The organism is Leptospira bandrabouensis (assembly GCF_004770905.1).
Classification (GTDB): domain Bacteria; phylum Spirochaetota; class Leptospiria; order Leptospirales; family Leptospiraceae; genus Leptospira_A; species Leptospira_A bandrabouensis.
Genome location: NZ_RQHT01000012.1, coordinates 115,343 through 173,013 on the forward strand (window position 1 = coordinate 115,343; position 57,671 = coordinate 173,013).

Sequence of the window (57,671 nt, forward strand, 5' to 3'; positions counted from 1 at the left end):
AGCATCGGGTAGAGCCTTGGGAGTTTGTGGACGGATTCATAAAAAACTACAAGTCCATCGATCTCAGAGGCTCTTTCTAATTCTCGGCGTTTTTTACTCGGTTTTTCAGAGAGGAAACCCAAAAAATATGTGGGATTGACCTGAAATCCAGAAACAGAAAGTAAAGCAGTCAGGGCAGAAGCTCCTGGCACTGGTATGATCCGAATTCCTTTTTCCCGAGCAATGCGCACCATCTGGCTTCCGGGATCCGAAACCCCTGGGGTTCCTGCGTCGGAAACAAGGGCCATCGATTTCCCAGCTTTTAGCTGCTCAAGAACATTAGCAAATGGGGTTTCTGAACTGTCTTTATAAAGGGCAAGCACCGGCGTTGCGATTTCTAATTTGGAAAATAGGGACCTAGTTTCTTTGGCCGATTCGCAAAGAACAAGATCTACCGTTTTAAAAATTTCTAGAGCCCGAAGGGTAATGTCTCCCAGATTTCCAATGGGAGTGGCCACTACATAAAGGGCACCTGCTTCTCGTTTATGGGCCAATGTATTGGCATCCTGGTGGGGTGGCCCCTGCGGGACAAGTACATGCTAGGTCATTATTCCCTTTGGTACAAGGGTTACAGGCAGTGCCTAAAGCACAAGCGCTGGGAGTTGCACAAGAAGGATTGGCACAAATGGTCGTGTTACAGCCGGCACCAGCAGCACAAAGTGTTTGGATATCGTTTACCTTGTTTGGGATGGCACAGGTACTTGTGGGCGTAGAAGGATTGGAGATCAATCCTCCCGTTAACACGGAACGAAGAGTGAAGTTATAAATTTGGCATTTTTGAAAGAATTCGGCTCCAGGTGGGGGAACTGCAAAACGAATCCTTTTTGTGACAATCTTTGCGGATTCGGTGGACGCTTCATAGGGAAGGTGAGGGAAACTGGGTTGGACTCCATCCTCTAACCACTCTCCTTGGATGGTTTGGATGATCCCTGGAAAGGCTGTAGTAATATAGAGGTTGTAACCTTGGAACTGTGGTTCTCTGTTGGTGACAAAATAACGAAGCACATATTCCGGCCTTGGGTCTACGGTTTGTGTTGCTTCCAATTTAAAATCATTGGTGATATTGCTATTGACTGCAACCACAGATAGGATCTGCGGAACACTTGGTGGAACTAAAAAAATAAACGGAGCTACCGGCGTATCTGTATTGGTCCCACAATGAAAAAAGGAGAGAAAAGATATGCAGACTAAGTAAATTGGATGTAAAGAGGGAAAACGCATTCAGTTTCTCGTTTCCCTTCCAAGTTTTCAGGAATTCAATCTATGGGAATCCAAAAAAAAATACTCTTTGTGTCCATTTCAATGATTGGGCTTTTTTTTCTCATTTTACTCGTAATGGGTGGTGAGGACGAAGAAGAAGCTCGCCGTAAAAAAGAAAGAAGTTCGCAGGCCCTTGCCTTATTTGGAGGAGGTTCCAACACTCCGAAAGGCACCAACCGACTGGGGGTGCGGGGGGAAGACTCAGGTTCCATCTTTGATTCTGACTATTATAGTGCCGGTGGCATGCGTTATGAAGAAGATGGAACAATTGCCAATTCCGAAGCCGGTGAAATTCCAATCAATCCCCAAACGGGAAAACCTTATCCTCCCGAGGCCATGCAAGCTTTTGAGGAACTCAGAGAACAATTTCCTGATAACGATTTGATTCCGAAACGACTCACTCCGGAAGAGAAAACAAAACAGGCTGAGTTTAACCAAAAGTTAGCACGTGCTACAAATTCAATTTTTAGCGGAGGAAACAATCCATCGGATGTTACCCTTTATTACAACCACGTAAAAAAACAAGGTAAGGACCGATTGGAAATCATCAATTACCTAATTGAAACACAAGGTGGTGACGATCCAGAGATGGATAAAAAGTTCCAGGAAATTTTGAAAAACATTCAATTCCAAAACGAACAAATAGAAAAAGAAGCCGCCAACGCCTTTGAAAAAGCAGGCATTTCTCCTTAGAACTAACTTTCCTTGGAAAGAATCGGATACCGGTAACTGGATTTAGGATCCAGACCATATTCATCCAAATGAAACGAGGGAGGTAGTCTCTCTCGTTTCCATTGTGATATCGTAAATAGTTTCTTAAATTTCTTCAGGTATCCAAGTAAGTTATCTGTATTTTCCCAAGGAAATTCTTGTTTCAAACTTTCCAAACAGTCCATGTCATCAAGTCCCAAAAAGACAAGTTTCTTTTCTATTGATTGTAAAATAGGATAAGGCATCAGATCCTTTTCATCTTCTTGGTTTTCTTCGAGAGGTTTGAGTTCTGCGGTGGGTTTTGTATTACGTAAAGTTTGGATCGAATCTTTGGGTGAGATAAAACGGTTGTTTCCCTTTTGGATATCATCCAAAAATTCTAACAAAAATTCTTTACTAACACCTGCTAGTGGGGCAATGGAACCTGAGGAATCTCCATCCATAGTTGTATAACCAACAGCGGCTTCACTTCGGTTCCCTGTTGATAAAAGTAAATGTCCATTTAGATTGGCAAGTAACCAAACGAGCGGAGAACGAACCCTTGCTTGGATATTTTGCAAAGGTAAATCATGTTCTTTCCAATTCAGAGTTTTTCCAAGAACCGATTCAATGAGTTTTACTGATGTGTCCACTGCCTCATCGATGGGAATGGAATAAAATTGACATTGGAGTTCTCTTGTTAGAGTTTCTGCTATTTTTTCAGTAAGATCGGAATTGTTTACGGTTTTTTGGTAAATGGTCACAAGAAGATTGGATTCTTCTATTCCCAGAGTAGAAAAAATAGAATCACCATTTTCCTGTTTGGCGATTTCTTTCATGGCCGAAACGAGAAGGGCACAAGTGGCACTGTCCGCACCCCCCGAAAGAGAAAGTGTAAATCCTTTGGTATTCGATTTTTTTAAATAATCAAAAAGACCTAAACATACCGCTTTTGTAAATTCTTCATAAAGGGAAAGATTTACCGAATTCTCCGAATCTTCCCACCCAAATTCTTTACGTTTGTCAAGAAGGGTAAACCCTTGGGATGTTTTCGCTTCCAAGTTGTTTTTTTGTGTCAGTTGGATTTTTGGAATTTCTTCTCTGGAAACTTTGGGTTTGGATTCGCGAAAGGAACGTGCTTTGGCAGCGCGGATCTCGAATGGATCAAAGGAGTAAGAAGTGATTTGGAAAGGGGAAAAGGAAAGTCTAGGGCCCTCTTTGACTAAATTTCCGAGGGATGCAAAAATGGCTCCACCTTCAAAGATAATACGCCCAGATTCATTTCCATTCAAATTGGTAAAAACTTGAAGATTACACTGGTTTCTACTGGATTCGGTAAAAATCTGTCTTCGGATGTTTTGTTTTCCCATCGCAAAGTGGGAAGCACCAGGAGAAAATAAAACATCAATGCCTACAGGACTATAGAAAGAAGACGGTTTATTGACTGACCAACTATCCTCACAAATTTCCACTCCAAAATTCCACTGACCGGTTTGGAAAATAAAATGCCCAAAGGGAACTTCTTCTTTAGCAAAGGAAATGGTTTTATTGATAAAATCTGTTTCAGAGTGAAACCAGCGACGTTCATAATGTACGCCAGTATTTGCTAAATTTAGTTTTGGAATTATGGCAGCTACCTTACCACCAAAAAGAACTGCCATACAATTGTATAAAAAAGAACCTACAAAAACAGGAAGACCCACAAGGATTATTTGGTTTGGGGATACATCTTTTAATTTTAGTAAAATTTCTTCGGACCGCATCCAAACAGAAGGTTTATAAAAAGCATCTTCACATCCATAACCAGAAATACAAAGTTCTGGAAAAAGAATACAGTCTGCATTTTTTGATTCTGGGCTGTTGATTGCCTGAACAATTGATTCAAAGTTCCCAAGAAAGTCAAGGGGAGTTGTGTTCAGTGTAACGGCGGCAATTTTAATTTTTGGCATCAGAGAAAACTCGGTTATAAATCTTTTCTGATGCACCTCTGTTTTCTACAACAAAGTTTCGATTTCCGTTTCCCATCTTTTCTTGTAAGGATTTGTTTTGGACGAGGAGTTGAAATTTCTGAATAAAATCGGCTTCATTTAAAGTTTTGAATAGTCCACCTAATTCCTGCATAACGATGGCTTCCGGTGCATTGGATATTTTTGGACCCGTGATGACAGCAAGGCCAAGGGCCGCAGGTTCTATCGTATTGTGAACCCTATGTGTAAAGGCACCACCCACATAGGCAAAACTTCCATACCGGTAGGCAAATGCCAAAATTCCCATTTGGTCAAAAAGAAGAAATTTTGGTAGTGGTTCTTCTGGCTTTAATTTAGAAAAAACTCCTACCGTGCCAAATTCTTTGAGTTTGGGGATCCAATGGTCCATACGTTCTGTTTCCCATTTGTGAGGAAAAATCCAATAATAGGAATCATCTGTATGTTCCTTTAAATAGGCCATAAAATGGTTTTCACAAATTCCGTAAGTGGAACCTAGAATGATGGGTTTGTTTTTGGATAAAAAATCTTTTTGGTCTGAAACAAATTTGGTAAAGGCAGGATTCGGAGATTTTGTTTCTAATTTTCCAAGGACAGATTCAAACCTTGTATCTCCTAACACGGAGAAATCGATGGTTTCATTTACCAAACCTTTAAATTCTTTGGCCATCAGTTCGTGGCTTGGATAAATTCCTGTGAGATAACGAAAAGAAGCTTTCGTTAAAGAACGTATGAGGGGATTTTTTCTGGAGGACTCCGAAGACAAACTGGCGCAGGCTAAGTAGGTATTTGTTCCCATCCGGTTTGCTGTTTTTAAAAGATTCGGCCAAGTGTCCCATGCCATAACAAAGAGAACTTGCGGTACAAACTTTTGAAAGATAGAATCATAGGCATGGGGAAGGTCGAGTGGGAGATAAAAATATACATCTGCCAGTGGATCAGAAAAGGTTGTTTCTTTTACAGACGAAGAAAATACAGATTGGATGATAAAAACATCCTTACGTTTTTTACGAATGGTTTCCGTGAGAGCACGGGCTTGGTCGAGTTCGCCAACACTTGCCGCATGAAGCCAAATCACCGTTTTTCCGTCAGCGGATTTTGAAAAAATCTGCTTAAGCAAACGTTCTCTTTTACTTAATTCTTCTTTAATTTGTTTTACAAATAAAGAAAGAAATTTTAAGACAAAATAAATAATGAAAACAAAAGTATTATAAAAAAAATATACCATTTAGCGTTTGTTACCCCAAGTATCGTTCACTTCCGAACCTGGGTATATGAAAGTTCTTTTATCAATGACAAAACTCAAATTGTCAAAGTATAAATGAAACTCTCCTTTCTTTTGTGAAGTTAAACTTTTTAATCGAAATGAAGCAAAGGAAATCGGAAAGGACATGGATTGAATGAGTCTTGTGTTTTCCTTGGGTAGGTGGATCGAAAATTCCAATCTACGCCATCCCACAAAGTTCAAAGTTCCCAAATCAAAATACAAATCTTTCGATTTTTTTTGAGAAAGTCCCATACTCAAATTGATATGGTGACCTTCTGAATACACCCAAAGGATTCCTTGGATGGGCATTCCGAGTGGGAGAAGAATAGGCTCTTTGGGACGCACTTCCCAGTGGTCTAGTCTTGGGTTTTCTACATAACTTTGGACAAGGAAACTGGTTTGGTTCTGTAATTGAGGGTACCCTGATTCTTTGAGAAGGGTTGTCTCTTGTAAAAAGGCTTCTGATTTAGGAACGGAGCCGGCAAACTGGGTGACCGCCAAAAAGGAATCCACACGGTAAAAATCCCAAGGTCTTTCTCCTTCAAAATCCTCTACAAGAAAGAGAAGGTAGTTGGAATCAATGGTCAGGGCTGATTTAAGAATTTGGACTCGGCCCACTTCGTCAGGGTCATGGGGCCTCGGAAGAGACAAAAGACCGGAAAACATGAGGACCATACCCAAACAGAATGTGATTTTTTTTGCAGTTTTCATGATTTCTCACTTTTCGAAAGACCAAAAACGTGTACTCTGTTCTTATCAAAGGAAAGGAATCCGCACGTCATGGGCCGCCGCGACAATTTGAAAATACTCACAACTGCCATTCTAGTGGTCCTACTTCTTTCATCGTTCATTTTTGCATTTATCTATAGAAACGAAATTTACCAAAAACTCCAAACCATCGGAAAAAACCGCGAGGTGGAGATGGTCGATAGAGAAATCGAAAGAGAAAATCCAAAAATCCCGGCACCCAAAGAAAATTTCTCACACGCGGAAACCAAAGAATCACTAGAAGATCGTTCTAAACTTCCCGAATTACCGAGCTTAGACGATATGGAGCCGGAATCCGATCACCCCCGTTCTGTTTCTGTTGCTGCTTCTACAAAGACAAAAGAAAAGATGGATCCTGCTGCTCGTTTGCAAGACAAACTAGACCAAGTAGAAGAATCCATTGCTCCCAAAGAAGACCTTAAAAAAACTAAAAAAACTTCTGCCAAAGAAGAAGTGGTTTCCGAAGGACTGGAATCGACACCCTCTACAAAACAACCGAAGTTAGAGACAAAAGATTCGGTTAAACCAAACCAAAAAGCAGATTCCAAAGTAGTAAGTTCATCGAAAGCAGAGCCAAAACAAACTCGTACTAAAAAATATAATTCTATTTCAGAAAAGAAACAAAGTAAAAAAGTCAAAAAAACTTACCATACGCAAAAACCTTCTAAAACAAAAGACACGGGAGAGGTTACTTCCTCCAGTTTGGAAGTTCGGATGCGAAATGTAGAACAAAAACTTGCTACACAAAACGATCGGAATGAAAAACGGTTTGTTGAGATCGAACGTCGTATTGATTCTTTAGAAAAAGCGTTAGCTAAGTAATTGTGGCCGATTACGGTTCTTCGTATCTTTCCATCCAAACCTCGCTAAAGGATTTATATCCGAATAGGTCCCCCATAATCATAGCGGTTTCCAAAACCAAACCTTATGAAGTGGTGAGAGAAGCATACCTCCAAGGAATTCGCGAATTCGGAGAAAACTATATTCCCGAAGCCATTGCCAAATTCACAAAATTAAGAGAAGAGTTTCCAGATGCGGAAAGCTCTGTGCACTTACACCATATCGGACCTGTCCAATCAGGAACCTTACGAAAGTTATTTGGCGTTTTTTCGCATACACATGGTGTGGGAAGTATCTCTTCCTTAAAGGAACTCCTGAAACGTGCCGAAAAAGAAAAAAAACAAATTCGATATTTCATCCAGGCCAATCTTACAGAAGAAAATACAAAACATGGAATGGGTTTCGAGACTTTACGAAATATGAAAGATTCACTTTCTAGTTACCAAAATGAATTTTGTATTTGGGAGGGTTTTATGGGAATGGGACCCTCAACAGGTGATTTGGCAGAAACAAAAGAAGTGTTTTCCTTACTTGCGGAATTACGTGATACATATTTTCCCGATAAAAAATTATCAATGGGAATGAGTGGTGATTATGAAATCGCTGCCTCTTTAGGATCTGATTACTTACGAATTGGATCGAAGATTTTTGGAGAAAGGGAATAAACAAATGAATCCAATAGAAACAGTGGGTATTGTGGGTCTAGGTAAAATGGGTGCGGCAATCGCAACAGCCCTAGTGAAAAAAGGAACTAAGGTATATGGATTTGATCCCAATCTAAAAGAATCTCCTGTAAAAGGAGTGGTTCTTGTCAAAACGCTTGAAGCCATTCGTAATGAGTCCGAAGTCATCGTGATTGCTGTGAAACCAAACCTTGTGGTTCCCGTATTAAAAGAATTTTCGAAACCTGCTACTTTTGTATCCATTGCCGCAGGAATTTCCTTTTCGCAAATCACGGAAAATGCCCCCCAAGGTTCTTTGGCCGTGCGAGTGATGCCAAATTTACCTCTTGTGGCAGAAAGGGGAGCCTTTGCTTACTTTTGTGAAGACAATGCCGCAACAAACGTAGAACAATTGTTTTATGGAATGGGAACTGGGATTCGAGTGGCTAAAGAGTCGCTCATGGATGCCGTGACAGGGCTTTCTGGGTCTGGTCCTGCTTATGTATTAACGTTTTTACAAGCAATGGCAGAAGGTGGTTTGCAAGAGGGACTCAGTTACGAGGAGTCTTTATCTTTGGCAATGGAAACTATAGAGGGAACTCTTGTGTATTTTCGATCTTTACGTAAAGAAGACAAAAACTTACACCCTATGGAAGTGAAAAATTGGGTCACGTCTCCGGGTGGAACTACCATTCATGGATTGGATGCTTTGGAAAGGGGAGGATTCTCAACCGCCGTTAGAGATGCAATTCATAGAGCGACGGAGAGAAGTAAGGAATTAGGGAAAGGATAATAACGGTTGCGCGGACAGGATTCGAACCTGTGGCCTTTGGGTTATGAGCCCAACGAGCTACCAGCTGCTCCACCGCGCGGTATAAAACCATTATTTTTAAGATTGGTTAATTGTCAACTTAAACATTATGAAAACTTCTCTATTTTCTTTCGTAAGTAAATTTATCGATTTCCATCAAAATCTTACTTTACAGTAGTCAAAAAAGACGAATGATTCCTATCTTATACAGAATTCTGGCGGTGCGTTTTGTCTTTTAAAGAAAACACTGATATCGTTTTTGAGCATTACGAAAAAAAAATCTACGACCAAAAACAACTACTGGAAATCTCTCGTGCCCTGAATTCCACGTTAGACTATAAATACTTAATTGATGCCATTTTGAATATTTGTTTGGCCCAGTTGCAGACACTCCACGCTGCCATGTACTTAGAGCCAGAAATTGATTTGGGTTTGTTTAAATTAGAACCCCAATCCATTAAAGGATTTGAACTAAGCCCGGAAGAACAAAACTACGAAATCAAAATCGATAGTCCTCTCATTCATTATTTTGAAGAGAAACCGAAAGCCATCACCATGGACCAAATCCTTCAGATGGATACACTCAAGTCCATTCCTGACATCACTTACCTTCGTAAAATGGGAGCAGAGATTCTTGTTCCTCTGAATGCAAAGGGTAAGGTCAATGGACTACTTGTCCTTGGCGATAAAATGACTTCCGAAGAATTTTTGGAAGATGAAAAAGAATTTATGACCACTCTTGCCAACCTGGCAGGGATTGCCGTTGACAATGCTCGGTTGTATGAGCTGGCAACGGTAGATATGATGACAGGACTCAAAATTCATCATTATTTCCAAACCAAACTCAAAGAAGAGATGGACCGATGCCGTAAAAAAGGAACTAAGTTGTGTTTACTTTTTACGGATGTGGATCATTTCAAAAGTTTTAATGATACCTATGGACACCAGGCGGGAGATGTGGTTCTCATTGAAGTGGCAAAACAATTGATCAATGCTGCCCTTCGCCACCACATTCCAGCAAGATACGGTGGGGAAGAGTTTTGCCTTGTGATGCCTGGAGCTTCGGAAGAAGAGGCCATGACCAAGGGAGAAGAAATTCGAAAGGCAGTTGAGTCCATGATTGTGAAAAATCCAAATGATGGAACTGATCTAAAGGTCACTTTGTCTGTGGGAGTTTCCAGCTTTCGGACTACCGACAGAAACAATAAAGACCTGATTGAAAGGGCCGACAAAGCACTTTACCAGGCAAAACATTCTGGTAGAAACCGCACAATTTGTTATAAAGATTAGGAAATTTGCCGATGGGTAGAGTATGGCAGAGCCAGCATACCTACTTAACGATCTTTCGCCATCGGTTCCTTCCGATGTATATGAATCCATTCGCAATCGTGCATTGGGTCTTTCTTCGTATGATTTTCAACCTTACTCTTGTTTTATTGAATACAAGTCAAAAGATGAAAATACGGGAATTGAATATCGGGATTGTATTGTAGATTATACTCGATGTTCCAATTCTCGTTGTATCAAAAAATTAGTGTAGTTTTTTCCTTTGTTTTGTTTGGGGCCTGTATCCCAGGCCCTGTTCGTGTCCACCAAACTTCTGTTCCTTTTACCCTAACAAAAACTTTACCTCCGCATAATACGATATCCATTTCGGATGAGGGAACTCATTTACTGATTCATGGAGTGGAGTCTTCTGGTCAGTCCCTCTCTTTATTATGGGATACAGGTTCCGATTTGAGTTTTTATGAATCACCTTCCTCCGAAGAGAGTAAGGAATTTCGATTGGGTGAAAAACGGTTTTCTTTAAAAAACAAAAAAGGGGTTTTGCCGGAATCGATTCCGGGGCTTCTGGGCCTTGATTTTTTTCGTGGCAGTTGTATTTTCTGGATGGGAGAGGAGTTAAAACAATTTCCTGAAACTTCCCCATTTTGTGAACATCCAGATGCTTACTTATCACTGGATTTCAAATTTCTGAATACGAAAAAGAAAGGAGATCATTATTATACACAATTTGAGTATCCGGAGGGCCATACTTCTTTTGGCCTTGTCGACACAGGTTCCTCTTTAAACCTTTTGCCTAAGGGAGCTCAGGATAGGTTTCTTGGAGAAAAGAAGGTATTTCTTGCCGGGAATAAAATCCAAACGGCAAACCTGATGGAATCGACTTCTGTCTTTTATTTGGTGACGAAGGTTGGAACTCGCGAAGAATATAGGCAAGTCCAGTTTCTCACAGGAATTTCACTTGAGAATTTCCTTTTGCCGGGGGACAAGGATAGGGAAGAGGTTTGGGTGATCGGACTTGACATCCTCAGGACTCGTCCCTTGTTTTGGGACTTCTCTCGGGGGCGTTTGGGAATTGTTCATTCCAAAAACTAAGGTGAAAGAAAAAGAAAAAATCATAGTAGCGATGAGTGGTGGGGTAGATAGCGCTGTGGCCGCAGGACTTCTTATGGAAGCAGGTTACGATGTGATCGGTGTCAACCTACGTACGTGGGAATATGAAGCACCAGCTTGTGATACCACTAAAAAATCCTGCTGTTCTCCCGAAGACATTCGTGATGCACGTGATGTAGGTCTTTCTTTAAACATTCCTTTTTATGTAATTAAAATGGAAAAGGTATTTGGAGAACGAGTCATCGACCGTTTTATTAATGATTATAAAGATGGAAGGACACCAAACCCCTGTGTAGAATGTAACACCTTTGTGAAGTTTGGTGCTCTTTTCGAACAAGCCAAAATATTAGGCATAGAAAAAATTGCCACAGGCCACTATGCACGTGTCGTCGAGGTGGATGGACGTTACGCAATCCGTAATGCTGTTGACATGAAAAAAAACCAAGCGTACTATTTGTACGGTTTGTCCCAAGAAAATATTAAAAATACAGTTTTCCCTCTTGGTGAAATGGACAAAGCACAGGTGCGTGAAATCGCAAAACGAATGGGTCTTCCTGTAGCGGAAAAACCAGAATCTCAAGAAATTTGTTTTATCCCTGAAAATGATTATAGATCTTTTTTGAAGAAGAAGGGAATGGAGTTCACTCCAGGATTTTTCAAACTAGCCTCAGGCCAGATCATTGGCAAACACCAAGGAAAAGAAGGATTCACAATCGGCCAAAGAAAAGGACTTGGAATCGCTTGGAAAAATCCATTATATGTTTTGGCCATCGAAGATGACGGAACAGTTGTGCTTGGGGAAGAAGAAGAAACGGTTTCCGAATCTTTTATTTTGGAAGAGATTACCTACCAAGCACTTAGCCCAATGGAAGTGGGTGACACAAAAGAAATGAAAGTCCAAATTCGTTACAGAAGTGCACCTGTTCATTGTAAGGTGACTTCACTTGGAAATACTTGGAAAGTGGAATTTTTGGAAGATGTAAAAAGTGTAACTCCTGGACAATCTGCTACATTTTATGAAACGAATGGGGATTATCTGCTGGCTGGTGGGATCATTCAAAAAGGTTCCATTACAAGAAAGGTAAAAACAAACTTTGTCTTAGAGGCGGAGAGCGTTACCATTTGAAATCGGTAGAAGGTAAAACAATCCTCATCATTGGAGGGGGATTGTTACAAGTTCCCATCATCCAAACGGCAAAAACCATGCGACTCCATACAGTCGTAGCTGATATGAATCCATCTTCCATTGGATTTCAAATTGCAGACGAATCCATTGTCATGTCCACAAAGGATGTGGAAGGAATGGTTCGAGAATCGAAGAAATTTGCCCAAAATTCGCCGATTCATGGAGTAATCACTGCAGGAACCGATGCTAGTATGACGGTGGCTGCTGTGGCCTCTGCTTTACAACTGCCAGGAATTCGTTTTGTGGATGCAGAGGCGGCATCTAACAAAGTAAAGATGCGTCAAAGGCTAAAGGAATTCGGAATGCCAATTCCTCGTTTTGCAGCTGTTTGGTCTCTATTGGATGCCAAAGAAGCCCTGGATTCATTGACCTTTCCTTTGGTAATGAAACCAGCTGACAATATGGGAGCTCGTGGTGTCATCAAGGTAAATCATAAAGATGACTTACCTTCTGCTTTTCGACATGCAAAACGGTTTTGTCCTACCGGTGAATTGATTTTAGAAGAATATATGGAAGGTCCTGAACTTTCCGTGGATGCCTTAGCCTTCCAAGGCCAAATTCGAATGACAGGTATTGCTGACAGGATCATCGAAAGAGAACCTTATTTTATTGAAGTAGGGCATAACATGCCTTCGGCGATGCCTAAGGAGATTTTGGACGAAGTGGAACGAGTGATGGCAGGCGGAATGCGGGCACTGGGTATCCATTTAGGTGCCGGAAAGGGTGATATCAAAGTCACAAAAGAAGGAGTCAAAATTGGGGAAATTGCGGCAAGACTTTCCGGTGGATTTATGTCTGCGTTTACCTATCCTTTATCTACTGGTGTCAATTTAAACCGTGCTGCCCTTCTTATTTCGCTTGGAGAAACTCCCGATAATTTAGATCCAGTTTTAAATCGAGTTTCCATCGAACGTTCGTTACTTTCTAAACCAGGAAAACTCATTTCCATAGGTGGAGTGGAAGAGATAAAAAAAATAGATGGAGTTTCTGAAGTTTTTATCCAATCAAAACCAGGGGATATAATTAAAGAACCTACCAATAACATTGATAAGTCGGGTCATGTCATCATTGTTGCTGATAATTTAAAAGATGCAGAAGTAGTTTTTGAAAAGGTCAAACAAACAATTCGTTTTGAAGTGGATGAGCAGTTTTCTATTACAGAAAAAGAGATAGGGGACCAAGCAAGAATTCGTTTTGGAAAAGATATTTGTTGGGTTTGTAAACAATGTGATGGAAGTAATTGTGCTTCCGGGATTCCGGGAATGGGCGGTGTGGGTCGCATGGAAACTTTCCATGACAACAGTGTTGCTCTTTCTGAATATTCCATTTTGCCGGGATATATCCGTGACCATATAATTCCTGAAATTCATACAAAGTTTTTAGGATACGATTTAAAAACTCCGATTATGGCAGCTCCTATGACTGGAGTGGGGACAAATATGAATTTTGTAATGACCGACTCCGATTATGCCAATCTGGTGGTTCGGTCCTTTATTCAAAATGGAAGTCTTGCATGGCTTGGAGATGGTGCCTCTCCTGAAAAATACAAAATCATGTTAGAAGCATTGAAAAAATCTTCTGGGAAAGGAATTTTAATTTGTAAACCAAGAGAAGATGAATCTATGTTAGTGGATCGTTTTTTGGAGGCAGAGGCGGACGGAGTGTTCGCTCTTGGGATGGATATTGATGCTGTCAATTTTAAAACGATGGTTCAGAAGAACTTATCGAGTATCACAAGACCACTTGATCGTTTGGTTCGTTTAAAAGAGAAAACAAAACTGCCATTTATTTTAAAAGGGATTATGAATCCAGAAGATGCGAAACTTGCGGTAGAAGGTGGATTTTCTTCTATCGTTGTTTCAAACCACGGAGGAAGGGTATTGGATGGAATGCCAGGAACCGCTCGTGTCCTTCCAAAAATTGCGGAAGCCGTAAAAGGTAAAATTCCTCTCCTTGTTGATGGAGGCATACGTTCCGGTATGGATGTTTTTAAAATGTTAGCACTAGGTGCAGATGCTGTTTTACTAGGACGACCTGTAGCCATTTCACTTGTTGGTGGAGAAGAAGCAGGAATTCGTTTTCTTTTACAAAAATATTCGGAAGAACTAAAACAATCAATGAGTGTTACCGGAGCCAAAACTTTGGTGGACATCAAGCGAACTATGTTGCTTCATAAACTTCACGGTTGACTATGGATAAGGAAATCAAAGACCCCGAAGGAATTTTAAAGGTAATCACCGCACTTTTCGGTAAACTGCCTGCATATATTGTCAATTCGGAGAAAGAGTATCCAGTAAAGATCATTGCTTTAAAGAATAAAGCACTTATCATTAATACGAATCTAAAATTTCCAAATAGAGACCGAATCCTAACAGTTGTTCATAATGGTAGTAAGTTTTTAGCACATTTTCTTGTGGCAGGTGGTGACGGGAACGGAATCGAAATTCTAACACCTGTTAAGATACAAATTACGGCAGCATCTCGGCAAGGTTCAAGGGTAGAGGCCAGTCAAATCCAAACAGGAATGGTTGTTTCTAATATCATTAACGTAAATGATGTTTCCAAAGCCATTGGATTTGATGATAAAAAAGTGGATGCCATCCTCCTTGCTTACAGAACAAAACTCGCCAAAGCATTTCCACTTTCTTCTATTTTTTTTGCGGGACGTATGGACAACCGATTGCGACTGATGCACCATTATGACAAAGATATTTTTATCGTTGATCGTAAGGAAAAGTCTACGGCCTCGGCTGATTTTTTTCCTTTTGATGAGTATTTGAGAATTTTTGATAATTCTAAGATACCTGATTCTTATTCGTCTGAGATTTGTGTTCCTATCAAATACAAAGGTTATGTCCATCTTGGTTATGTACAGGTTTTAGCAGAAAAACCTCTAGACCTAGAAATTTATAAACAGATCCAAACTTTTGCCAATGCAGTGAGTCGCGATATCATTAGTACGGGTGTGTTCCAAGAATCCCGCGATATTTGTCAGGTTATGGATCTAAGTATGGGTGGTATAAGTTTTATCCATGCACCTTCTCGTTCTTTTTCAAGGTCAGTTACTTTAAACGGCACAATCCTTTTTGATTTAAACTTGGAAGAGGGCAAACGAGTAACCATACGTGGGATCATCAAAAACATTCGTAACCAAGAGACCAACTTTCGTGTGGGTTGCCAATTCTACAACCTAACAGAAAAAGATATAGAGATCCTTGGGGAATTTTTGGATGCGGGGAAAACGGCAGAAGGGGAAAATGCGGAAAGTGAAAATCCACAAGAACCTAATTCCGAACCCGATATGGAAGAAAATTCTACAATGGTGAGAGAGGCCGACACACCAGGGGATCCTTTTGGGGAAACCATGGATTCTGAGTTTCCCACAGAGGAACCAACCCAAGAATCCTAAACCATGTCATCTTACAAATCCGTCATTCGTTATCCCCATTCAGGGAAGACGGTTTTGACATTTTTAACTACCAAATTTCCATACCATACGCAAGACGAGTGGCAATTCCTTTTGGAACAGAGTCGTGTGAAAGTACAGGATCAAATTGCTACAGCGGATTTGGTTCTCGGAGAAGGTGATACTTTAACTTACGAACCGATTCCCGGCAGGATTCAGGAGCCAGAAGTTGATACAAACTTTGTGATCTTGAAAGAAACAGAGGACTTTCTTTTTATAGATAAACCAGGAAATTTACCGATGCACCCTGCGGGCAGGTACCGCACCCGAACTCTCTTAAACCTTCTCGAAAAAACGTATCCTACGGTCATCCCGGTGCACAGACTAGACCGGGAAACTTCGGGGATTGTCATCTTTGCCAAATCAGAAGAGAGTCGCACTTGGCTTCAAAAGAAATTTGAACTAAGGGAAGTTCAAAAAGAATATTTAGCGGTAGTGCGTGGTTTTTTTGAAAAAGAAACTAGGTTGGACGGGTTTATCGGAAAGGATTTGGATTCGGCCATTCGTAAAAAAATGAAATTCTCTTTAGAAGAATTTTTGGATTCCAAATCAGTTTCTACCAATTTTATACCTTTAAGTTATAATAAATCACAAAACATAAGTTTGGTTCTCGTCAGGCCAGTTACAGGGAGAATTCATCAAATCCGTGTGAGTCTTCTGTATTTGGGTTATCCGATTCTTGGAGATAAACTTTATGGACCGCGCGAAACTATGTTTTTGGATTTTGTTAAGTCTGGTCTCACCCCTGAATTATTGGCAGAGCTTGGAGCCGAAAGGCAACTTCTACATGCACATAGCATCAGTTATATGGATGAGAGAGTCCCTTCGAATATCATTGTGAAATCCAACCCACTTCCGGAAATAGAATCTCTCTTCCCTAATCATAAAGACTATGTCCCATAGCTTTTAATAAAAATCCAATTTAGAATTCGCCTTTCCTCCGATCTTTCTATAAAGAGAGAGGAGGCTTTTGCAAAGGATGGCAGGAGCAGGCAGATTATTAAAGGATTCCGATAAGATTGTATTTGGTGAGTTTTGGACTGCAAAACAACGCCAAGGACATCCAATTCATCATACCGTAAGTTATAGAGCATCATTTAAACCGGAACTTCCTTCTTTCTTTATGAAGGAATTTTTAAAAAAGAAAAATAGAGTCGTATATGATCCGTTTGGTGGTCGTGGAACTACGGCCATTCAAGCAAATATAGAAGGACATGTGGCGGTTCATAACGATATACATCCATTGTCCATTTTTCTTGCGAGCGCTAGACAATATGTGCCGCGACTTGAAGATTTAGAAAAAAAGTTAAATTCTTTGGATTTGGATAGAGAAGTTGAGGATGATCCATTTGATAGCAATCTTCTTCCATTTTTTCATCCGCGCACTCTCAAAGAAATTAAAAATCTGAAACGATATATGGCAGAAGATCCGTCTGTGGAAATGAAGTTTATTTCACTGATCGCACTCTCAAGGTTACATGGACATAGCACTGGATTTTTTTCTGTGTATACTTTTCCTCAAGTATCAATTCCCCCTGAGTCGCAAGCTAAAAATAATATCAAAAGAGGACAATCTCCGGAATATCGTCCGATCAAACCTAGAATTTATCAAAAGATGAAAAGAGATTTGGCATTACCAATTCCACCGTTTTATCATGAATTTTCTAAAAACAATTTGTATTCCTTAAATTCTGCAAATTCAGTTCCTGATATTGATTCAGAATCAGTAGATTTGATTGTGACTTCACCACCTTTCCTTGATAAGGTGGACTATGAAGGAGACAATTGGTTACGCCACTGGTTTCTTGATATCAAAAAATCGAAAGACAGAAAACTCAGTATCTTTAGTAACTTAAGTGATTGGAATTCCTTCATTCGTTCCACTTTAAAGGAATCAGCAAGGGTCTTAAAAAAAGGCTCTTATATGGTAATGGAAGTGGGGGAAGTGAAAAAGGGAAATTCCATTCTTTATTTGGATGAAGATGTGGTGAGGATGGCCGAAGGGACAGGACTTGTTTGGAACAAAACCTATGTCCATACACAAAGTTTCACAAAACTTTCGAATTGTTGGCAGGTTTCCAACAACGAAAAAGGAACAAATTCCAATCGTTGTGTTGTTTTAAGGAAAGTTTTATAAGTCTAACTAGTATGAAACAAATTCGAAATCTTTTCATACTTTCTCTTTTGGTATTCCTTGGGTCTGTCGGCGGTATTGGCTTTTTCGCTACCTTGGCTGCTGATCCCTTGGATTCTCATCCCATCGAAATTTCGATCAAACAGAAATCTCCGGGTAAGTATGAGTTGGAAATGTTTTTACCGAAAGACTTTGGATTTCAGATGGAAGCTCCTCACCGAATTTTTTTGTCGGGTAATGATGGACTCAAAGTTTTAAATGCGGACCTAAAACTAAAAGGACCAGTGCATCCTAAAAAACCGGAATACTTCGAATACGTAAAACCCTTAACCTTCCAAGTGGAAGGAAAAGGGAAATTGCAGGTGGATGCAAAATTGTTTTATTGTAATTTTGTGAAAAACATTTGTATACCGGCTAAAGTGAACAAATCGTTTTCCATTTAGTTTTTCAAATAAGATTATTCTAAATCTTTGGTAACAAGACGTTTTAAGTTGGGTTTTTGAATTTGGTATAAGAAAAAATACCTTCCCCCCACAGAAACGTTTTTATCTACAATCTTTCCTTCTTTGGAAATCTCCCGAAGTTCTTTACGTCCCTTATCAGTCAGATTGGGGATGGTATAAGTTTTTAATAAGTTAAGAGATTTTTGTTCTGCAATGGTTTTTGCTTCTTCCATCCGTGCATTTTCTGATTCCAAAACACTAGAGACAGCAACTTGGAATAATGTATCAGAGATAAATCCTTCTTTGGCTTTCGTAAATTCTAAAACAGCTGCATTTTCTGTATCTTTAGATTGCGGGACATCTTCTTTGGTTTCTTTGGATTTACAATTCCAAATGAGAATTGTCATAGCGAAAGTAAGTATAATCTTTGTTAGTGTTTTGTTCATCTACAATTTCCTAGGTTCTGATATGGGAGTTTTTTCCACACGTTCCATTAATTTAGGTTGGATATTGCGGAATAGGAAAGCACATTTTGTTCGGTCGGAATAATCTTCTTTGTAGAGTTGAAGGCCATCAAAAAACCATCCGAAGTTGTGTGAGTTTTCCACAGGATTATCTTTTTTCTCTTGGGGATTCCCCCTAACTTCGCCTAGGTTCTGACCAGCGGTTTGTGATTGTGATGGATTTGTAGTGGATTGCCCTTGGGTTGTTTGTGCATTTTGTAGTAAGATGGGAGTGGCTGCAGTTGTTGGACTGATTTGTGTACCCGTTGCGGTGGTAGCGTTTTGTGCTGCATTGGCAGCAATTCTTGTTTGCCGATCCTTTCCTTCTAGGGATGCGGTGTATTCTTCGAAACCTTCCCCGAATCTGTGTTTTTGCTTTTGGATTTGGAGTAGGTAAGGTAGGCTTATTTTTTCTCTTTCAATCAAGGCTCTTCGTTTACAATCTTCTCTTCTCGCCAATCCAGAGAGTTCTTTGTAAGTAACGGGAATTTCGACTTTGATTTGGAAAAATTCGCGCGAGATAAACCCTTCCTCTTTTTCATTGAGTAAAGCTTGTTCCACAAAGTTGGGATCAGCAATGGTAAAGAGGCGGCAGGAACAAAAGAGACTTAAAATTAGAAGTTTACGAACCATTTCCAACTTCAAGACTAGTAGATGATGTCGAAATTACGAATCTTTTTCCTTTGTTTCTTACTACAATTTTTGCCTCTTTTTTCCGAGGACCAATTTTTTGGAACTTCCGAATCCCAATTCCGAGAAAAAATAAAAACCATTCGTTTGGAGAATGGACTGACTGTTGTGATGATGAAACGAGGTACTTCGCCAATCGTGGCATTGTACATCAAATTTCTTGTGGGTGCTGTGGATGAAACACCAGAAGAAGCGGGTACGGCACATCTTTTAGAACATATGCTCTTCAAAGGAACCAAAACTGTGGGAACCACAGACTTTGAAAAAGAAGAAAAGTACCAAAAACAAATCGAAGTTTGGGGAACGGAACTCGATGACATCAAACTCAAAATTCGAGATCTCACCACAAGAGGAGAATCCATTCCCTCTTCTTTGCAAAAGGAAGCAGATACTTTGAATCGTAGACTAAAGAATCTAATCCAATTACAAGACAGCTTTATCGTAAAAAACGAAGACTCCTATATTTATGAACAAAATGGTGAGGTAGGATTCAACGCTTATACTTCACAAGATGTTACCAATTACCAAATTCAACTTCCTAACAACCGAATCGAAGTTTGGGCAAAGATTGAATCGGATCGGCTAAAAAATCCTATTTTACGGGAATATTATACAGAAAGAGATGTAGTCATTGAAGAACGTCGGATGCGAACCGACGATAGTGGAGCTGGTGTCCTTAGAGAAAAATTTTTCTCGATTGCCTTCGAAAGCCATCCTTATAGGAAACCAGTGATTGGTTATTCTACGGGCCTTCCTTTTTTGAAAATTGAAGATACAAAAGCCTTCTTTCAAAAACATTATACTCCCGATCGGATGGTGATTTCTGTTGTGGGTAAGTTTGATTTTGAAGAAACAGAGGCCATCATTCGAAAGTATTTTTCGGATCTAAAACCAGGTAAACCAAGACCAACTTATAAAGTGGAAGAAAAATCCTTTCCTGGTGAAAAACGATTTAAGGTATACCATCCATCGGGAAGCCAAATGATGATGGGATTTTTAAAACCTCCCTATCCACATAAAGACAATTCTTCATTTGATGTATTGTCCACTGTCCTTACTTCGGGAACTGGTTCTCGCTTATACAAACGACTCGTTTTAGAAGAAAAACTCGCCCTTAGCGTGGGAGCGGCCAATGGTTATCCTGGTGAAAGATACCAAAACTATTTTGTATTTTTTATCAAACCAAGAGAAGAGGCCAAACCAGAAGTGATTGAAAATATCATATGGGAAGAGTTATCAAAAATTAAAGAAAACGGGATTCCGAAAGAGGAACTCGATAAAGTAAAAAATCATATGGTTTCAGACTTTATCAAAACCTTAGATGAGAATGCAAGTATAGCTGATCTATTGAGTTACTATCAATTGTTATATGGGGATTGGGCGGGGCTTTTCGGTCAATACACTTCGATTATGCAGACTTCCTCCCGAGATATCCAAACACTTGTTCCTACTTATTTATCCAAAGACAGAGTTGTGATTGGCGTATTGGAAGATGTAAGGAAAAAATCAGAATGAAACGTATTTATTTAATTTTAGTTATTTTTAGTTTTTATAACCTATCAGCCAGGGAGATGGGAGAGTTTGTTGGCGATATAAAGTTCAAACCACTTAAGTTTGAAGTTCCTGAAATCAATTCCATAAAACATCCGTCAGGTGTAGAAGTATTTTCGTTAAAAAATTCTGAGTTCCCGATCGTATATGCAGATTTTTATGTATATCATGGTAGAAAACACTTAGGCAAACGGCCCGTGGAGATCACTAAACTTCTGGAAGATACTTGGGAATTGTCGGGTTCGAAAACATATCCCAAAGAAAAGTTTTTAGAAACTTTAGAGTTTTACGGAGCCACCTTTTCTGTATCAATTGATTATGAAAAAACTATATTCAGTTTTTCTTATTTAACATCCACGGAGAAAGAAGTGCTTCCGATCATTCAGTCTTTTTTCGAAGCTCCCTATTTGGATGAGTCCTTAATGTTGACAACCAAGGGTAAACTCACCGAAGAAATCAAACGTAGAAATGACAATCCAACAGCCCTCGGTTCAAGAAAAGCAAAAGAAGCTTTGTTTCGGGGAACTTTAGCTGGCACTTCCATGCAAATCCCTTTCTTGGAAGCCGTAAAATTAAAGGATCTTACTGAGTTTCAAACTGAAATTTTAAAAGAACCCAAACGTAGATTTCTTGTGACTGGAGATTATGAGATCAAGTCTTATGAGAATTTTTTTCCTAAGTTAGATGAGAAAACAAATGAACCCGAATCGGAACTAGTGACTCCTTCCTTACTCGCAGAAAATGTGAAAAAAGAAGGTAAAGACATTCGTCTTGTAACAAAGGATGTAAACCAAACTTTTATTTCCATGATAGGGGTTCTTCCTGAACACAATCATCCTGATTTTTACGCCATCCAAGTTTTGAATTATATCATTGGAGCTGGAGGATTTAACTCCTATTATATGAGAGAAATTCGAAACAATCGTGGGCTTGCATACTCTGCAGGAAGTAATACGGAGTTTCAAGAGAACTATGGAACCATCCAGTTTTTTGCTATGACAAAAACGGAATCGGCAAAAGAAGTTTTGTCACTAATGCGAGAGCTGATCCAACCAAAACTCATCGACTCTTTAACTGAAGAGGAACTTGTGCGGGCAAAAAATGCCATCATCAACCAGTTTGTATTCCAGTTTGAAGATGATAAAAGGACACTTGCGAGCGAAGTTCGTAGGCGTGACCATAAAATGCCAGATGGATATTTACAAAACTTCAGAAGTGAAATTGATAAGTTGACTCTTTCTGATTTAAAACGAGTTGGTAAATTGTATTTTCAATCTGATAAGTTGATTGTGACAGTTGTAGGACCAAATACTTTGGAATCATCCTGGAAAGGATCAGTGAAAGTATTGAATCCGGAAGATTGATGTTAACTGCAAGTTTCGAATACAAAGGAACCAAGTTTGAGGGTTTGTCTGAAGGTGGAATTCGGACATCCATCATTTGTTCATCTCTTGACTTTATGTTTGATTTTGGATTTATCAATCCAGATAAAATTCATATAGGAAAGATATTATTATCCCATGCCCATTTGGATCACTCCTGCGGAATCCCATACTATGTATCACAGAGAAGCCTTCGTAAATTGCCGGTTCCCAAAATTTATCTTCCAAAATCTTTGGAACCAAAGATGTCCCAAATTCTAAAATTATATTCTGAAATTGAAGATTTTGATTATCAGTGCGAACTCATTGGATTGGATTTTGGAGACCGAGTGGATTTAAAACCGGGATATTTTTTTAAACCTTGGGAAAGTTTCCATAGAGTACCTTCGCAAGGTTATACGGTGTATGAAACCAAACGTAAACTTAAGAAAGAATGGACTAGTCTTAGTTCCGATGAGATTCGAAATAAAAAAGATTTAGGTGAAGATCCAACAGAAGAAATTTCCGTTCCATTGGTTTCCTTTTCTGGGGATACAAAAATAGAATACGTATTAGAAAATGAAGATGTTCGCAAAAGTAAAATTCTTTTTATGGAATGTACTTACTATTGTGATAAACGAGATGTAAACCGAGCTCGGGAATGGGGCCATACTCATTTTGACGAAATTGTGGCCCATGCATCTGCATTTGAAAACGAAGCTATAGTACTTATCCATCCTTCTAAACGATATAGTTACCGCGAGTTAAATGACCTTCTTCGTAAAAAAGTTCCTCCCGTTTTAAAAGATAGAGTTTCCCTGTTTTTGCCTCCTAAATCATGAAACCAAGACCGAGCATTTATATTCCAGAACTCGAATCTTATATTGATTCTAGTTTGGTTTACAAACCAAACCCTGTCTTTGCAGAAATGGAAACCTATGCCAAAGAAAAAAACATCCCCATTGTTTCTGCTGCAACTGGAGCCGTTTTATCTCATTTGGTTTCTCTCGTTCGGCCCAAAGAAATTTTAGAATTGGGAACAGGTCTTGGTTATTCCACTCTGTGGATGGCAGTGGGTTCTCCCGAAACTAGGTTCGTGACAGTGGATCGTCATAAAGAACAAGCGGATTTAATGGATGTATATGCTAAAAAAATGGGAATTCTTGAGCAAATTCATGTTAAACGGGTGACTGACTCCGTATTGGATTATTTGGCGAAGGAATCTGAAGAATGGGTGAGTTCTGATTTATTTTTTGTAGATTGTGATAAAATTACCTATCCTGAAATCTTTTCGATTCTTTGGGAGAAGGCAAAACCAGGAGCTTATTTTTTATTTGATAATATGCTTTGGCATGGACGAGTCCTTGCACCAGATCCGAAAAAACCATCTGATTTAGCGGTAATGGCTCTTTGGCATGAGGTGAAATCCCAAGTTTCAGGTTATACTTTGTATCCTGTCGGTGATGGATTACTCTTTTTTCAAAAGGATAAAAAATAGTAGTCAAACCTCTTGAATTTTTGGTATTCTGCTCCTTGGTTTAAGGAGAGCAAGTTCCGTGTTAAAAAATAGTTTCATCATCCTTTTGTTTTGTTTCTTTTGTTTGTCTATCTCGGCACAGGAGTCGGGTTCCCAAGAAAAGGGGAAAGAGTCTTACGAAGAACTAGACAAACTCGATCAAGGTAACAACTTAGAACGTAAACAATACAAAAATATTTCGGAAAATAACAAAGACCGAGTCATCAATGCAATCAAACTTCTAACTATTGTTACTGCTAATTTTGGGGATGAAGTTCCAGATTCTAAAACTGCGTTCGAAAAAATCAAAAAAGACTACCAAGTGGTTTTGCGTTATTATTACCGCCGCGCTTATATTGCTTCTGGAAAAGCGATGGTAACTTTGGAAAAAGACATTTCATCTCTTCTTGAAAAATTTGTAAAAAATTACGATACGAAAACACAAAACCTACTGGCTGAGTGTGCAGACGTAATCACAAACCAAGAACAAACACAACTCGTAGAAAATTCACAGGAAGGATCTAAAGTCATTATTCCTTACCGTGAAATTGCAGAGGCCCAACAAAAACTTCGTATTGCCTATGGACAAATGGGCCTGGCTACAGACATGTCACGCGAAGACAGGTTTTATGATTCGATCGTTCACTACCGAATTGCAAAAGATTACGGTATTAAAATTCTTTCTGACTTCAAAGAAGCGGATGCAGACAAAAAAGCCATTTCCGATAAATATGGAAAAGATTTAAGTGATAATCGAAATCAAATTTTTGGACAACAACCAAGCACTAAATAAAGTATAAACTTTTTCTTTTCTCCGTTCGCTAGTGAACGGAGAATGACCATCGTGGTCTTTTTATCTTCTCTACACTTACATAAATTTTTAATCATTCTTTGTTTTGTATTTATTTCCTCTTTGGAAGCAGTTCCCGTCTTTCGGATTGTGGTGGATCCTGGTCATGGAGGGATTGCCAAAGACCCCAAAGGACAACATGGAGACAAATACGATAGTGTCACCCAAACATACTTAGAAACATACAAACAAGGTACAGAACATGGGAACATTACCGAGAGAAAGGTAGTTCTTGATTTAGCAAAAGAAGTCCATAAAATTCTAAAACTCACAGAAACGGAAGCAGGTTGGAAAGAATTTGAAGGATATCTGAAATTGTTTTCTAAAAAGACGGATTTTCAAAGAGTGGTTTTGGAAAGTAAACTCACCCGTGAATCTTCCTTTGATGATGATCCGAGCTCTGAAGATCCGAATGCCGCTTACCGTTTGTATGACTTTCCTGATCCAAAAACAGGTGTGAGGCGAAAGGGAAGGCTTTCCAAAATCAATGAATTAAAACCCCATCTGGTTTTATCTTTACATTTGAATCCTGCAAGCAAAGGGCAAACAGGAGGAATGGGAGCAGTGCTCACTCCTGGTTATAAAACCTTTTCCAAATTAAAAAAAATCTCAGAGAAAAAAAGTTCAGCGAATAGTTTTACGAATGGTCCTTGGTCGGAATGGCTCATCTTCCAATCCGGTTGGTCCAAATTAGAAAATGCCATTGCAGATACGTGGATCTACTTTCATGGGTATTGGTCTAAAAAAAACGGAAAAGATACAGACCTTTCCAAATTTGAAGGATACCGCCAAAATATGGTTAGTTGGCGTTATGCTGACGATCCCAATTGGGAAAAACAAATTGGTAAACCAGGGCCTTATGCCACAACCCATGAATCCTTTTCAGAGACTGGTAAATTTTGGGAAAGGGAAAAAGGAAAAAAAGAGGAATGGAGAAGGGAGGGGGGGAAAGAAGGTTTTGGTGGTGATAACCACTATGTTACCAAGGAACTAATGCGTTTTGTCCAATATGGTTTACCCGTTCAATTGAAAGAAAAAGATTCTCCTTATCCAGAGCTTGGCCCCATCCAAAAACCTTATATTTCCACTTATAGTCTTCCCACTTATACCAATGCGCTGTGTGCCTTTATCGAAATTGGTTATGTAAATCGAAGCCGTGATATGAAGTATTTAACTGTAAACAAAAAAGAAACGGCTATTTCCCTTGCTGTTGGTATTTACTCGTTGTTTGTCGGTTTGGATGTTAAAAAAAACGCGAGTCTGCCTTATTTGCCAAAAGGTAAAAAGGTAAACTGGGAACGATACGAAACTTATTTTGATGATGTTTTATAATTAATTTATTAAAAAGTCTATGAAACCAAAAAAAGAATCTTCCAAAGTTTTAAACCATCCACTCTTTCGAGAATTGATTCTAATGTATCAAAATTCCCTGCAAAGAAGATATTCGCCGGAAAATTTAAAACTTTATCCTGAGTTTAGTTCAATCCCTCGTTCAAAAATAGACCAATTATTGCACTTTTTTTTAGAATACCTTTATCCAGAGTATTCCAAACGAAAGGAATTAGATTCCGCCTTTGATGCGTTATCTGGCTTTGTGAATCATCCCACTAAAATTTGGGGAATCCTTGGCAACTTGGCTATGTCGATTTTTCGATTTGGAAAACATTTTCCTATGGCACTCAAAGCGGGACTTGCTGCCTTACATTCCTATGTGACAGCCCATCAGTTTGAAGAAGAGCTTGTGACAGAACTGGATCGGCATGAAAATCAAATAGGATTACTAGGTTCTGAGTTTGCAATGGAGTTTCTCATCGCAAAGGTAGAAAAAGAAAAAGCAGATGCCTTTCGAAAAGACATAGGTGCCCTTTTTAAAGTGTTTTCGGACGCAGAACTCATCCGAAAGATTATTCTAATTATGGAAGATATACTTCTAAAGATGGAATCAAAAGGAAGTCTGTATACAGAGGAAGATCGAAAAGGAATTTCTTTAGGAGTTTCTATTTTAAAAGAGGGACGGAAAATCTTTGATCAGATGAAGGAAGAAGAGATCCACCTTATCTTACAAGCCATAGACAGAATCGAAGAAGATTTTTATCTAAAGGCTTGCGAGAGGAGTTCGAACTAAATTACTGTTGGTACCGATGGCCGGAATCGAACCGGCATGATGTTACCATCGGTGGATTTTGAATCCACTGCGTCTACCAATTCCACCACATCGGCATAATCAGTCTTCAGCTTCGATATATTTACCTTTTCCGCGGGCCACTATTTTGCCGATCTCATTTTCTATTTCAGCGCGGTTTTCTATGATTTTTTTATTCTTTTTCACAAACCATCCACGTAAGTGTAATGGCTCATTCACTTTTGCAGGTTGCAAAAAACGAATGGTGAGTTCACCTGTTGTGGTTTCGAAATTCATCGCTTCGTTGATCTTAACCATGATTTCATCCAAGATGGTAGAAATAATCCCTGGGTGGATTTGATCTGGTAAACCCTGGTATTTTTCGGGGCAGGTGTAATCACCGAAGGCAGTTTTTGTGTCTTCGTCGAATGTGATTTTTAACTGCAACCCGTCTGCATTGTCCGGTGAGGAAGCAAAGCTGAGATTTTTTTTCGCAACGGATTTCATGCCACCATGAAACGCAAGAATTTCTCTTGTGTCAAGCAGAAAAAGAACTTGCGGTCATTTTGGCTGAAAAACACCCGTAAAATGCTAGGAAATTGAATATTCTTTAATTATACCTTAAGTTACTGCATAGCAAACCTCGAAAATAAAGAGTAGAACCCTTTTATGTTAACCACCCTTATGATGTTACTCGGTCTTTCCGGCACAGGTGCCGACCTCAAGGAGATCGCTGGGAGCGAGGGGGGAACACGGCCCGATGGGAATTTAAGTCCGAGGCAGAGACGAAGACAAAAACAAAAACAGGCCGAAGAATTTGGCCCATCACAACCGAAAGCCAATCCATCCAAACCAGATAGACCAACCAAAAATGGTCGCGGACAGGAATTAAATTTCCAAACAGATCCAAAAGAACCAAAATCCAAACCGAAACCTCTTTCGGAAAAATTATCCGAATTGGATACAGACAGTGAAGAGGAGACTGGAGAATCCGGTAGTGTCAGTTCAGGGAAAGAACCGAAGTCAGCAAGGAGTGGCAGAAGGGAAAAACAAAAACCTCCTAAGTCTCTCAGCGATCTTCCGTTAGGTGAGTTTGGCGAAGAAAGTTCCGAATCATCCCCAACCGGTGAAAGACCAAAACGAGAAAAACCAGACATTAGTTTTTCTGCCGATGATATCATTTCCAAAAACTCAAAGTATTCTTTTCACAGAAGGCCACTTCTCAATGCAGAAGCACTTGTGGAAGCCGAACAAGTAGAAGAAGCAATTGAGATTTTTGAAAGGACAGGAAACCGAATCCCTGACCAAGAGATCAAAGAAAAAATCAAAAAGAACATTCAGGACTTAGAGGAGTTTTTAGAGGACAACCCGCAGTCGGGAAAAGGAGAAGAACCGGGCAAAGGTGACCAACCCAAAGCAGATTCCGCAGCCAAAGAGAAACCTAAAAAAAAGGAACCAAAGTCTAGTGTTACAAAACCTGATAAAGATTTAACCGATTTAGTTTCTGCTTTGAAGGAAGTTTCGGAATTATTTGCCGAATCGATTGCACGTGCTATCCAATTTGCACAAAACTCTCCACCACCTACCTTTCCACAAGTGCCAGGACCACCGCCGCAAAACCTGGGACAGAGTCCAGGGTTATCATCTGTGTTACCGCCACCACCTTTACCACCAAACACGGTAGAGATGGCCCCACAAGGAGGAAAGGGTGTTTCACCAGCACAGAGTCCTATTTCTAGTCCTCAGGTAAACCAAAATGTGACAGGGGGTAACCAGTTAGTCCATCCCATCGTTTACCAATTCCTACAATCATCTCCACAAACTCCTGGATTTGACCCTAAGGCAATACAAAACCAGGACCAACTTTTACAATCGTTAAACCAAGGTTTGACGACTGGAGGACTTGCGGGAGCTGCTCCTGGTTTTCCAATGGCACCTCCTGGATCTGGGATTGTCGGTCCTTTTTATGTTCCTCAAGATTTGCAAGGCCAACCAGGGATACCGGGTATACCTGGTGGATCGGGAAGTCCTGGATATCCTAGTGGTCCGAACCAACCTCTCGACTTACAGATGCTTGCTGATCAAATTTCTAAAAAAGATGTATCAGAGTTAGATCTTCCTGAAGATACTTTTTTCTCGAGCGACTGGAAACAGTTTAAGGACCTTCCACTTGTTGATCGTAGGTCAGGGGAAGAAAGAAGAAAAAATCCTGATCGACGTACCAATATTGCAGGAAGAAAAGATAGACGTTCGGGAGAAGATCGGCGGAAAAAAGATCGTTTCCAAGAACGAGAAGATTTTTTAAAGAACCAAGCCTTAAAGAAGATTGAAAAAAAAGCAAAGGAACTGGAAGCCAAAGGCGAAGAAACTTCACTTAACGATTTACTAAAACCTTATTTTCCTGACCAACCTGGCTTTAAACTTCCAGAGGACTGGAGTCTTGAACCCATCAATCTCCCTGATCCGAATGATTTGCGTCGGGATGAAAAAGAACCACCTCTTCATCCCCAGGAACGTTCGTTAGAAGAAGAGCCCAATTGGTTAGAAACAACAACGGATGCCTTACGAAAGGAACTAGAACTTCCCGACCCAGTCGATCCCCAAACTGATCAATTAATTAAGCCAAAACCTGAGCCCAAAGAACCAACCGATTCCAATAAATCCGAAACTATCATTGAAACGGATTTACCAATCCAAGTAGAGCTAACGAATCGACCTCTGACCAGTGAAGATTTAAAGATTGGTCTTCCTGATGCAGATGAAGTTTTTCGGGAACGTAAAAGAAGAGAAGAGGCTGGATTACCTGAAGAAGAGGAAGGACCTTCCTTTGAGGATGCAGAGGCTCCCGAAATTGAAATTGTCGATGGAAACCTAGGGGAAATTGCCGAGGAAGAATCTCCCATCCCTCTGGATGAGATGGCAGAAAAAGCCACAGAAGAGGAACCAGAAAAAATCATCCACGGGGTTTTGGAACTAAAACCTCCCGAAGCCGATGATGCACCTTTTTTAACGCTGACTTATGACTTTGGAAAGATCCCACATGCATTCCGTTTGTCGAAGAATTATTCGATTATGGAATACTCCTATTATAAATACAAACCGATGTTAATGAAAGCACAAGAGTTTGCTCGTCGTAAGATGTTAAAAAATGCTTTGAACTATTACCGAGTCATCAAATCACAAAATATTCCTCCCGAACTTCGTAAGATGATTAACCGTAACATTCGGGACATCACTGAGTTTATGGAAAAATTCTTAATGGCCAAAGGGAACTAACCCTTGACAACTTTTTTATATTTTATCAGTCTAACAAACGTAGTAGAGGTACACTCCGATGAGATTGCGGCTTAAATCAAATAGGTAAGCAAAATAAAATACTAAATCCACACTTCTCCTAATCTCTTTAGGACGAGACATGCTTACCTATTCCCTATTTGGAAAAACAGGAGCTTGTCGTATGTCCCATCATATCACCATTCAAAATGTATCATACCAATACGAATCTCAGTCGGAACCTCTGTTCCAAAACCTAAACCTTCATTTTTCGAAAGGTTGGACAGGGATTGTCGGAAAAAACGGAAGTGGGAAATCCACTCTAGCCAAAATCATTTGTGGAGAGATCCTTCCTGACAAAGGGATCGTTTTGGGAAACGAGTTTGTTTGTTCGATTTCGCAAGGAACCGAAATGTCAGAAGAGGAACTGTCTTATTTTCTTTACGATGATTCCAAAGAATCCGGATTTTGGAAGAGTTTACTCGAAATCAAAATGCAATCGGTAGAGGACTATGAGTTTCTCAGTTTTGGTGAAAAACGAAGGATTCTTTTGGCAATGGCTTTGTCAAAAAATTCGGATGTATTGATTTTAGATGAACCCACAAATCATCTGGATTCCAAAACTGAGCAAATCATTCGAAATGCCATTTTGTATTACCAAGGGATTGGAATCCTCATCAGCCACGACAGGTCTTTGTTAGATGAGATTGTTACCTCTTGTGTATTTTTAGAAAAAAATTTCTTTTCCCAGCGGCCAGGAAATTATTCCGAAGGCAAAAAAGAAATAGAAAGAGAAGCAGAAGAAAGGATTCACAATTGGGAAATTGCAAAAACGGAACGTAAAAAACTAGATGCCGAACTCAAACGAAGAAGGGAAGAAGCAAGTCTCTCTCATAAACATAGATCCAAGAAGGGACTTGATCTTCATGACCATGACGGCAGGCAAAAAAAGAACTTAGCCCGAGTGACTGGTAAAGATGGCCAAGCAGGCCGATTGAAAAATCAAATCGAAAGAAGAACCGAACATTCCAAACTAAAAGAAAAACAAATTTGGGACAAACTTCCAGAAAAAGAAAATTTAGGAATTCTATGGAATAGTGTTCCTTCCAAACGAAGCACCATATTTATGTTTGATGGTGAATCGCTCTCTATGGATATTCTGTCTTTGTCACTTGCCTCCCATTTGGTAATCCTTCCTGATTCAAAAATTGCCATCACAGGCTCCAATGGTGCAGGTAAGTCCACACTTCTCAGATATTTAGTGAAAACTTTCCAAGAGAAAGGAATTTCTTATTTGTATCTGCCTCAGGAATTTTCAAAAAACGAATTAAACATTTTACTTTGGGAATTTCAAAATTTGCCGGATGAGAAAAAGGCCAAAGTGCTTTCGGGAATTCACCGACTAGGGAGTGATCCCAAACGGTTTTCGGAATCAGAATCTCTCAGTCCAGGAGAAGGGAAAAAACTTTACCTCGCACTGCATCTGGAAAAAAGTCCAGAGGTACTTTTATTAGACGAACCCACTAACCATTTAGATCTCAAATCTTTGGAAGCTTTAGAAACTTCTCTGGCCAAACTTGGTTCTGCCCTTGTGGTGGTCAGTCACGACCGGAGATTTGTAGAAACATTGGCCAAGGAAGAATGGTGTTTGGAAAACTTGTCGGTTGTTCAAAAACATCTAGACAGAATCTAATCATTGTACTTAGAATAATTCTAAGGAGTGACTTTATGCCACAAGTGACATCACATGCCCCAGATTTTAAAGCAACCGCTGTCATCGGGGACAGTTTTAAAGAAATCAAATTGTCAGATTACAAAGGAAAATGGGTGGTACTGTTTTTCTATCCACTCGATTTTACATTTGTATGTCCGACAGAAATTATTGAATACGATGCAAAACTCGAAGATTTTAAAAAGATCGGAGCTGAAGTTTTGGGCGTTTCTGTTGATAGCGAATTTTCACACTTAGCTTGGAAAAAAACTGCCAGAAAAGAAGGTGGTATTGGAGAGATCAAATACCCACTCATCGCTGACAAAACAAAGGAAATTGCAAAGTCTTTTGGAGTTCTTATTGAGTCTGGTCCTGATGCAGGAGTTGCGTTACGCGGAACTTTTATCATCGATCCAGCGGGAATCATTCGCCAAGCAACCGTTAACGACCTTCCTGTAGGACGTAACATTGAAGAAGCTCTTCGCCTGATCAAAGCTTTCCAATTTGTGGAAAAACACGGTGAAGTTTGCCCTGCGAACTGGGACGAAGGAAAGAAAACGATGAAAGCTGATCCTACTGGATCCAAAGCTTACTTCGCTTCTGTAAATTAATTTAGTATTCTCTACAAGTAGAGAAGGGAGAAACAATGGAATCAACAGCTGGCTTAGACAAGGTTTCCTTAGAATTTTACAAACCTGATAACTTTCCAAAGGGACTCACTCGTAAGGTTGTTGAATCCATTTCCCATATTAAAAATGAACCAAGTTGGCTTGCGGAATTTCGTTTAAAGGCTTTTGAAGTTTATGAACAGAAACCAATGCCGACTTGGGGATTCATTCCGCAATTTCATATCAATATTGATGACTATGTACATTACGTAGGTTCCAACCAAAAAAAGAAAAAATCTTGGGACGAAGTGGATCCCGAAATCCTACGTAGTTTTGAAAAATTAGGAATTCCCGAACACGAAAGGAAATACCTTGCCGGAATCGAAACCATGAACGATTCCGAAACCATATATGCCAATGTCAAAAAAGAACTCACTGATTTAGGAATTCTTTTTTGTGACATTGATACCGCCATCAGGGAATACCCAGAACTGGTTCGAGAATATTTGGGAACTGTAGTCACCATTGGTGATAATAAGTTTTCGGCGCTGAACTCTTGTGTTTTTAGCGGTGGATCCTTTGCTTATATTCCTAAGGGAGTCAAAACTCCCATGCCTCTTCAGGCTTACTTTAAAGTAACAGCTGCTAGTTCCGGACAATATGAACGCACACTTCTCATTGCCGATGAAGGAGCTCATTTGGAATATAGCGAAGGTTGTACTTCTGTCCAAGACAAAGGAACTAACTTCCACACGGCAGTGGTAGAGCTTGTTGCCAAAAAGAATTCTAAAATCTTTTATACCACCATTCAAAATTGGAAAAAGAATATGTACAATTGGACTGTGAAACGAGGGATCTGCGAAGAAGCAGCTCACATCACTTGGACCGATTGTAATATTGGAGCTAATACCATCAAATACCCAGGGATCATTTTACAAGGGGATCATTCCACTGGTGATGTATTGTCTTTGGCCTTTGCGGGAAGTGGACAAGTGCAAGATACAGGGGCTCGGATCATCCATGTTGGGAAAAACACTCGTTCCAATATTCTAGCGAAAGGTGTGGCCCTCGATGGAGGAATCAATTCCTATCGAGGACTTGTCAAATTTGAATCATCTAGCAAAGGATCTTACAGTCATATCAAATGTGATGGACTGATGATGGACAACCGTTCCCAATCTCATGCTTATCCTTACAATGATGTATCAGGAGAAGAGGGAACTTTAAACTACGAAGCCACTGTTTCTAAAATTGATGATGACCAATTGTTTTACCTTCAATCACGAGGTATGTCAGAAGATGATGCAAAATTACTCATCATCAATGGATTCTGTGAAGGGGTCACAAAACATTTAGATGTAGAGTATTCTGTTGAGATGACAAAACTCATCAAAATGATTTTGGAAGATGGAAAGGTGATCGCCGAAAAATAAATTTCGGCCATTCCGTTTCTATTAGCTTCCATTGATTCATATCCTCCCGGTTCTGCCAGAACTCAGGCAATTACGAATAAAGATGGAACCAGAAAAGGTTGTTATTTCTTAAAAATAAGAAGTGCTACCGCTGCACTGGCAATCAGTAGTCCCAAAAATTCTCTCACTTCTTCCACTTCCATTCCAAAGTAGGGAGTTTGCGAAAAATAATACCCTGACAAAACGAGATACATCGGAATCAGAATCCATCCCACAAACTTGGGAACTGGACGAAACAAACTGGCAAGGGCAATCAAGGCCACAAACGCATAAATAGGAAACCAAAGGTAAGGATCGGGGTCGTTCAATTGTAAATAGGCAAAGTAGAGGAAAAGGGGAACAGATAGAATTCGAAAGAGTTTCATAGATGCGGTTAAGTTTTTTGATTGCGGAGAGAAATCCAAGCCAATTATCTTATTGAGGGAACCTTAAGTAGAATGAAAATCCAAACCTTTGTCTTATTTTCTTTTTTGTCTATGTCTGTCTCTTGTGATGATATAGGTCGTAGCATCTTAAAAAATTATAATAAAAAGTATGAAACCGATGGCCAGGTGCTAGGTTCCAATCCACTTTTTATCGGTGTTGATGCAAAGCGCAAACAAGTGACCATTTCCTTACAAGAAGTGGTAAAAGTAAAAGAGCCTACAGACATCCAGTTCCCACCGGGGGACAGTCCTTTTTTATTTGCCCTTGAAAAAGCTGGGAATATGATTCTATTCCACAGAGAAAAAAAGATAAGCCGTGTGCTTGCTACCTTTCCTGTAATCACTGACAGTGAAGAAGGACTTCTCGGTTTAACCTTTCACCCGCAATTTCCCAAACAACCAAAGTTATATACCAATTATGTAAAGTCTGTTGCAAGTAAAGATGTCACCATCGTTTCCGAATGGGTTGTAGAAAATCCAACTAACTACGATTCCATGAAACTAACTAACGAACGAGTGTTATTGCAAGTGGAGCAACCTTATCCCAATCACAATGGCGGACAATTGGCCTTTGGTCCCGATGGACATTTATACATTGGTCTTGGGGACGGAGGTTGGAGAGCCGATCCCAAAAACAACGGACAAAATCCAAACACTCTCCTTGGTTCCATATTAAGAATTAGTCCTGCGCCAGATGTAACTTTAAAAAAACCATATTCCATTCCTACGGACAATCCTTTTGTGGGAAAGGCTGGTTATGCTCCAGAGACTTTTGCTTACGGGATTAGAAATCCTTGGCGGATGAGTTTTTCACCTGACGGGCGTTTGCTTGTTGCAGATGTGGGACAAGATGCTTATGAAGAAGTGGATATCATTCTTTCCGGTAAAAACTATGGTTGGAACCAAACAGAAGGATTTCATTGTTTTACTGACGGCTGTAATACGGCCCTTTACCAACCACCATTTTATGAATATGGAAGAGAGGAAGGACAATCCATCACAGGTGGGTATGTTTATACTGGATCTGCTATTCCAGAATTAAAAGAAATGTATGTGTTTGGAGATTTTATCCAAGGTAAAATTTGGGCCATCGCAGTGCCAAAACCTGGAGAAAATACAAAGGTCACAGAAACGATAGCCCTTGGGAAATGGAACTTACTTATTCCTACCTTTGGTCGGGACAATGAGGGAGAAATTTTTGTGGCAGATTATCAGTCGGGAACCATATATAAAATGGTAAAACCATAATCTTCAAACTGTATAATATTTCAATTGATCGATCTTTTTAGTCTTATGGATGTTTCTTAAATTTTTATGAAAAAACTTTTTTCAAAATTGCCGTTTTACATTCGGTTTCACTTACTCCTTGCAGGTCTTGGAATTGTATTTCTTACCATCTACCGTGCCACTTTTTTTGCCATGTATTCCTATAGGATTCATGATAAATCAACTTGGATTTTGTTAAAAGCCTTTCTGAAAGGGGCTAGGTTTGATATTTCCGTCTTGTGTGTGTTACTCGGTGTAAGTTTACTCTATTCGAGTTTGCATTTTTTTAATCGTAATAAAATATATAGGGCAGTTTGGCGAACCTTACCTGTTATATTTATCATTCTGCTTCTTTTTCTTCTCATCGCAGATTTGATTTATTATGAAAATGGAAACAAACATTTAGGATACGAGGCTTTTGCTTATCTTGGATTTGAGATGTTACCACTCGTTGGATCTGCCTTCTCACAAAATCCATTCCTATTTTTACTGGGAATTCTTGTGATTTCCGCGATTGGATTTGGAATTTATAAAATCCAATCCAAGTTCCCTTATTCCCATGTAAACTTACATTATAAATGGGCTGGTTTCCAATTCCTTGTGGTCCTAGCACTTCTAGTTTTAGGAATTCGCGGGGGAATCCAAACAAGTCCCCTTCGTACCAGTGATGCTATCATTACCAAAGAAACCATCATCAATGATTTGGTTCTCAATCCGGGTTTTACTGTCATCACAGACTTAAAGATGACCAAAGTGGATGACCGCCACTTTATGAAGTTGTCTGAGGCCAGTGCGATTGTCCAAAAGGAAGTGGCTTATCCCGGCGCAAACTTTGTTAGTGAAGAATATCCTCTCCTTCGTAAAACAATAGTTACTTCAACAAAACCTTTGCCACATATCGTTGTTGTGGTTCTTGAAGGTTGGACGGGAAAGTTTATTGATATCATTGGAACTGGAAAAGTGGATGGGAAGGTAGTAACCCCTTATTTCAACCAACTGATCCGCCAAGGAATGTTTTTTAAAAACTTTTTTGCCAGTGGAGGAAGGACGACAAACGGTCTTATGGCACTTATGGGTGGAATTCCTGATCGGCCGGGACTAACAGCGGTTCGCACGCCACAAATTCTCAATCGTTTTTCTGGGCTTGGGAATATTGCCAAAACCATTGGGTATGAAACTTTATTTGTAACAGGTACTGACCTTAGTTTTAATAACAAAGGAAGTATCATGTACCATTGGGGGTTTGATACTCTGGTTGGAAAGAATGAGTTAGAAAAAAATCCTGAATACAAAACGGGGCCTTGGAGTTATTTGGATGAAGCATCTCTCGATGCCATGCACAAACGCCTCCTAAATGTAAAACCAGAAAAACCGATCGTATCTGTAATCCATACAGGAACCACTCATTATCCTTATAAGGTTCCAGACGAAAAGTTTCGTTTGTTTGAGTCCACTACGCAAGACAGTGAATACTTAAATGTTTTGCATTACGCAGATTTTGCTTTGAACGAATATATGGAAAAAGCAAAAAAAGCACCTTACTTTAAGGATACGGTTTTCTTTTTTGTTTCTGACCATAGCCACCATAGGTTTCTCAACTACTATGAAGATAGAAATGTTCCCTTACTGATTTACGCTCCGGGAAAAATCAAACCAGAACTAAGAGAAGATTTCACTTCCCAACTAGATTTGATTCCCACCATCCTTGGGTTTATGGAAAGGGAAGTATACTTTAGTGTGATGGGTCGTGATTTAAGAAAAGTAAAAGGATCTTCTGCTTATTTTGCTTATGGAAATATATTTGGATGGATTGAAGATGATTTTTTGTATTACCAATCAGTGTCTGGGGGACAAGGGGAAACCAAAACCATAAAACCACCGTTTGTGGATTTGGGCCTTTGTTACAAGGACATCAATTTATGCAAAAAACATGGGGATAAAACAAAGGCGTTTTTAAACTTAGGAGACGAACTCCTGAAGTCGAACAAATTGTTTCCTTCGGAGTCCGTTTTAAAAGTGATAAAAAACTAATACCAAGTATTAGAAATATTACTCAAATCAAAGAAGGTCTTTCGTTTGATGAGAATCCATACAAGCGAAACAAACGAGAGGCCGATGAGTGGAATAGCAAAAATTTCAATATTAGGAATATTGGAATAAACTAAAGCCGCAACAAAAGCCAAAATAAATAAAACGTTTCTTACCACTTCCGTTCTTCTTGACCATCGTTTCATTTCCATCGTTCGATCAATCGAAAACAAACTAAAGATGATCACAACAGATAAAATTCCAAGTGTCACCATGTCTTTTTCCAAATTGATTTTGGCAACTTTCCAAATCACAAGTCCCACAGCCATAAGAACCGCTGCTTGGAGTGCTACATAGATCATCACTCCCATGGGAGGTTTTGGATCGTATTTTATAATTTTTGTGGGCTCTGGTGCTTCGTCATCACTTGTAATGAGGTAACTTGGTTTCCAACCAGGAGGTCCAAAGATGGTTTTAAATACATCTCCGAATGATTTACATTCCAGAATTTGAAAAAACATATCCTTGAACACGTGTAAGTTGACAGTGATGGGATTAAAGGAGTTAACAGGTTTTGTCAATCCATAGATCGGTTCTTCGGTTTCCCATTCAAAGGATCCAAACATCCGGTCCCAAACGATAAAGATCCCCCCGTGGTTACGGTCGATGTATTTTTTTTGCACACCGTGGTGGACCCTATGGTTTGAAGGAGTTACCATAAACTCTTCGAAAATTCCGAGTTTACCAATAAAACGAGTATGAACCACAAATTGATATACTTTTAGAATTCTATGGCTGAGTAAAAACATCGCCCAAGGAATTCCAAGAAGTGCCATCGATAGAAAATAAATATATTCGAATATTCTTTGAAGTCCATTTCCACGAAAGGCAACTGATAAATTCATTTCTTGTGTGGAGTGGTGGGTGACATGTGTGGCCCAAAACAAATTGATTTCGTGGCAATGTCTATGGAACCAGTAATAAACAAAATCAGCAAAAACAACAGCAAAAGTCCAAGCACCAAGAGCCGGCCAGTTCACAGAAAAACTAGGGGAGAATTGAAACGGACTTTCCAAAGGAAAAAAATGGTAACCTAAGGCGGAGAGCGAAAAATTTGTCTCTACTTTGTCGTAAACATAGAGTGCTCCAAGGAGGATGACCACTCCAATCAGTGCAAAGATCACACCCGTACTTACATCGGCTATGAGAACGTTTAATCGGTAGTATTGTTTGCCTTTGATGTAGGAAACAAAGATTTCGATTCCTATCAGTGCGACCATGACGATAAAGGCATATTCCATAAAGGCGTCGCTATTCATTCGTAAATTTCCCTCACTAGATACTAGGCTTTTGAATCAGTGTGTGTAAGTCAATGTCCATTTGACAGAACCATTTTTCGAACAGGTTTCTTTTGAATTTCAATTTAGACTTGTTTCAGGAAAGAATCTAAGGTATGTCTAAAAGAATTGCTGTAATTTCTTGTCCCGTCGGGGGGCAACGAAAAGATTGGCTAAAGGTGGGAAATCCAAACAAATGAAAGAGGAAATACCAGTTCTCAAAGGCAAAACCAAAAAAGAACTAGAAGAGATCTGTGTTTCTTTGGGTTTGGAAAAATACCGTGCCGCACAAATTTATACAGGCATTTATAAGAGTCGTTATACGAATTTGGATCAGTTTACCACCTTATCCAAAGAAGTCCGTGAAAAACTAAAACAACATACTTCCTTTCCAGAAATTGAACTGGGTCGAGACCTTGCCTCCAAAGAAGATGGGACTCGGAAATTCACTTTTTATGTGGGTGAAAACAAAGAAATTGAAGCGGTTTGGATTCCTTCCGGTGATGGGGGACGTAAAACCATTTGTATCTCTTCCCAAATTGGTTGTACTCTCAATTGTAAATTCTGTGCCACAGGACTTTTGGAATACAAGGGCAATCTCCATACTTGGCAAATCCTCGATCAAGTTTTGCAAGTAGAACGCCTAGTTGGTGACCGTGCTACCAATATTGTTTTTATGGGAATGGGTGAACCCATGCACAATTATTTTTCCGTAATGAAGGCAGCCCATATCCTCAGAGACCAAGAAGGGTTTGGTCTAGGAGCCCTTCGGATTACCATTTCCACAGCCGGTGTCACCACAGGAATCAACCGATTTATCGAAAATAAAGAACCTTTCAATTTTGCCATTTCACTCAATCATCCAAATCCTAATTCACGTTCCTCGATTATGGATGTAAACGACAAACACCCGTTAGAGAAATTGATTGAATCAGCAAAACGATTCACTAAGGAACTTGATCGGGCCATTACTTTTGAATATGTAATGATCCCTGAAGTTAACATGGGTCGTGACAACGCAGAACGACTCGCAAAAATTTCTCGTTCAGTGAATAAATGCAAAATCAATGTCATCCCTCTCAATACTGATTTTACTGGATGGCGTAGGCCAACCGATGAGGAAGTCAAAGATTTTGTAATGCATCTCAAAGCTAAAACAACAGCTCCCATTCTCAACCGTAGAAGCCCAGGTCGGGACATCAATGGCGCATGTGGAATGTTAGCGTTAAAAGGAATTCGAAGTGAAACACGGTAATTGGATCTTAACTCTTGCGTTAACTCTGTTTCTAGTTAATTGCCAAGATATAGTGGAAAAAAAATGCCAAGCGGCTTGTGAAGTTTTTATTTCTTGTACAGAAGAGGAACTAAAACTTACCTTAGCACCTGATGTGAAACGCACAGGTAGGATCCAATGTATGGATGGATGCACCACACATAATAGTGATATTCTGCAATGTTATGACCAAGAACCCAATTCCTGCAAAGGATTTGGACAATGCCTGATCCAAATTGGTACCTTAGAATGAAAGAAACACTAAACCCCTCAGAAAGAATTTTTTATCGAATTTTATTACTTCTGGCATCCCTTCCTGTTTTGTTCACTCTTCCTTTGGATGTGATTGATATTGATAGTTCTCAGTATGCAAGTATCAGCCGTGAACTCGTGTTATCTGGGGATTTTTTTACTTTATTTGATAATGGTAGAAGGTATTTAGATAAACCCATTTTAACGTTTTGGACGATAGCTACTTCTTTTTCTCTTTTTGGAATCAGTAATATTGCCTTTAGAATTCCAGCTATTTTACTCAGTTTGCTTTCTGTTTTTTCCATTTATCGGATTACCATTTTAACTGGTGGAAAAGAAAGACAAGGATACTTGGCTTCTTTTGCGTATCTTTTGGCACCTGGTTTTTATGCAATGGTTGTGGATCCAAAAATTGATGTGTATCTCACTGCTTATTTGGTGTTTACTTATCACTTTTACTATTTAGGTAGAAAAAAGAATCCTAACTACTTCTACTTGATGTATCTCATGATGTCTATGGGATTTATCACCAAAGGTCCCATTTCTGTGGTCATTCCTGCTTTGTCCATTGGTGGGGATATCCTATTCCGAAGGGATTGGAAGTTACTTCTTTCCATGCGAGTGCCAACGGGAATTCTCGTTCTTGCATCCCTTCCTGCTTTTTGGTGTGTTCTATTATACAAAAGTTTTAATTCCTATGGACCTTCCTTCTTTTTGTGGATCCAATCCTTTGGTCGTTTCTACAAAGAAATGTATGATGTGAAGTTTGATCCCTTTTACTTCTATAAATCTTTTTCCTGGGCCTTCTTTAGTGGAGTGGTGCCCATGATCATCTACATTGCCTTTCGCACTTATAATTATATCAAATCCCTCGGATGGAAAGAAATCCTTCGGAAAATCCGTGCAAACGAATATAAAGACATCGACTTTGTGATTCCGTTTTGGGTATTCCTCTTTTTGTTTTTGATTTCTTTTTCCAGGTTTCCGCTTCCTCAATACACGTATTGGGTGCTTCCTGGGGCGGCTCTTTATTTTGGAAAGATAGCGGAAGAAAGTTTATTTCGTTCGAGTGTCGAAAGACTTCGTCCTTCCTTTCTTATCGCAGGTCTTGTTTATCTTGTGGGATACTTTCTCATTCCGGTTTTTGTCGCTGATGTGGGCATTGTTTATTATGTATTTGGAGCGATTGGAATTTTACTCATCATGTTACTGGCCCAACTCATTCCATTGGAAATGTTAGTTACACTCGTTGGTGCTACTTTGTTTTTTAGCTCCATTAGTTTGCAGTTTTATCCACTGCTTACAAGTTACCAACCGGCAAAAGAATTTGGTGCCAAAATCAAAGAACTGGAGCCAAACGAACCTGTGGTGTATACCTTTTGGTTGTCCAATTCCAAAAGGTCTTACGGGTTTTACGCCGAAAGAAATTTTCGCAATGTGTATGATAAGGACAAATTAGACAAACTCTGGTCGGAAAAACCGGAAAGACTCCTCATCCTACCATCGGAAAAACTAAGCCAGTTGAAAGAATTTGCAGGTTCGGAATACACCATTGAACCGGTTCTGGAGAGGGAATCCTTCAAAGTGGCCACACCTACGGTCGCTTTTTTGAAAAAAGAGACAAGAGGCCTTGTCACAAAGAAAATTTCTTTGGTTTGGCTAAAAAAAATTCAGGGGAAATCTTCTAAAAACTCGAAAGTATAACTAGGCTAAATTGTGTAAGTCTGGTTTTTAGGGCCCTTCGATGTCAAATCAGGGCCTTTTTTTTTGCCTTCTTTTCCTACCTAGAAGAAATCAATTGCGGACTCTTTCTAACTGAACATTGTTTTCTATCGAATCAAAAAAGAAGTTTTTCCTTTGAGAAATTTATTTCAATCCTGCTTGCCTTTCCTTCGGTATAATTTTACCATCGCACGTCACATACAGGATATATGAAGAGTTTAAAATACATTCTCGGCCTTTATACATTTCTTTCCATTTTAGTTTTATCAACGGTTGTATCCGCTCTCATTTTGTATTTGAATTGGGGACTTCTTCTCAAAGTCTACCGAGGTGAAATGGAAAACGCAGGCAAAAGTGCTGGTGCCGAACTTTCCAATTATTATAAATCACAAATTCGTATCGCTGGCATTCTTTCCAAACAAAAAGAAATCAAAGATTCCTTCCAATCGGGAAAATCTAAATTTGCCACAGATCTTCTTGTAGGTATTATGCGAGAGGCAAATGGCGAATATGAAAATATTTTCCTTTCTCCACCCATCCAAAACGCTAAGATTTTTGCCGCAGGAATTCCTCAGTCGGTTGGATACCAATTGGAAGAATCCAAAACCGGAGACCATGTGGTTGTGGCACTTAAAAAACAGTTTCTGATTGGCTCTGTGCAAGAGTCACCTATCACAGGTTTACCGGTGAGCCTTGTTTCTTTTCCCATCGAAGACAATGGAACCATCATTGGAATTCTTTGGATTGCTTTAAACTTAGAACAAGTTTCAAAACGAATGGGAGATGGGATCCATGTAGGTGCCAATGGATACATCACTGCCATAACTACCAAAGGTGTTGTATTTGCAGGTCCTGATAAATCTAAAATTCTAAAATTAGACCTAAGTAAAATTCCCGAAGGTCGCCCCATTTTAGAAGCCAAAGACGGAGCTTATTTCGAATATACGGAAAACGGAAAGGACTTTGCCTTTCTCATCAAACGATTGGAAGAATGGAATACTATTATCGGGGTGGTTCTTCCTAAATCTGATATGAATTCAGGATTCATCCAAGTGGCTTTATTTGCTGTACTGGTTGTGTTTTTGATTACAGCTCTTGTGGTGTTTGGAGTATTTCGGTTTCTAAAAAAACGACTATTGCCATTAGAAAACTCAGTTGTCATTTTAGATAAAATGGCCAAGGGAGATTTAACAGAGTCATTCCATTTCACTAATCAGGATGAGATTGGCAGAATGAATCTTGCTTTGGATGGGTTTGTGAAAAGCATCCGAAATTCCCTCGGAGAAATCCAAACGGTCGCAGAAGAGATCGCATCTTCTGCCGAAGGATTACGTGATTCCTCATCTAGTTTTTCCGATATGGCACAAGGTACTGCCGCTTCGGCCGAAGAAATTTCAGCTACCACAGAAGAAGTGGCTGCCAGTATGGAGACAACCGCAACATCTACTTCCAAACAACATAACAATATCATTGAATTTAATGAAAAGATTTTAGAGCTCTCCCAAGGTGCGATTCAAATTGAAAAAGATACAAAGGCAGCCCTAGCCAATACAGAAAACATTACCAAACAAGCCAAACTAGGAGGTGAGTCCCTAAACCAAATGAAGGATATGATTAATGTCATTTTGGAATCTTCTAAAGAAATGAAAGAAGTGATTGGGATCATCGACGAAATTTCGGACCAGACTAGTTTACTAGCGCTGAATGCCGCCATTGAAGCGGCGAGAGCCGGAGAGGCGGGTCGTGGGTTTGCCATTGTGGCCGAGGAGATTTCCAAACTTTCTGACAAAACGGCCCATTCCATCCAGGCCATCGAAGAAATGATTGGAAAAAATAGCAAAGAGTTGGAAGAGGGGGCCAAGGGAATTCGCTCTTCGGTGGAACTACTCAACCTTATCATCCGAGACATTGCCGAAGTGGAAAGTGTCATGAAACGACTTTCGGATGCGACAAAGGCACAATTGAACTATAACCGAGAAGTCGATGAACGTTCCAATGAGGTGGGAAGAGAGTCGGAATCAATACGCGGTGCCATTGAGGAACAAAAACGAGCCATTGAACAAATTTCTCAGTCTGTGATTGGAATCAATAATGAAACCATGCACATCGCCACAGGATCCGACCAGGTGGCATCCTCTTCGCAAAAATTATCTCTTGCCGCAGAAACCCTACGTACGATCACAAAGCGGTTTACGATTGCAAAAAACTAAGGAACAGGGCGCTAGATAGGACTTTCGTCAGTCTAAGCCACCCGGAGAAGGTTCTTTCCGAGAAATGACATAAAATAACAGATGTTTGTTGGTAGTGGTCGATTAATTGAGACTCGGTTTCAATAAGAAAAGTTCATGAAAAATTTCTTATTATGTCTCTTTTCATGTTTTTTCGCATCCAAAACCCTTACATACTTGCTTTTTTTCTGATTTTACCTTTCCTTGTCAGAAGACAGTGTAAACGGATTCAGGAAATCTGCGAATGAATATAAAAATACTCAAGATCTCTGTGCCTATCGTTGCAATTGCAGCACTAGCATATTTGATTTTTTCACCTAGCCGTTATGTGGGCTATTCACCCGACCAGCCCATTCCCTTCAACCATAAGATACATGCTGGCGATAACAAAATCGACTGTAAGTATTGCCATACTGGTGTTGAGAATTCGGCCCATGCCACAGTTCCCCCAAGTTCCACTTGTATGAACTGCCATGGAGCAGGTAACGTAGCGGGCAACCAAGAGCATGTTAAATGGCTAAAAGAACAATACGATAGCAATACGCCAGTATCCTGGATAAAGGTCCATGACCAACCAGACTTCGTATACTTTAACCATTCACGACACGTACAACGTGGTGTTGATTGTTCCACATGCCACGGTAACATGGCAGAGATGGTAAAGGTTAGACAGTCCAAGTCCCTCAATATGGGATTTTGTGTCGATTGCCATAGAGAGAACAATGCCCCTAACGATTGTTCTACGTGCCACAGATAATCGGGAGACAAGTAATAATTTATGATGAAAGACGATAGTTTCCAAAAAGAAAAAAAATCGCTTTGGCAGTCTTATGAACTTCGCGGAACTTCTCGCGAACGTGAATTGCAAAAGCAAGAGTTCTATAAATCTCCAGATCCCCTGATTGCAAAAATCAAAAAGGGTGATTTTGATAGAAAAACTTTCTTAAAGTTTATGGGTGCCTCGGTTGTGATGACAACTGTTGGTTGTATCCAAAAACCTGCTGAAAAAATTGTTCCTTATGTGAACCTCACCATTAAGAACCCAGATAATAACGAAGTAGAACAATATGACTTCGTAAAACATGGACATTCCTACCACTATGCTTCTGTTTGTGGTGGTTGTTCAGTTGGTTGTGGTATCTTAGTCAAAGCAAAAGACGGACGACCTTTGAAACTCGAAGGAAATCCAAACCATCCTATTTCGGAAGGTGCGCTTTGTGCTTCTGGACAAGCTTCTATTTTTGATCTTTATGATGCAGACCGTGCCAAAGAACCACAACAAGTGGTGAATGGAACTGCTAAGTCTAGCGACTGGTTTGTTTTAGACAAAGATGTAAAAGAGAAACTAAATGCTAACAAAGGTAAAACCATTGTTGTCACAAAACCTCTTACTTCTCCTGCCACTTCTGAATTTATTTCTGAATTCTTAAAGTCAGTAGGTGGTGGAAAACACATCGAAGTAGCATTTGCTTCTTCTGATGATGCGATCACCATTGCTCAAGAAAAATCTTACGGAAAGGCAGTTTTACCAAACTACCATTTTGACAAAGCAAAAGTCATCCTTTCCATCGACAGTGATTTTTTAAACAACACCAACTACCACAATGACTTTTCAAAAAGAAGAGACTTACAAAACAAAAATGTTAAGTCCTTCAATGCTTTCATTGCGGCAGAAACACATCCGTCTATGACGGGTTCCAACGCGGACCAAAGAGTGCCACTAAAACCAGGTGACCAAAGAAAGTTTGCTCTTGTGATTGCAAAAGCTCTTTCTGATTTGGGAGTGGGTGGAGCCACAGGAGTTTCCGGAATCAATGTAGAATCTACTGCAGCGGAACTAGGAATTTCTAAAGAAGTGGTTTTACGTACAGCGAAGGCTCTTGCTTCTGCGAAGGGAGAATCACTTGTTGTTGCTGGTGGTTCGAATGCTCTTACGGAAGACGCTGTTGATTTACAAATCGCAGTGAATATGCTCAACAGCATGCTCGGTAACGATGGAAAAACCATCGATGCGGGAAATCCTTTAAAAGAAGGCCGAACTAATTACGCAGAGAACTTAAAAACTCTCGCAAAAGACTTAAAAGAAAGAAAGGCCGGTGTGGTCATTCTTTTCGGTGTGAACCCAGTCTACCAAGCGCCAAACGGAGATGAGTGGAAAAAACTCCTTCATGAAGCAGCACAAGTAGTACAAGTTTCTGACCGAGTGGATGAAACTGCTCTTGCTTCGAACTGGCTTGCTCCAGTGTCACACTTCCTTGAGTCTTGGGGTGATAATGAATCGGTAGCAGGAATTGTATCCGTACAACAACCTACCATCCGACCGATCTTCCAATCCAAAGCGTTTGAAGACATGCTCATCACTTGGGCAGGTGGAAAGTTACTCGGTTCCGAGTCTCTCTACGAATACCTCAAAACAAAATACTCTAAAAAAACTAACTGGGAAGACTTACTCAGAAAAGGTGTGTTAGTTTCTGGAAATCCAAAAGCTGACAAATCTGGACGTTCGTTCCGCGGAACCATCGCTCCTCTAACACCTTCCAAGTCAGGTTTAACAGTTTCTCTTTACGAAAGCACCGCTCTCGGTTCTGGCGAAAGAGCAAACAACTCGCAACTCCAAGAACTTCCAGATCCAGTATCTAAAGTAACTTGGGACAATTATGTTGCGATTAGCCCACAATACTCTCGTTCGTCGGGAATTAAGTTAAATGATGTAGTCACAGTCACTGTTGGCGGTAAATCATTTGAACTTCCGGCTCTTGTCCAACCAGGCCTCCATCCAGAAGCAGTGGGAATTGCTCTTGGTTACGGAAGAACAAATGTGGGTGAGATTGGAAACGGAGTAGGGAAAAACGCAAACCTTCTTGCAACAGAAGTAAACGGATCTCTCGTTTATTCTGGACTTTCCATCACTCTTTCTCCTACAGGAAAGAAATACAAACTCGCTACCACACAAGACCATCATATGATGAGTCCTGGTGTGATGATGGGTGTGGAATGGAAAGAAAGACCTCTTATCATTTCCGCAAAACTCCAAGATTATGCAAAAAATCCTGGTGCAGGAATTCCTGAACCAGAGATTCCAAAAATCCTAATCGATGGAAAACTACAAAGAGCTCAAGGAGCGAACGCTCCTTCTGACCAACCAGGAAGCCAATTTTCATACCCAGGATACAAATGGGGAATGGCAGTGGATCTTACTTCTTGTTCTGGTTGCGGTGCTTGCGTAGTTGCATGTAATATTGAAAACAACGTGCCAATGGTAGGACGTGACGAAGTGAGAATGGGTCGTGAGATGCATTGGCTTCGTATTGACCGTTACTACATCGGTGATCCTGAAAAACCAGAATCACTCGAAATTGCGCACCAACCACTGATGTGCCAACATTGTGATAACGCTCCTTGTGAAACAGTTTGTCCAGTAGCTGCGACGGTTCACAGTTCGGAAGGAACCAACGATATGGTTTACAACCGTTGTGTGGGAACTCGTTACTGCTCCAACAACTGCCCTTACAAAGTGCGTCGTTTTAACTGGTTAGAACATTGGACAGAACACAACCTTCTCGGGGAAGCAACACCTACATTTAAGGCTCGCCCTCCAAGAAACTTAGGCCTTAACCCAGATGTTACCGTTCGTTCTCGTGGGGTTATGGAAAAATGTAACTTCTGTGCTTCTCGAGTAGCTGAGAAAAAAATCGCAGCGAAAAACGAAGGAAGAACATTACGAGATGGAGAAGTAAAAGCAGCATGTGAACAAACATGTTCTTCTAATTCGATTGTGTTCGGTAACGTAAATGATCCTGAATCAAAAGTAGCGAAGCTCTTGAAAGACCCTAGGTCTTACAAACTTCTGGAATACCTAAACATCGGACCTGCTGTCAGCTATATGACTCGCGTTCGAAACGACGTTTAACAGGGGAGAACACAAAGGGAATGTCATTAGCACAAGCAGTTCGAGATAAATTAGATATCCCCGACCTGGTAACAGGCGGGAAGTCGCTTAAAGATGTAACCGTTGATATCGCAAAACCAAACGAAGATTTCCCTACCAAACTTTGGTGGAATACCTTCCTTTTGGTTCTTACGATCACCCTGATCGACGTAGCCATCATCGGTTATTTGTTTTATGAAGGTCTTTACTTACTCGGGATCAATAACCCGGTAGGTTGGGGATTTTTCGTAGTCAACTTCGTATTTTGGATCGGTATCGGACACGCAGGAACATTGATTTCTGCGGTTCTATTTCTCTTCCGTCAAGGTTGGAGAACAGGGATTAACCGTGCTGCAGAAGCGATGACCATCTTTGCCGTACTTGTTGCGGCATCGAACCTCATCCTTCACGTAGGTCGTCCTTGGCTCGGATTTTGGTTGTTTCCTTATCCAAACGAAAGAGGTCCACTTTGGGTGAACTTCCGTTCCCCACTCATCTGGGATACGTTTGCGGTATCAACTTACCTTTCCATCTCTATGGTGTTCTGGTATTTAGGACTCATTCCTGACCTTGCGACCCTTCGGGACCGTGCCACAGAAACTTGGAGAAAGAACTTATACAACGTTCTTGCTTTTGGTTGGGTGGGTTCGGCAAGAGCTTGGTCTCATTTGGAAATCGTTTCCATGATTCTCGCAGCTCTTTCCACTCCACTCGTTCTTTCGGTTCACACCATTGTATCCTTCGACTTCGCTGTTTCCATCCTTCCAGGTTGGCACACGACCATCTTCCCTCCATACTTTGTTGCCGGTGCGATTTTCTCCGGATTTGCGATGGTGGTAACACTGATGGTCATTGCTCGTGAAGTATTCAATCTCAAAAACTACATCACGATGAAACACTTGGACAACATGAATAAAATCATGATGGTAACTGGTCTTATCGTAGGTCTTGCTTACGGAACAGAATTTTTTATCGCTTGGTATTCTGGAAATGAATACGAAGTGTTCGCATTCTGGAACAGAGCCTTCGGTCCTTATGGTTGGGCATACTTTATCATGATTTCTTGTAACGTATTGTCACCGCAGGTATTCTGGTTCCGCAAGCTTCGTTACAACATCCCTGTGATGTTTGTGGCTTCCCTTGTGGTAAACGTAGGTATGTGGTTCGAACGTTTTGTGATCATGATGACTCTCAACCGAGACTTTTTACCATCCAGCTGGGCCATGTATACACCGACACTTTTCGACTACGCAATGTTAATCGGAACTTTCGGTATCTTCTTTACTCTCTTCCTTCTCTGGTGCCGAATTATGCCAGTGATTGCAATTGCAGAAGTAAAAACAGTGATGCCACAGAAAGAAGGAGCACACCACTAGTATGTATCTTCCAAAATTAGAACAGTTTCACAAATACAAAGAAATGGATGAAGGAGTTCTCGGAATATTCGAGACTCCAGAAGCAATCATGCATGCGGCTGAAAAAGCCAAAGAAAAAGACTACAAAGGATTTGATTGTATCCTTCCTTATCCTGTTCACGGGATCGATGAAGCGATGGGAACTCCAAGATCAGGACTTCCTTGGATCACTTTCTTTGCAGGGATTTTTGGATGCACGATTGGGATTCTTTTTCAGTATCTCACTCATGCCTATGACTGGCCTCTCAATATCTCTGGAAAATCACTCAACGCATGGTTTGCTTATGTGCCAATCATCTTTGAATTAACAGTATTTTCTGCAGGGATTTACACTGTTGCGACACTATGTTTTTTAAGCGGTATTCCCAAAGCGACCCGACGAATCCTTCACCCGGATTTGACATCTCACAGATTCGGACTTTGGATTCCAAAATCTGCAAAAGGTTATAACGAATCAGAAGTTGTTTCTTTCGTAAAAGGCCTTGGTGGATCGGAAGTAACCGTGGTAAAACCGGAGAACCAAAAATGAAACAAAACATCTTTCGAGTTTTAGCACTTGCGGGACTCCTCGTTCTCGTGAATTGCGATTACAAAACTCCCGTTTATGAATACTTTCCTAGTATGTATGATTCTCCTGCGCGTGAGTCACAAGAAGCTGATTCTTTTGCCACCAATGGATCTGCTTCTCGGATTCCACCGAAAGGTGCAATCCCTGTAGGATATTTTCCATATCCTTATGCAGCAGAAGCAACTCCTGATACACTTCCAGGGGCAGACAAAGGATTAAAAAATCCAATCGCCAAAGCAAACTTAGGTGATTTAATGATTGGTGAAAAACGTTACCAAACCTACTGCACACCTTGCCACGGGGTAAGGGGTCTTGGGAATGGAACGGTCGTTGGACCTGCACCTAGGTTTCAACAATCACCTCCTTCTGTTGTTTCTGATAAAATCAAAGGTTGGTCTGATGGACAAATCTATCATATCATCACTATGGGTCGTGGACTTATGGGAAGTTATGCTTACCAAATCGAACCAGAAGACAGATGGAAGCTCATTGCTTACATCCGCAAACTTCAAGAATATGAAGTTCAAAATAAAAAGGCGAACTAGGGGAAATTATGAGCTCTACAAAAGCAGCGAAACTAGACGAAAAATTACTGCAGTTCCAACTGCCAGTTACTCTTCGTAATGCCCTCATTGCTATGATCGGAGTGGGAGTGGTGAGTTTTCTCATCGCTTTCCTCGGATTTGGTCATGAAACATCTCGTCATATGGACGAAGCTGGTCATTTCCATCATACAAATTTAGGTTACCATGTTTTACTCATTGGAACTTATTTTGTTGTGGGTCTTGCCATCACAGGTATCTTTTTTACAGCAATCCAACACCTAACTGGTTCTCATTGGTCTGTCACGGTTCGACGACTTTTTGAAACTTACGGGCTTTTCACACCAATTGCAGGGCTTTTACTTGTGGGTGTGATTTTTGGAATGCATGACCTTTATGAATGGGCAGATGCGACAGTTCGTGAAAACGACCACCTCATCCACCACAAATCAGGTTACCTAAACCCAACAGCTTTCATCATTCGATGTGTGCTTTTCATTGGGGTTTGGACTGTATTTGCATATATCTTTCATGGAAAGTCAGTAGGCCAGGACAAAGATAAGGTTGTGGATACAACTAAAACTTTGGCAAAGATCTCTGGGGGATTTATTCTCTTCTTTGCACTTTCTTGGTGTTTTATGGCATTTGACCTTCTCATGTCACTCACTCCGCATTGGTTCTCTACTATGTTTGGTGTGTATGCATTTGCAGGTGCTTTCCAAACTTCCCTTGCATCTTACTTAATTGTAATCGCAATTTTGAAGAAAAACGGATACCTCGGCGAAGCAGTGAATGAAAACCATTACCATGACATTGCAAAATTCCTCTTGGGTATGACTACTTTTTGGGCTTATGTGGGGTTCTCTCAATTTATGCTCATTTGGTATGCAAACATCCCAGAAGAAACATTCTTTTATGAAATGCGTATGACTGGTGGTTGGGGATATACAACTCTCGCACTTCCTTTTGTGAAGTTCGTGATTCCATTCCTTCTTCTTCTCAATCGTCCTAACAAAAGAGACATTGATTTCCTTTGGAAATTAGCAGCATGGATTCTAGTCACTCAGTTCTTTGAACTCTTCTGGTTGGTTTTCCCTGCAAATTTCGAAAAGTTTTCTATCTTACACTTTGTATTAGCATTCGGCGGAACAGTGGGTGTGGTAGGGATCTTCGGATTCTTTGTCTTCAAAAAGTTGGAAAAACACAGCTTAGTTCCGGTTGGGGATCCTCGTTTAGATGAGTGTCTCCACCACCACCAATAGGAGAACGGAATTGAAAAACAAAATTGTATTACTCATGATTGCGGGAGCAAGTTTCACAGCTTGTTCCAAAAATGCGGAAGTCACTTGGCATAAAAATTGTGATGCCAAAACAAACAAAGCAAGTTTGGATTTTACAGTTCCTTTATACTCGGAAGCTGATTCTAACTCGAAAGTGGTGGAATTTGTTCCTGCAGGAACAGTAGTGAAAGTATTTGATGCTCGTAACCATAACGTTTGGGCACCAAAGTATTTTGTAAAAGTGCAAACGGCAAAAAACGAAGGTTATATGAGTCCTCGTTGTTTTGTAGTAAGCCAAGATCCAGAAGTCAGTGTTTGGAGATATTCCAAAGGCCTAGTAAAAGAGTACAACCCATTTTACAGCCCAACAGACAAAGAACACTATCCTCGTGGATATGAGTATGGTAGCTTAAAAGATCTTCCGAAAGACAAGATCCCTCTTTCTGACCTGACAAAAGGTTTGGAAGAAGTTCCTTACACAAACAAAAACATGTTAAAACAAAACTAAAAATTTTACTAAGATTGGTTTGGTGGAAATGTTTCCACTAAACCAACTTTTTTAAAAAAGACCCAAGGGAAACCAAGGGTCTTTTTTTATGCATAGATCAAAACCAAAAGAGTTCTTTTACTTTTGGATTTCGTAAGATTAGTCCCACCCAAAGAAAAATTCCCACATAAACAGGAAATAAAGTGTGAGTCCAAAGGGGATTACCTACACGTAAGTGGATAGCAACTGCACCGCCTAAATATCCGGTGAGTAGGAGTGCTCCGAGCGTTGCCGTTTGTGGAATGGCATACATCACTGTGATGACAAGAAGAAGGATTCCTATGGTCGCTGCGCTCGAAGTGGGAAGACCAAGTTCCTCCATACTTTTTAGGACTGGTTCAATTTTTGCTAATTTTCCACCTGCATCAAAAAGTAAAAAAGCAATCACAAGTCCGCTGAGAATCCGTCCCACCCATAGGTAGGTTGGGGATTGGTTTATTTCGTTCATAAAATCACCTTCTAAAAAATCGGTCTGGTCAAAAAAACATATCAAGTGATATGTTGTCAATAGAATTTATATTCAATATAAATTGTAAGAGAAGGAATCTTGAGTATGCACTCCATGTTTGGATTTGAACCCAAATTAATGTTCTCTTCGGAAGCTGCTGCAGTTTTTGGAGCACGAGGAACCAAGTGAGAAATGGGAAAACAAGAGGAAACTCGCAAACTAATCATTGAATCTGCATTTGTTCTGATTTACCAAAATGGATTTCAGGGGGTCGGCGTTCGTGAAATTGCACAAAAAGCAAATCTAACCATTGGTGCTTTTTTTTATCATTTCCCGACCAAAAACCATGTGGGTTATGCCATCATCGATGATTTTTTATCCAAAGGAATTATGGATCGTTGGATTGTTCCATTGGAATCTTTTGAGAATCCTGTGGAAGGAATCATCCAAACATTTAAAAAAACATTTGAGGAATGGCCGGATGAATTTGTATCTCGCGGTTGTCCTCTCAATAACTTGGGCCAAGAAATGTCTGCAATTGATCCTGAATTCCAAAAGAAAGCAAAGGGTCTTTTGTCCCACTGGATTCAAAATACAAAAACTTACTTGGACATAGCAAAAAAGAAAAAGATATTAAAAGCAAAAACAGACACAATGAAACTTGCAGAGTTTATTGTCACTTTTCAGGAAGCAACCTTTGCTATGGGAAAAGTAATGAATGATCGAAGTGTTTATGATTCTTTGTATCTTTCTTTTCGAGATCATTTACTAAGCCAATGTCATTGACATTCGAAAAAAAAAAGCTTATACTCGCATCCATGGGTCAAAAACGCACCATTGCCACTTCCGCTTCCGAAGAACGATTAGAAAAACTATTAGAAGAACGTTTGAGCCCAGGTTCCAACCAAGAAATTATCGATAAACGAATTTGGGATCTCTTTGGAGAAACCTGGTGTGTGATGTTTACTGACCTTTCCGGTTTTTCTCGTGGGGTTGCCAAATTTGGAATCATTCATTTTTTACAAACCATTTATGAATCACAAAGAATTCTCATTCCTGTTCTCGATGAGTTTGATGGAATTCTGATGAAAGACGAAGGAGATAGTTTAATGGTTCTTTTTCGTAATACCAATAAGGCAATCCAATGTGCCATCCAAATGCAAAAGGCATGCAAACGTTATAATGAGGGCAGGGTGGCTGAAGAACAAATTTTACTTTGTGTAGGTCTTGGGTTTGGCAAAATTCTAAAAATTGGTGATACAGATGTTTTTGGAGCGGAAGTGAACGCAGCATCCAAGTTAGGTGAAGATACTGCCAAAGCTTGGGAGATTTTAGTCACAAATGCGGTGAAAGAAAATGCGGACGAAACCTCTGACTTTGATTTTGAACCTATTACTGAAATCCCACCAGGTTCTGATGGTGCCTTTCGATTGGTTTACACTTTAGAGGAACCAAAATGGGTAGTATTATAAATTAAAAGAGAAAACAAACAAAGGATTTTTTTAAATAAAATAAATAGTAATCCAAAGAATTTATTTTTTTAAAAAAAACTTTATTCCATAAATTCATAAATCGAACGAATTTCACCCTCAGATTCAATATAAGAATAGAGGTCTTGGAATTCTTTAGTTTGGCAGAGGGTTCCTGAGTCACCAATGAGAATTAAGTGAGATTTTGCACGGGTTAAAGCCACATTCAAACGTTTTGGATTTAATAAAAACCCAATCTCTCCGTCACTATTGGATCTTACCAAACTTAAGATCACAATCTCCGACTCTCTTCCTTGGAAGGAATCAATGGTTTGAGTAAACCATCTGCCTGACGATACGTTGATTAATTTTTCCACCTGTCCTCTGTAAGGTGATATGACAGTTGTTTGTTCTTTGGGAATTCCTAACCGAAACAAAGTTTCTATCAGTTGGATTTCCGTATGATTAAAAAAACTCGGTTCTTCTCCTTCAGTTTCTTCCTCTGAATCACTACCTGCCGTATCAATCCAAAGGATTGGTGGATTATTTCCAAATACATGCGAGATATCCAGATTGTTGTTCCATTTTGCATCGGGATGGGTTAAAATTTTACTTTCATAGTAGGTTTTGTTGGGAAACCCAAGAATTTCAGGTTTCATTCGGAATTGTTTTTCTAAAAAGATCACCCGCTCTCCCGAATCAAAAGCCACTGCCTTTTCCAAAAAACTATGTAAGGACCCATGGTCTGGGTGGGAGAAACTGGCTCCTAGTTGTTTTGGATCACCAAAGAAAAACGTTTTTTTTCCAACATATATACCAAGGTAACATCCAGGATCTAAACTTTGAGTGGCTTCGTCCACAAACACATAATCAAACTCTCGACCTTTTTTTAATTCATTCCCAAATCCAGAAAATGTAGATACGATGAGTTCAGCATTGTCTAGTAATTTCGTTCGGATGTTTGATTCTGCTTCTCTGATTGTGGAAAGTAAAAATTTTGCTTCTTTTTTGAGGGCCTTTCTTTCTTCCCTTTCCTCTTTGCCAAAATTTCGTTTCCAGGAGTTTGCTTTTTTTTGAATGGCTTTCAGTTCGGTTTGCCAGTTGTGGATTTGTTTTTGGTCAGGATGTTCTTGGATGAGGTGGTCGATATGATGGGGCAGGACTTCTTCTTTGATTTTGGTAGAGTTACCCAACCGGATCACACGAATTCCTTTTTTTAAAGCAAGTTCTACAATATAATCACATGCGAAGTTTGTAGGACAAAGTGTTAATACTGACTCATTTTTTGATTTGATGATTTCAACAGCTTGCATGAGTAAGGTGGTCTTTCCTGTTCCAGGTGGACCAAAAATCATTCCATAATCTGCGATTTGAAAAATTCGTTCGAGAGGAGTTGCCGTTAGTCCTTGTTTGGGAGGATTGGGTTTCTCACCGAGTCCAAATCCTAAAATCCATTTTAACTTTTTATGGGATAGGTCATCTTTATCTTCTAATACTTTGGATATGATTTCATTATATAAATCATATGTGGATTCTTGGAACCACTTTGAAATTTGAAACTCACTATCTTCCCACTCGTAATCCCCACGTATCTGGACTGTTAATTGGGTATCAGTTGTTTTGTAGATATTCCCAAAAATGGATTCGGAATTTCCTTTTAGAAGCACAGGAATTCCCGGTTTTAACCACTCCTTTGCTTTTGTTGATGGTGAAATTTTGAATTCCGCCCTCCAAGTATTTCCGACTACAAATTTTAGATCTTCCAGTTCTGCGGCTTGAATGGCTTTCGATTGTTCCCCTTTTTCTAAAAACAAAGAACGTTCAAATTCACGTTCTTTTACCAAAATTGATTTTACGTTTAGAATTTCTTCTTCTAGTGAACCAAACTCTTGTTTTATGGTTCTTCCCATTCAATGTTCTCCAAGGTTGTAAAAAAACCATTTCTAAGTAGTGGTGCAAAATCAATAAAGTCAGTAGCTTTTAAGTATAAAGAATCTTCAATGGAATAAGCTTGGATGAGATTGTTGGCAGCATCTTCTAATTTTCCTAATCGGCAATGGGCTCTTGCTAAAATGATGAGTGTCTCAGGATCTATTTCCTTACAAAATTGTATATGAGTTCTTATCGAAAGAAGTGCATTTTCAGGATCTTCTGCTTCCAAATAACACAAAGCAAGTAAATCATAATGAAGGAACTCTTCTGGTTCCACCATTTTCAAAGATTTTTTTAAAGAAGCAAGAGCCGAATTAAAATCACCACGTGAAAAATAAAGGGATCCAAGTTCGGCCCAAATGTCTTTTCTGTCAATCCCACGGCCGTTACTTAAGTGTTCTTGGGAAAGTGCCTTTTTTAAAACTTCAATCGCTTCTTCAGACCTCTCCATATCTTTTAAGAGAGAAGCAAGGAGGAGGTAGTTTTCTAAATAGGATGGAAACTGAAGGATACTCTTTTGAAGTAAAACTTTTGCTGATTTGAATTTCTTTAATTTGATTAGATAACGAGAATATACGGTGATACTTAAGGGATGAGAGGGATAGTTTTGTATGATATCTTGAAAAAGAGATTCCGTTTCTCTGGGATTACCCACCGCATACAAACACCAGGCTTTTTTAGCTTTGATTTTGATGAGTGCCGATTCGTTTTTTGTATGGGATTCACTCTCTGCATAAACATTAAAAGCACGAGTAAATTCCTTTTCCTCTTCCAGGAGTTTGGCTTCGCGGATTAGGGAAAAAAAAGAACTCATCTAAGGTTTTTTACTTCAGGAAATCTTGGATTGGTCGATGTGTAGAATAGGGAGTAAAGATTGTAAAAGGAGGTCCTTTATGGTTCCATCTACACCTATTAACTCGATCGTCAATTTGCCGAAGGAAATTTTCCAGGCACAAAACCAACTCACCGAAAAACTGATGAAGTTGGCCGTGGAAGAGAAAGTAGGCCCTGCGGCAAAAAGCGAAAGGTTACTCGACATTTATTGTTAATCAGTCTACCCGGGTTTCTGGATTGAAAACAGGTCGTTTTCTTTCCATGAACCCTCCAATGGCCGAACGGAAGTCCTTGGAATCGAGCATACTTGCATTCCAAACTGCGACATAGTCTAAACCTTCTTCAATGGTCTTTCCTATTCCATGATTTAATACTTGTTTGACTCCACGGATGACAATCGTCGGGTTTTCTGCGATTTCTTCCGCAGTGGTTAATCCGGCTTGCAGTAAAGTATCAAAGTCTTCGGTGACTTTTGTCACAAGTCCCATTTGTAAAGCTTCATCAGCACTGATGTCTTTTCCTGTTAGGGCAAGTTCTCTTGTATGTGCATTTCCAATCAGATGGGGGAGCCT

Annotated in this window: 54 protein-coding genes and 2 tRNA genes (2 of these 56 running past the window's edge); 40 read left to right on the top strand and 16 right to left on the bottom strand. The window is 39.9% G+C overall.

The window, feature by feature from the left end; translation table 11 throughout:
- Together rsmI and EHR07_RS04195 are read right to left on the bottom strand one after the other, a co-directional pair.
- Window positions 1-533: the 5' portion of a 16S rRNA (cytidine(1402)-2'-O)-methyltransferase gene (rsmI, locus tag EHR07_RS04190; protein ID WP_135743925.1), read on the bottom strand. The gene continues 190 nt to the left of window position 1, outside the view; only the first 533 of its 723 coding nucleotides appear in the window; it begins with the start codon at window positions 531-533; the stop codon falls past the left edge of the window.
- A complete protein-coding gene (locus EHR07_RS04195; protein WP_135743926.1) occupies window positions 523-1,260 on the bottom strand; it encodes an LIC11073 family putative lipoprotein in 738 nt (245 codons plus the stop codon). The genes rsmI and EHR07_RS04195 overlap by 11 nt, the downstream gene beginning before the upstream one ends.
- Before the next feature lie 42 nt (window positions 1,261-1,302).
- Between EHR07_RS04195 and EHR07_RS04200 the strand changes: the two genes are divergently transcribed.
- Window positions 1,303-1,992, top strand: a complete 690-nt coding sequence (locus tag EHR07_RS04200) for an LIC_20245 family lipoprotein (RefSeq protein ID WP_135743927.1) — start codon at window positions 1,303-1,305, stop codon at window positions 1,990-1,992.
- A 2-nt stretch (window positions 1,993-1,994) separates the two neighbouring features.
- Here EHR07_RS04200 and nadE read toward each other — a convergent pair whose 3' ends face one another.
- From nadE to EHR07_RS04215, 3 genes are read right to left on the bottom strand one after another with little or no spacing between them, the layout of a single operon-like run.
- Window positions 1,995-3,938 (bottom strand): NAD(+) synthase, encoded by a 1,944-nt coding sequence (gene nadE / locus EHR07_RS04205; protein ID WP_135743928.1) that lies wholly within the window; start codon window positions 3,936-3,938, stop codon window positions 1,995-1,997.
- Window positions 3,925-5,202, bottom strand: coding sequence for a 3-deoxy-D-manno-octulosonic acid transferase (locus EHR07_RS04210; protein WP_135743929.1), 1,278 nt, complete (start codon window positions 5,200-5,202; stop codon window positions 3,925-3,927). Before EHR07_RS04210 ends, nadE begins: the two co-directional genes overlap by 14 nt.
- Window positions 5,203-5,952, bottom strand: coding sequence for a flagellar filament outer layer protein FlaA (locus EHR07_RS04215; protein WP_135743930.1), 750 nt, complete (start codon window positions 5,950-5,952; stop codon window positions 5,203-5,205). It lies immediately after the preceding gene.
- 69 nt (window positions 5,953-6,021) lie between these two features.
- On the opposite strand from EHR07_RS04215, the gene EHR07_RS04220 reads away from it, so the two are divergent.
- The 3 genes from EHR07_RS04220 to proC are packed head-to-tail and all read left to right on the top strand — an operon-like array spanning window position 6,022 to window position 8,304.
- On the top strand, window positions 6,022-6,831 hold the full coding sequence (locus EHR07_RS04220; RefSeq protein ID WP_135743931.1) for a hypothetical protein: 810 nt from the start codon (window positions 6,022-6,024) through the stop codon (window positions 6,829-6,831).
- Between the two features lie 2 nt (window positions 6,832-6,833).
- Window positions 6,834-7,514 (top strand): YggS family pyridoxal phosphate-dependent enzyme, encoded by a 681-nt coding sequence (locus EHR07_RS04225; protein ID WP_135743932.1) that lies wholly within the window; start codon window positions 6,834-6,836, stop codon window positions 7,512-7,514.
- 4 nt (window positions 7,515-7,518) lie between these two features.
- The gene (proC, locus tag EHR07_RS04230; RefSeq protein ID WP_135743933.1) at window positions 7,519-8,304 is read left to right on the top strand and encodes a pyrroline-5-carboxylate reductase; all 786 of its coding nucleotides are present in this window, start codon (window positions 7,519-7,521) and stop codon (window positions 8,302-8,304) included.
- Between the two features lie 6 nt (window positions 8,305-8,310).
- Here proC and EHR07_RS04235 read toward each other — a convergent pair.
- Window positions 8,311-8,383 (bottom strand) — tRNA-Met (locus EHR07_RS04235).
- A 167-nt stretch (window positions 8,384-8,550) separates the two neighbouring features.
- Between EHR07_RS04235 and EHR07_RS04240 the strand changes: the two genes are divergently transcribed.
- The 9 genes from EHR07_RS04240 to mpl17 all read left to right on the top strand — a co-directional run bounded on the left by EHR07_RS04240 (window position 8,551) and on the right by mpl17 (window position 17,948).
- Window positions 8,551-9,612 carry a sensor domain-containing diguanylate cyclase gene (locus EHR07_RS04240; RefSeq protein ID WP_135743934.1) on the top strand — a complete coding sequence of 354 codons (1,062 nt, stop codon included), beginning with the start codon at window positions 8,551-8,553 and terminating at the stop codon, window positions 9,610-9,612.
- 22 nt (window positions 9,613-9,634) lie between these two features.
- Window positions 9,635-9,862, top strand: a complete 228-nt coding sequence (locus EHR07_RS04245) for a hypothetical protein (RefSeq protein ID WP_135743935.1) — start codon at window positions 9,635-9,637, stop codon at window positions 9,860-9,862.
- Window positions 9,826-10,701: a hypothetical protein gene (locus EHR07_RS04250; RefSeq protein ID WP_135743936.1), complete on the top strand. Its 876-nt coding sequence runs from the start codon at window positions 9,826-9,828 to the stop codon at window positions 10,699-10,701. Before EHR07_RS04245 ends, EHR07_RS04250 begins: the two co-directional genes overlap by 37 nt.
- A 1-nt stretch (window position 10,702) precedes the next feature.
- Window positions 10,703-11,845, top strand: a complete 1,143-nt coding sequence (mnmA, locus tag EHR07_RS04255; RefSeq protein ID WP_135744384.1) for a tRNA 2-thiouridine(34) synthase MnmA — start codon at window positions 10,703-10,705, stop codon at window positions 11,843-11,845.
- Window positions 11,842-14,094, top strand: coding sequence for an alpha-hydroxy-acid oxidizing protein (locus EHR07_RS04260; RefSeq protein ID WP_135743937.1), 2,253 nt, complete (start codon window positions 11,842-11,844; stop codon window positions 14,092-14,094). Before mnmA ends, EHR07_RS04260 begins: the two co-directional genes overlap by 4 nt.
- A 2-nt stretch (window positions 14,095-14,096) precedes the next feature.
- Window positions 14,097-15,314 carry a PilZ domain-containing protein gene (locus EHR07_RS04265; protein ID WP_135743938.1) on the top strand — a complete coding sequence of 406 codons (1,218 nt, stop codon included), beginning with the start codon at window positions 14,097-14,099 and terminating at the stop codon, window positions 15,312-15,314.
- Between the two features lie 3 nt (window positions 15,315-15,317).
- Window positions 15,318-16,274 carry an RluA family pseudouridine synthase gene (locus EHR07_RS04270; RefSeq protein WP_135743939.1) on the top strand — a complete coding sequence of 319 codons (957 nt, stop codon included), beginning with the start codon at window positions 15,318-15,320 and terminating at the stop codon, window positions 16,272-16,274.
- 76 nt (window positions 16,275-16,350) lie between these two features.
- Window positions 16,351-17,508: a DNA methyltransferase gene (locus tag EHR07_RS04275; protein ID WP_135743940.1), complete on the top strand. Its 1,158-nt coding sequence runs from the start codon at window positions 16,351-16,353 to the stop codon at window positions 17,506-17,508.
- Window positions 17,509-17,519: 11 nt separating this feature from the next.
- Window positions 17,520-17,948, top strand: a complete 429-nt coding sequence (gene mpl17, locus EHR07_RS04280) for a cell surface protein MPL17 (protein ID WP_135743941.1) — start codon at window positions 17,520-17,522, stop codon at window positions 17,946-17,948.
- A gap of 14 nt (window positions 17,949-17,962) precedes the next feature.
- Here the strand turns inward: mpl17 and EHR07_RS04285 are convergent, their stop codons facing one another.
- Together EHR07_RS04285 and EHR07_RS04290 are read right to left on the bottom strand one after the other, a co-directional pair.
- Entirely contained in the window at window positions 17,963-18,394 is a 432-nt protein-coding gene (locus tag EHR07_RS04285; RefSeq protein WP_135743942.1) for a lipoprotein, read from the bottom strand.
- Entirely contained in the window at window positions 18,395-19,084 is a 690-nt protein-coding gene (locus EHR07_RS04290; RefSeq protein WP_135743943.1) for a hypothetical protein, read from the bottom strand.
- A 21-nt stretch (window positions 19,085-19,105) separates the two neighbouring features.
- Between EHR07_RS04290 and EHR07_RS04295 the strand changes: the two genes are divergently transcribed.
- Genes EHR07_RS04295 through EHR07_RS04325 form a run of 7 tightly spaced genes read left to right on the top strand, consistent with a single transcriptional unit; the run spans window position 19,106 to window position 26,544 of the window.
- Window positions 19,106-20,656, top strand: a complete 1,551-nt coding sequence (locus EHR07_RS04295; RefSeq protein ID WP_135743944.1) for a M16 family metallopeptidase — start codon at window positions 19,106-19,108, stop codon at window positions 20,654-20,656.
- Window positions 20,653-22,056 (top strand): M16 family metallopeptidase, encoded by a 1,404-nt coding sequence (locus tag EHR07_RS04300; protein WP_135743945.1) that lies wholly within the window; start codon window positions 20,653-20,655, stop codon window positions 22,054-22,056. Before EHR07_RS04295 ends, EHR07_RS04300 begins: the two co-directional genes overlap by 4 nt.
- Entirely contained in the window at window positions 22,056-22,895 is an 840-nt protein-coding gene (locus EHR07_RS04305; protein WP_135743946.1) for an MBL fold metallo-hydrolase, read from the top strand. The genes EHR07_RS04300 and EHR07_RS04305 overlap by 1 nt, the downstream gene beginning before the upstream one ends.
- Window positions 22,892-23,551 (top strand): O-methyltransferase, encoded by a 660-nt coding sequence (locus EHR07_RS04310; RefSeq protein ID WP_135743947.1) that lies wholly within the window; start codon window positions 22,892-22,894, stop codon window positions 23,549-23,551. Before EHR07_RS04305 ends, EHR07_RS04310 begins: the two co-directional genes overlap by 4 nt.
- 58 nt (window positions 23,552-23,609) lie before the next feature.
- Window positions 23,610-24,362 (top strand): hypothetical protein, encoded by a 753-nt coding sequence (locus EHR07_RS04315; protein ID WP_135743948.1) that lies wholly within the window; start codon window positions 23,610-23,612, stop codon window positions 24,360-24,362.
- 42 nt (window positions 24,363-24,404) lie between these two features.
- Window positions 24,405-25,751, top strand: coding sequence for an N-acetylmuramoyl-L-alanine amidase (locus EHR07_RS04320; RefSeq protein ID WP_425270282.1), 1,347 nt, complete (start codon window positions 24,405-24,407; stop codon window positions 25,749-25,751).
- A 19-nt stretch (window positions 25,752-25,770) separates the two neighbouring features.
- Window positions 25,771-26,544 (top strand): hypothetical protein, encoded by a 774-nt coding sequence (locus EHR07_RS04325; RefSeq protein ID WP_135743949.1) that lies wholly within the window; start codon window positions 25,771-25,773, stop codon window positions 26,542-26,544.
- Window positions 26,545-26,552: 8 nt separating this feature from the next.
- Here the strand turns inward: EHR07_RS04325 and EHR07_RS04330 are convergent.
- Together EHR07_RS04330 and EHR07_RS04335 are read right to left on the bottom strand one after the other, a co-directional pair.
- Window positions 26,553-26,639 (bottom strand) — tRNA-Leu (locus EHR07_RS04330).
- Between the two features lie 4 nt (window positions 26,640-26,643).
- A complete protein-coding gene (locus tag EHR07_RS04335) occupies window positions 26,644-27,048 on the bottom strand; it encodes a PaaI family thioesterase (RefSeq protein ID WP_002973585.1) in 405 nt (134 codons plus the stop codon).
- 162 nt (window positions 27,049-27,210) lie between these two features.
- On the opposite strand from EHR07_RS04335, the gene EHR07_RS04340 reads away from it, so the two are divergent.
- The 4 genes from EHR07_RS04340 to sufB all read left to right on the top strand — a co-directional run bounded on the left by EHR07_RS04340 (window position 27,211) and on the right by sufB (window position 33,566).
- Window positions 27,211-29,817 (top strand): hypothetical protein, encoded by a 2,607-nt coding sequence (locus tag EHR07_RS04340; RefSeq protein WP_135743950.1) that lies wholly within the window; start codon window positions 27,211-27,213, stop codon window positions 29,815-29,817.
- A 181-nt stretch (window positions 29,818-29,998) separates the two neighbouring features.
- Window positions 29,999-31,507 carry an ATP-binding cassette domain-containing protein gene (locus EHR07_RS04345; RefSeq protein ID WP_135744386.1) on the top strand — a complete coding sequence of 503 codons (1,509 nt, stop codon included), beginning with the start codon at window positions 29,999-30,001 and terminating at the stop codon, window positions 31,505-31,507.
- A 35-nt stretch (window positions 31,508-31,542) separates the two neighbouring features.
- Window positions 31,543-32,136, top strand: a complete 594-nt coding sequence (locus tag EHR07_RS04350; protein WP_100790359.1) for a peroxiredoxin — start codon at window positions 31,543-31,545, stop codon at window positions 32,134-32,136.
- A gap of 35 nt (window positions 32,137-32,171) precedes the next feature.
- Window positions 32,172-33,566: a Fe-S cluster assembly protein SufB gene (sufB, locus tag EHR07_RS04355; protein ID WP_135743951.1), complete on the top strand. Its 1,395-nt coding sequence runs from the start codon at window positions 32,172-32,174 to the stop codon at window positions 33,564-33,566.
- A gap of 101 nt (window positions 33,567-33,667) precedes the next feature.
- On the opposite strand, the gene EHR07_RS04360 is transcribed toward sufB, so the two are convergent.
- On the bottom strand, window positions 33,668-33,970 hold the full coding sequence (locus tag EHR07_RS04360) for a transmembrane 220 family protein (RefSeq protein ID WP_167483348.1): 303 nt from the start codon (window positions 33,968-33,970) through the stop codon (window positions 33,668-33,670).
- A 72-nt stretch (window positions 33,971-34,042) separates the two neighbouring features.
- Here EHR07_RS04360 and EHR07_RS04365 point away from each other — a divergent pair, with 72 nt between their 5' ends.
- Together EHR07_RS04365 and EHR07_RS04370 are read left to right on the top strand one after the other, a co-directional pair.
- Entirely contained in the window at window positions 34,043-35,278 is a 1,236-nt protein-coding gene (locus tag EHR07_RS04365) for a PQQ-dependent sugar dehydrogenase (protein WP_135743953.1), read from the top strand.
- A 66-nt stretch (window positions 35,279-35,344) separates the two neighbouring features.
- Window positions 35,345-37,327, top strand: a complete 1,983-nt coding sequence (locus tag EHR07_RS04370; RefSeq protein WP_135743954.1) for an LTA synthase family protein — start codon at window positions 35,345-35,347, stop codon at window positions 37,325-37,327.
- On the opposite strand, the gene EHR07_RS04375 is transcribed toward EHR07_RS04370, so the two are convergent.
- Window positions 37,324-38,643, bottom strand: a complete 1,320-nt coding sequence (locus tag EHR07_RS04375; protein WP_135743955.1) for a sterol desaturase family protein — start codon at window positions 38,641-38,643, stop codon at window positions 37,324-37,326. The two genes, EHR07_RS04370 and EHR07_RS04375, sit on opposite strands and share 4 nt — an antisense overlap.
- A 214-nt stretch (window positions 38,644-38,857) precedes the next feature.
- On the opposite strand from EHR07_RS04375, the gene rlmN reads away from it, so the two are divergent.
- The 11 genes from rlmN to EHR07_RS04430 all read left to right on the top strand — a co-directional run bounded on the left by rlmN (window position 38,858) and on the right by EHR07_RS04430 (window position 52,377).
- Entirely contained in the window at window positions 38,858-39,916 is a 1,059-nt protein-coding gene (rlmN, locus tag EHR07_RS04380) for a 23S rRNA (adenine(2503)-C(2))-methyltransferase RlmN (protein WP_135743956.1), read from the top strand.
- Window positions 39,903-40,187 (top strand): Cys-rich protein, encoded by a 285-nt coding sequence (locus EHR07_RS04385; protein WP_135570140.1) that lies wholly within the window; start codon window positions 39,903-39,905, stop codon window positions 40,185-40,187. Before rlmN ends, EHR07_RS04385 begins: the two co-directional genes overlap by 14 nt.
- A complete protein-coding gene (locus EHR07_RS04390) occupies window positions 40,184-41,890 on the top strand; it encodes an ArnT family glycosyltransferase (protein WP_135743957.1) in 1,707 nt (568 codons plus the stop codon). Before EHR07_RS04385 ends, EHR07_RS04390 begins: the two co-directional genes overlap by 4 nt.
- A gap of 227 nt (window positions 41,891-42,117) precedes the next feature.
- Complete coding sequence (locus EHR07_RS04395; protein WP_135743958.1) at window positions 42,118-44,118, top strand: methyl-accepting chemotaxis protein; 2,001 nt, start codon at window positions 42,118-42,120, stop codon at window positions 44,116-44,118.
- Between the two features lie 262 nt (window positions 44,119-44,380).
- Window positions 44,381-44,893, top strand: coding sequence for a cytochrome c3 family protein (locus tag EHR07_RS04400; protein ID WP_135570135.1), 513 nt, complete (start codon window positions 44,381-44,383; stop codon window positions 44,891-44,893).
- A 24-nt stretch (window positions 44,894-44,917) separates the two neighbouring features.
- Window positions 44,918-48,046: a TAT-variant-translocated molybdopterin oxidoreductase gene (locus EHR07_RS04405; protein WP_208739714.1), complete on the top strand. Its 3,129-nt coding sequence runs from the start codon at window positions 44,918-44,920 to the stop codon at window positions 48,044-48,046.
- Window positions 48,047-48,066: 20 nt separating this feature from the next.
- Window positions 48,067-49,440: an NrfD/PsrC family molybdoenzyme membrane anchor subunit gene (gene nrfD, locus EHR07_RS04410; RefSeq protein ID WP_135743960.1), complete on the top strand. Its 1,374-nt coding sequence runs from the start codon at window positions 48,067-48,069 to the stop codon at window positions 49,438-49,440.
- 1 nt (window position 49,441) lies between these two features.
- Window positions 49,442-50,008 carry a DUF3341 domain-containing protein gene (locus EHR07_RS04415; RefSeq protein WP_135743961.1) on the top strand — a complete coding sequence of 189 codons (567 nt, stop codon included), beginning with the start codon at window positions 49,442-49,444 and terminating at the stop codon, window positions 50,006-50,008.
- Entirely contained in the window at window positions 50,005-50,592 is a 588-nt protein-coding gene (locus EHR07_RS04420) for a c-type cytochrome (RefSeq protein WP_135743962.1), read from the top strand. Before EHR07_RS04415 ends, EHR07_RS04420 begins: the two co-directional genes overlap by 4 nt.
- A gap of 8 nt (window positions 50,593-50,600) precedes the next feature.
- Entirely contained in the window at window positions 50,601-51,851 is a 1,251-nt protein-coding gene (locus EHR07_RS04425) for a hypothetical protein (RefSeq protein WP_135743963.1), read from the top strand.
- A gap of 10 nt (window positions 51,852-51,861) precedes the next feature.
- A complete protein-coding gene (locus tag EHR07_RS04430; RefSeq protein ID WP_135743964.1) occupies window positions 51,862-52,377 on the top strand; it encodes an Lsa16 family lipoprotein adhesin in 516 nt (171 codons plus the stop codon).
- A gap of 97 nt (window positions 52,378-52,474) precedes the next feature.
- On the opposite strand, the gene EHR07_RS04435 is transcribed toward EHR07_RS04430, so the two are convergent.
- Window positions 52,475-52,864 (bottom strand): DoxX family protein, encoded by a 390-nt coding sequence (locus EHR07_RS04435; RefSeq protein WP_135743965.1) that lies wholly within the window; start codon window positions 52,862-52,864, stop codon window positions 52,475-52,477.
- A gap of 192 nt (window positions 52,865-53,056) precedes the next feature.
- Between EHR07_RS04435 and EHR07_RS04440 the strand changes: the two genes are divergently transcribed.
- Window positions 53,057-53,650 carry a TetR/AcrR family transcriptional regulator gene (locus EHR07_RS04440; protein ID WP_135743966.1) on the top strand — a complete coding sequence of 198 codons (594 nt, stop codon included), beginning with the start codon at window positions 53,057-53,059 and terminating at the stop codon, window positions 53,648-53,650.
- 32 nt (window positions 53,651-53,682) lie between these two features.
- Window positions 53,683-54,336, top strand: a complete 654-nt coding sequence (locus EHR07_RS04445) for an adenylate/guanylate cyclase domain-containing protein (protein WP_135743967.1) — start codon at window positions 53,683-53,685, stop codon at window positions 54,334-54,336.
- An 80-nt stretch (window positions 54,337-54,416) separates the two neighbouring features.
- Here the strand turns inward: EHR07_RS04445 and EHR07_RS04450 are convergent, their stop codons facing one another.
- A complete protein-coding gene (locus tag EHR07_RS04450) occupies window positions 54,417-56,243 on the bottom strand; it encodes an AAA domain-containing protein (RefSeq protein ID WP_135743968.1) in 1,827 nt (608 codons plus the stop codon).
- Window positions 56,228-57,079 carry a tetratricopeptide repeat protein gene (locus tag EHR07_RS04455; RefSeq protein ID WP_135743969.1) on the bottom strand — a complete coding sequence of 284 codons (852 nt, stop codon included), beginning with the start codon at window positions 57,077-57,079 and terminating at the stop codon, window positions 56,228-56,230. Before EHR07_RS04455 ends, EHR07_RS04450 begins: the two co-directional genes overlap by 16 nt.
- A 79-nt stretch (window positions 57,080-57,158) precedes the next feature.
- On the opposite strand from EHR07_RS04455, the gene EHR07_RS19060 reads away from it, so the two are divergent.
- Entirely contained in the window at window positions 57,159-57,314 is a 156-nt protein-coding gene (locus EHR07_RS19060) for a hypothetical protein (protein WP_167483349.1), read from the top strand.
- On the opposite strand, the gene EHR07_RS04460 is transcribed toward EHR07_RS19060, so the two are convergent.
- Window positions 57,315-57,671 carry the end of a crotonase/enoyl-CoA hydratase family protein gene (locus tag EHR07_RS04460; RefSeq protein WP_135743970.1) on the bottom strand. It continues 474 nt past the right edge of the window, so the window shows 357 of its 831 coding nt (coding positions 475-831); the start codon falls outside the window, past its right edge; the stop codon is at window positions 57,315-57,317.

Coding starts and splice junctions, on each gene's coding strand:
- EHR07_RS04350 (WP_100790359.1), top strand. CDS start 31,543: ATGCCACAAGTGACATCACATGCCCCAGATTTTAAAGCAACCGCTGTC.
- nadE (WP_135743928.1), bottom strand. CDS start 3,938: ATGCCAAAAATTAAAATTGCCGCCGTTACACTGAACACAACTCCCCTT.
- EHR07_RS04415 (WP_135743961.1), top strand. CDS start 49,442: ATGTATCTTCCAAAATTAGAACAGTTTCACAAATACAAAGAAATGGAT.
- EHR07_RS04275 (WP_135743940.1), top strand. CDS start 16,351: ATGGCAGGAGCAGGCAGATTATTAAAGGATTCCGATAAGATTGTATTT.
- EHR07_RS04320 (WP_425270282.1), top strand. CDS start 24,405: ATGACCATCGTGGTCTTTTTATCTTCTCTACACTTACATAAATTTTTA.
- EHR07_RS04250 (WP_135743936.1), top strand. CDS start 9,826: ATGTTCCAATTCTCGTTGTATCAAAAAATTAGTGTAGTTTTTTCCTTT.
- EHR07_RS04215 (WP_135743930.1), bottom strand. CDS start 5,952: ATGAAAACTGCAAAAAAAATCACATTCTGTTTGGGTATGGTCCTCATG.
- EHR07_RS04300 (WP_135743945.1), top strand. CDS start 20,653: ATGAAACGTATTTATTTAATTTTAGTTATTTTTAGTTTTTATAACCTA.
- EHR07_RS04365 (WP_135743953.1), top strand. CDS start 34,043: ATGAAAATCCAAACCTTTGTCTTATTTTCTTTTTTGTCTATGTCTGTC.
- nrfD (WP_135743960.1), top strand. CDS start 48,067: ATGTCATTAGCACAAGCAGTTCGAGATAAATTAGATATCCCCGACCTG.
- EHR07_RS04270 (WP_135743939.1), top strand. CDS start 15,318: ATGTCATCTTACAAATCCGTCATTCGTTATCCCCATTCAGGGAAGACG.
- rlmN (WP_135743956.1), top strand. CDS start 38,858: ATGAAAGAGGAAATACCAGTTCTCAAAGGCAAAACCAAAAAAGAACTA.
- EHR07_RS04405 (WP_208739714.1), top strand. CDS start 44,918: ATGAAAGACGATAGTTTCCAAAAAGAAAAAAAATCGCTTTGGCAGTCT.
- EHR07_RS04440 (WP_135743966.1), top strand. CDS start 53,057: ATGGGAAAACAAGAGGAAACTCGCAAACTAATCATTGAATCTGCATTT.
- EHR07_RS04195 (WP_135743926.1), bottom strand. CDS start 1,260: ATGCGTTTTCCCTCTTTACATCCAATTTACTTAGTCTGCATATCTTTT.
- EHR07_RS04290 (WP_135743943.1), bottom strand. CDS start 19,084: ATGGTTCGTAAACTTCTAATTTTAAGTCTCTTTTGTTCCTGCCGCCTC.
- EHR07_RS04295 (WP_135743944.1), top strand. CDS start 19,106: ATGATGTCGAAATTACGAATCTTTTTCCTTTGTTTCTTACTACAATTT.
- EHR07_RS04450 (WP_135743968.1), bottom strand. CDS start 56,243: ATGGGAAGAACCATAAAACAAGAGTTTGGTTCACTAGAAGAAGAAATT.
- EHR07_RS04370 (WP_135743954.1), top strand. CDS start 35,345: ATGAAAAAACTTTTTTCAAAATTGCCGTTTTACATTCGGTTTCACTTA.
- EHR07_RS04455 (WP_135743969.1), bottom strand. CDS start 57,079: ATGAGTTCTTTTTTTTCCCTAATCCGCGAAGCCAAACTCCTGGAAGAG.
- mpl17 (WP_135743941.1), top strand. CDS start 17,520: ATGAAACAAATTCGAAATCTTTTCATACTTTCTCTTTTGGTATTCCTT.
- EHR07_RS04220 (WP_135743931.1), top strand. CDS start 6,022: ATGGGCCGCCGCGACAATTTGAAAATACTCACAACTGCCATTCTAGTG.
- EHR07_RS04400 (WP_135570135.1), top strand. CDS start 44,381: ATGAATATAAAAATACTCAAGATCTCTGTGCCTATCGTTGCAATTGCA.
- EHR07_RS04345 (WP_135744386.1), top strand. CDS start 29,999: ATGTCCCATCATATCACCATTCAAAATGTATCATACCAATACGAATCT.
- EHR07_RS04285 (WP_135743942.1), bottom strand. CDS start 18,394: ATGAACAAAACACTAACAAAGATTATACTTACTTTCGCTATGACAATT.
- EHR07_RS04340 (WP_135743950.1), top strand. CDS start 27,211: ATGTTAACCACCCTTATGATGTTACTCGGTCTTTCCGGCACAGGTGCC.
- EHR07_RS04310 (WP_135743947.1), top strand. CDS start 22,892: ATGAAACCAAGACCGAGCATTTATATTCCAGAACTCGAATCTTATATT.
- EHR07_RS04210 (WP_135743929.1), bottom strand. CDS start 5,202: ATGGTATATTTTTTTTATAATACTTTTGTTTTCATTATTTATTTTGTC.
- EHR07_RS04445 (WP_135743967.1), top strand. CDS start 53,683: ATGGGTCAAAAACGCACCATTGCCACTTCCGCTTCCGAAGAACGATTA.
- EHR07_RS04420 (WP_135743962.1), top strand. CDS start 50,005: ATGAAACAAAACATCTTTCGAGTTTTAGCACTTGCGGGACTCCTCGTT.
- EHR07_RS04390 (WP_135743957.1), top strand. CDS start 40,184: ATGAAAGAAACACTAAACCCCTCAGAAAGAATTTTTTATCGAATTTTA.
- EHR07_RS04375 (WP_135743955.1), bottom strand. CDS start 38,643: ATGAATAGCGACGCCTTTATGGAATATGCCTTTATCGTCATGGTCGCA.
- EHR07_RS19060 (WP_167483349.1), top strand. CDS start 57,159: ATGGTTCCATCTACACCTATTAACTCGATCGTCAATTTGCCGAAGGAA.
- EHR07_RS04325 (WP_135743949.1), top strand. CDS start 25,771: ATGAAACCAAAAAAAGAATCTTCCAAAGTTTTAAACCATCCACTCTTT.
- EHR07_RS04335 (WP_002973585.1), bottom strand. CDS start 27,048: ATGAAATCCGTTGCGAAAAAAAATCTCAGCTTTGCTTCCTCACCGGAC.
- EHR07_RS04265 (WP_135743938.1), top strand. CDS start 14,097: ATGGATAAGGAAATCAAAGACCCCGAAGGAATTTTAAAGGTAATCACC.
- sufB (WP_135743951.1), top strand. CDS start 32,172: ATGGAATCAACAGCTGGCTTAGACAAGGTTTCCTTAGAATTTTACAAA.
- EHR07_RS04395 (WP_135743958.1), top strand. CDS start 42,118: ATGAAGAGTTTAAAATACATTCTCGGCCTTTATACATTTCTTTCCATT.
- EHR07_RS04200 (WP_135743927.1), top strand. CDS start 1,303: ATGGGAATCCAAAAAAAAATACTCTTTGTGTCCATTTCAATGATTGGG.
- EHR07_RS04435 (WP_135743965.1), bottom strand. CDS start 52,864: ATGAACGAAATAAACCAATCCCCAACCTACCTATGGGTGGGACGGATT.
- EHR07_RS04245 (WP_135743935.1), top strand. CDS start 9,635: ATGGCAGAGCCAGCATACCTACTTAACGATCTTTCGCCATCGGTTCCT.
- EHR07_RS04305 (WP_135743946.1), top strand. CDS start 22,056: ATGTTAACTGCAAGTTTCGAATACAAAGGAACCAAGTTTGAGGGTTTG.
- EHR07_RS04425 (WP_135743963.1), top strand. CDS start 50,601: ATGAGCTCTACAAAAGCAGCGAAACTAGACGAAAAATTACTGCAGTTC.
- EHR07_RS04360 (WP_167483348.1), bottom strand. CDS start 33,970: ATGAAACTCTTTCGAATTCTATCTGTTCCCCTTTTCCTCTACTTTGCC.
- proC (WP_135743933.1), top strand. CDS start 7,519: ATGAATCCAATAGAAACAGTGGGTATTGTGGGTCTAGGTAAAATGGGT.